51 protein-coding genes, 1 tRNA gene and 1 pseudogene (1 of these 53 running past the window's edge) are annotated in these 55,415 nt (G+C 69.4%); 26 read left to right on the top strand and 27 right to left on the bottom strand.

The annotated features are described in order from the left end of the window. The 3 genes from ACODR1_RS19730 to ACODR1_RS19720 form a co-directional block, all read left to right on the top strand. Positions 1–280, top strand: the 3' portion of a protein-coding gene (locus tag ACODR1_RS19730) for a polysaccharide biosynthesis/export family protein (RefSeq protein WP_488881978.1). Its footprint begins 353 nt before the window's first position; 280 of the gene's 633 nt are visible here — the last part of the coding sequence; its start codon lies off the left edge, out of view; its stop codon occupies positions 278–280. A gap of 169 nt (positions 281–449) precedes the next feature. Beyond that, positions 450–2,861 (top strand): EAL domain-containing protein, encoded by a 2,412-nt coding sequence (locus ACODR1_RS19725; protein ID WP_488881977.1) that lies wholly within the window; start codon positions 450–452, stop codon positions 2,859–2,861. Between the two features lie 102 nt (positions 2,862–2,963). Next, positions 2,964–5,309, top strand: coding sequence for an ATP-binding protein (locus tag ACODR1_RS19720; RefSeq protein ID WP_488881976.1), 2,346 nt, complete (start codon positions 2,964–2,966; stop codon positions 5,307–5,309). A gap of 181 nt (positions 5,310–5,490) precedes the next feature. Here the strand turns inward: ACODR1_RS19720 and ACODR1_RS19715 are convergent, their stop codons facing one another. Beyond that, on the bottom strand, positions 5,491–7,047 hold the full coding sequence (locus tag ACODR1_RS19715; RefSeq protein ID WP_488881975.1) for a helicase HerA-like domain-containing protein: 1,557 nt from the start codon (positions 7,045–7,047) through the stop codon (positions 5,491–5,493). 108 nt (positions 7,048–7,155) lie between these two features. On the opposite strand from ACODR1_RS19715, the gene ACODR1_RS19710 reads away from it, so the two are divergent. The 5 genes from ACODR1_RS19710 (at position 7,156) to ACODR1_RS19690 (ending at position 17,148) form a co-directional block, all read left to right on the top strand. Continuing rightward, complete coding sequence (locus ACODR1_RS19710; RefSeq protein ID WP_488881974.1) at positions 7,156–8,283, top strand: AI-2E family transporter; 1,128 nt, start codon at positions 7,156–7,158, stop codon at positions 8,281–8,283. A gap of 338 nt (positions 8,284–8,621) precedes the next feature. Next, the gene (locus ACODR1_RS19705; RefSeq protein WP_488881973.1) at positions 8,622–13,448 is read left to right on the top strand and encodes an NAD-glutamate dehydrogenase; all 4,827 of its coding nucleotides are present in this window, start codon (positions 8,622–8,624) and stop codon (positions 13,446–13,448) included. A gap of 161 nt (positions 13,449–13,609) precedes the next feature. Next, complete coding sequence (locus ACODR1_RS19700; RefSeq protein ID WP_488881972.1) at positions 13,610–13,954, top strand: hypothetical protein; 345 nt, start codon at positions 13,610–13,612, stop codon at positions 13,952–13,954. A gap of 64 nt (positions 13,955–14,018) precedes the next feature. Beyond that, positions 14,019–15,200: a DUF418 domain-containing protein gene (locus ACODR1_RS19695; RefSeq protein WP_488881971.1), complete on the top strand. Its 1,182-nt coding sequence runs from the start codon at positions 14,019–14,021 to the stop codon at positions 15,198–15,200. 235 nt (positions 15,201–15,435) lie between these two features. Next, on the top strand, positions 15,436–17,148 hold the full coding sequence (locus ACODR1_RS19690) for an alkaline phosphatase D family protein (RefSeq protein WP_488881970.1): 1,713 nt from the start codon (positions 15,436–15,438) through the stop codon (positions 17,146–17,148). Between the two features lie 15 nt (positions 17,149–17,163). On the opposite strand, the gene ACODR1_RS19685 is transcribed toward ACODR1_RS19690, so the two are convergent. Together ACODR1_RS19685 and hisI are read right to left on the bottom strand one after the other, a co-directional pair. After that, positions 17,164–17,790, bottom strand: coding sequence for a LysE family translocator (locus ACODR1_RS19685; RefSeq protein WP_488881969.1), 627 nt, complete (start codon positions 17,788–17,790; stop codon positions 17,164–17,166). Next, positions 17,777–18,199, bottom strand: coding sequence for a phosphoribosyl-AMP cyclohydrolase (hisI, locus tag ACODR1_RS19680; RefSeq protein WP_488881968.1), 423 nt, complete (start codon positions 18,197–18,199; stop codon positions 17,777–17,779). Before hisI ends, ACODR1_RS19685 begins: the two co-directional genes overlap by 14 nt. 182 nt (positions 18,200–18,381) lie before the next feature. Here hisI and ACODR1_RS19675 point away from each other — a divergent pair, with 182 nt between their 5' ends. From ACODR1_RS19675 to ACODR1_RS19655, 5 genes are all read left to right on the top strand, one after another. Then, complete coding sequence (locus ACODR1_RS19675; RefSeq protein WP_488881967.1) at positions 18,382–19,266, top strand: DUF817 domain-containing protein; 885 nt, start codon at positions 18,382–18,384, stop codon at positions 19,264–19,266. 209 nt (positions 19,267–19,475) lie between these two features. Next, on the top strand, positions 19,476–19,772 hold the full coding sequence (locus tag ACODR1_RS19670) for a hypothetical protein (RefSeq protein WP_488881966.1): 297 nt from the start codon (positions 19,476–19,478) through the stop codon (positions 19,770–19,772). Continuing rightward, complete coding sequence (locus ACODR1_RS19665; protein ID WP_488881965.1) at positions 19,759–20,019, top strand: hypothetical protein; 261 nt, start codon at positions 19,759–19,761, stop codon at positions 20,017–20,019. Before ACODR1_RS19670 ends, ACODR1_RS19665 begins: the two co-directional genes overlap by 14 nt. Further along, positions 20,016–20,192, top strand: coding sequence for a coiled-coil domain-containing protein (locus ACODR1_RS19660; protein WP_488881964.1), 177 nt, complete (start codon positions 20,016–20,018; stop codon positions 20,190–20,192). Before ACODR1_RS19665 ends, ACODR1_RS19660 begins: the two co-directional genes overlap by 4 nt. Next, positions 20,193–20,384, top strand: coding sequence for a hypothetical protein (locus tag ACODR1_RS19655; RefSeq protein WP_488881963.1), 192 nt, complete (start codon positions 20,193–20,195; stop codon positions 20,382–20,384). It abuts the gene before it with no gap. Positions 20,385–20,508: 124 nt separating this feature from the next. On the opposite strand, the gene folE is transcribed toward ACODR1_RS19655, so the two are convergent. After that, positions 20,509–21,144, bottom strand: coding sequence for a GTP cyclohydrolase I FolE (gene folE, locus ACODR1_RS19650; RefSeq protein WP_488881962.1), 636 nt, complete (start codon positions 21,142–21,144; stop codon positions 20,509–20,511). 192 nt (positions 21,145–21,336) lie between these two features. Between folE and cysS the strand changes: the two genes are divergently transcribed. Continuing rightward, complete coding sequence (gene cysS / locus ACODR1_RS19645) at positions 21,337–22,728, top strand: cysteine--tRNA ligase (RefSeq protein ID WP_488881961.1); 1,392 nt, start codon at positions 21,337–21,339, stop codon at positions 22,726–22,728. Between the two features lie 165 nt (positions 22,729–22,893). On the opposite strand, the gene ACODR1_RS19640 is transcribed toward cysS, so the two are convergent. Further along, a complete protein-coding gene (locus ACODR1_RS19640) occupies positions 22,894–24,477 on the bottom strand; it encodes an ArnT family glycosyltransferase (RefSeq protein ID WP_488881960.1) in 1,584 nt (527 codons plus the stop codon). Positions 24,478–24,667: 190 nt separating this feature from the next. On the opposite strand from ACODR1_RS19640, the gene ACODR1_RS19635 reads away from it, so the two are divergent. The 3 genes from ACODR1_RS19635 (at position 24,668) to aguB (ending at position 29,145) form a co-directional block, all read left to right on the top strand. Beyond that, positions 24,668–27,109 (top strand): TonB-dependent receptor, encoded by a 2,442-nt coding sequence (locus ACODR1_RS19635; protein WP_488881959.1) that lies wholly within the window; start codon positions 24,668–24,670, stop codon positions 27,107–27,109. A 143-nt stretch (positions 27,110–27,252) separates the two neighbouring features. Beyond that, positions 27,253–28,257 (top strand): agmatine deiminase family protein, encoded by a 1,005-nt coding sequence (locus tag ACODR1_RS19630; protein WP_488881958.1) that lies wholly within the window; start codon positions 27,253–27,255, stop codon positions 28,255–28,257. Positions 28,258–28,263: 6 nt separating this feature from the next. Further along, a complete protein-coding gene (gene aguB / locus ACODR1_RS19625) occupies positions 28,264–29,145 on the top strand; it encodes an N-carbamoylputrescine amidase (protein WP_488881957.1) in 882 nt (293 codons plus the stop codon). Positions 29,146–29,167: 22 nt separating this feature from the next. Here the strand turns inward: aguB and ACODR1_RS19620 are convergent, their stop codons facing one another. Then, positions 29,168–29,986 (bottom strand): LytTR family DNA-binding domain-containing protein, encoded by an 819-nt coding sequence (locus ACODR1_RS19620; protein ID WP_488881956.1) that lies wholly within the window; start codon positions 29,984–29,986, stop codon positions 29,168–29,170. Between the two features lie 236 nt (positions 29,987–30,222). On the opposite strand from ACODR1_RS19620, the gene ACODR1_RS19615 reads away from it, so the two are divergent. Continuing rightward, complete coding sequence (locus tag ACODR1_RS19615) at positions 30,223–32,190, top strand: TonB-dependent receptor domain-containing protein (RefSeq protein WP_488881955.1); 1,968 nt, start codon at positions 30,223–30,225, stop codon at positions 32,188–32,190. A 62-nt stretch (positions 32,191–32,252) separates the two neighbouring features. Here the strand turns inward: ACODR1_RS19615 and ACODR1_RS19610 are convergent. Continuing rightward, positions 32,253–32,328: transfer RNA gene (locus tag ACODR1_RS19610), tRNA-Ala, on the bottom strand. Between the two features lie 239 nt (positions 32,329–32,567). On the opposite strand from ACODR1_RS19610, the gene ACODR1_RS19605 reads away from it, so the two are divergent. From ACODR1_RS19605 to ACODR1_RS19595, 3 genes are all read left to right on the top strand, one after another. Further along, positions 32,568–32,882 (top strand): YggT family protein, encoded by a 315-nt coding sequence (locus ACODR1_RS19605; RefSeq protein ID WP_277794954.1) that lies wholly within the window; start codon positions 32,568–32,570, stop codon positions 32,880–32,882. Positions 32,883–32,889: 7 nt separating this feature from the next. Next, the gene (locus ACODR1_RS19600) at positions 32,890–33,180 is read left to right on the top strand and encodes a DUF167 family protein (protein ID WP_488881954.1); all 291 of its coding nucleotides are present in this window, start codon (positions 32,890–32,892) and stop codon (positions 33,178–33,180) included. Between the two features lie 171 nt (positions 33,181–33,351). Beyond that, positions 33,352–35,112 carry an ATP-binding protein gene (locus ACODR1_RS19595; protein ID WP_488881953.1) on the top strand — a complete coding sequence of 587 codons (1,761 nt, stop codon included), beginning with the start codon at positions 33,352–33,354 and terminating at the stop codon, positions 35,110–35,112. A 166-nt stretch (positions 35,113–35,278) separates the two neighbouring features. Here the strand turns inward: ACODR1_RS19595 and ACODR1_RS19590 are convergent, their stop codons facing one another. The 4 genes from ACODR1_RS19590 to ACODR1_RS19575 form a co-directional block, all read right to left on the bottom strand. Beyond that, positions 35,279–35,695 (bottom strand): very short patch repair endonuclease, encoded by a 417-nt coding sequence (locus tag ACODR1_RS19590; RefSeq protein ID WP_488881952.1) that lies wholly within the window; start codon positions 35,693–35,695, stop codon positions 35,279–35,281. Beyond that, positions 35,692–36,885 carry an FAD-dependent oxidoreductase gene (locus tag ACODR1_RS19585; RefSeq protein WP_488881951.1) on the bottom strand — a complete coding sequence of 398 codons (1,194 nt, stop codon included), beginning with the start codon at positions 36,883–36,885 and terminating at the stop codon, positions 35,692–35,694. The genes ACODR1_RS19590 and ACODR1_RS19585 overlap by 4 nt, the downstream gene beginning before the upstream one ends. A gap of 16 nt (positions 36,886–36,901) precedes the next feature. Further along, the gene (cysK, locus tag ACODR1_RS19580) at positions 36,902–37,888 is read right to left on the bottom strand and encodes a cysteine synthase A (protein WP_116488277.1); all 987 of its coding nucleotides are present in this window, start codon (positions 37,886–37,888) and stop codon (positions 36,902–36,904) included. Positions 37,889–38,062: 174 nt separating this feature from the next. Further along, positions 38,063–39,190, bottom strand: a complete 1,128-nt coding sequence (locus ACODR1_RS19575) for a DNA cytosine methyltransferase (RefSeq protein WP_488881950.1) — start codon at positions 39,188–39,190, stop codon at positions 38,063–38,065. A 47-nt stretch (positions 39,191–39,237) separates the two neighbouring features. Here ACODR1_RS19575 and ACODR1_RS19570 point away from each other — a divergent pair, with 47 nt between their 5' ends. Continuing rightward, positions 39,238–39,705 carry a COG3650 family protein gene (locus tag ACODR1_RS19570; protein WP_488881949.1) on the top strand — a complete coding sequence of 156 codons (468 nt, stop codon included), beginning with the start codon at positions 39,238–39,240 and terminating at the stop codon, positions 39,703–39,705. Between the two features lie 7 nt (positions 39,706–39,712). On the opposite strand, the pseudogene ACODR1_RS19565 reads toward ACODR1_RS19570, so the two are convergent. Next, a pseudogene (locus ACODR1_RS19565) lies at positions 39,713–39,810 on the bottom strand (hypothetical protein); the annotation flags it as partial. A gap of 10 nt (positions 39,811–39,820) precedes the next feature. Then, complete coding sequence (locus ACODR1_RS19560; RefSeq protein ID WP_162839360.1) at positions 39,821–39,958, bottom strand: hypothetical protein; 138 nt, start codon at positions 39,956–39,958, stop codon at positions 39,821–39,823. Positions 39,959–40,099: 141 nt separating this feature from the next. Between ACODR1_RS19560 and ACODR1_RS19555 the strand changes: the two genes are divergently transcribed. Next, on the top strand, positions 40,100–40,750 hold the full coding sequence (locus tag ACODR1_RS19555) for a hypothetical protein (RefSeq protein WP_488881948.1): 651 nt from the start codon (positions 40,100–40,102) through the stop codon (positions 40,748–40,750). Between the two features lie 14 nt (positions 40,751–40,764). Here the strand turns inward: ACODR1_RS19555 and ACODR1_RS19550 are convergent, their stop codons facing one another. Together ACODR1_RS19550 and ACODR1_RS19545 are read right to left on the bottom strand one after the other, a co-directional pair. After that, entirely contained in the window at positions 40,765–41,070 is a 306-nt protein-coding gene (locus ACODR1_RS19550) for a hypothetical protein (protein WP_488881947.1), read from the bottom strand. Between the two features lie 157 nt (positions 41,071–41,227). Next, on the bottom strand, positions 41,228–41,707 hold the full coding sequence (locus tag ACODR1_RS19545) for a cupin domain-containing protein (protein ID WP_488881946.1): 480 nt from the start codon (positions 41,705–41,707) through the stop codon (positions 41,228–41,230). 64 nt (positions 41,708–41,771) lie between these two features. Between ACODR1_RS19545 and dapE the strand changes: the two genes are divergently transcribed. Next, positions 41,772–42,935 carry a succinyl-diaminopimelate desuccinylase gene (gene dapE / locus ACODR1_RS19540; RefSeq protein WP_488881945.1) on the top strand — a complete coding sequence of 388 codons (1,164 nt, stop codon included), beginning with the start codon at positions 41,772–41,774 and terminating at the stop codon, positions 42,933–42,935. 121 nt (positions 42,936–43,056) lie between these two features. Further along, positions 43,057–43,977 (top strand): glutaminase, encoded by a 921-nt coding sequence (locus ACODR1_RS19535; RefSeq protein ID WP_488881944.1) that lies wholly within the window; start codon positions 43,057–43,059, stop codon positions 43,975–43,977. Between the two features lie 423 nt (positions 43,978–44,400). On the opposite strand, the gene truA is transcribed toward ACODR1_RS19535, so the two are convergent. Together truA and fmt are read right to left on the bottom strand one after the other, a co-directional pair. Then, a complete protein-coding gene (gene truA, locus ACODR1_RS19530) occupies positions 44,401–45,144 on the bottom strand; it encodes a tRNA pseudouridine(38-40) synthase TruA (RefSeq protein ID WP_488881943.1) in 744 nt (247 codons plus the stop codon). Next, entirely contained in the window at positions 45,144–46,070 is a 927-nt protein-coding gene (gene fmt / locus ACODR1_RS19525) for a methionyl-tRNA formyltransferase (RefSeq protein WP_488881942.1), read from the bottom strand. Before fmt ends, truA begins: the two co-directional genes overlap by 1 nt. A gap of 138 nt (positions 46,071–46,208) precedes the next feature. Between fmt and ACODR1_RS19520 the strand changes: the two genes are divergently transcribed. Continuing rightward, positions 46,209–46,523 (top strand): cell surface protein, encoded by a 315-nt coding sequence (locus ACODR1_RS19520; protein WP_488881941.1) that lies wholly within the window; start codon positions 46,209–46,211, stop codon positions 46,521–46,523. Positions 46,524–46,672: 149 nt separating this feature from the next. Here the strand turns inward: ACODR1_RS19520 and ACODR1_RS19515 are convergent, their stop codons facing one another. The 10 genes from ACODR1_RS19515 to ACODR1_RS19470 all read right to left on the bottom strand — a co-directional run bounded on the left by ACODR1_RS19515 (position 46,673) and on the right by ACODR1_RS19470 (position 55,301). Next, positions 46,673–47,122 carry a DUF805 domain-containing protein gene (locus ACODR1_RS19515; protein ID WP_488881940.1) on the bottom strand — a complete coding sequence of 150 codons (450 nt, stop codon included), beginning with the start codon at positions 47,120–47,122 and terminating at the stop codon, positions 46,673–46,675. Between the two features lie 27 nt (positions 47,123–47,149). Beyond that, positions 47,150–48,421: a leucine-rich repeat-containing protein kinase family protein gene (locus tag ACODR1_RS19510; RefSeq protein ID WP_488881939.1), complete on the bottom strand. Its 1,272-nt coding sequence runs from the start codon at positions 48,419–48,421 to the stop codon at positions 47,150–47,152. A 19-nt stretch (positions 48,422–48,440) separates the two neighbouring features. Beyond that, positions 48,441–49,286 (bottom strand): 2,3,4,5-tetrahydropyridine-2,6-dicarboxylate N-succinyltransferase, encoded by an 846-nt coding sequence (dapD, locus tag ACODR1_RS19505; protein WP_488881938.1) that lies wholly within the window; start codon positions 49,284–49,286, stop codon positions 48,441–48,443. Beyond that, positions 49,283–49,948, bottom strand: coding sequence for a pyrimidine 5'-nucleotidase (locus tag ACODR1_RS19500; protein ID WP_488881937.1), 666 nt, complete (start codon positions 49,946–49,948; stop codon positions 49,283–49,285). Before ACODR1_RS19500 ends, dapD begins: the two co-directional genes overlap by 4 nt. Positions 49,949–50,084: 136 nt before the next feature. Next, on the bottom strand, positions 50,085–50,999 hold the full coding sequence (argB, locus tag ACODR1_RS19495) for an acetylglutamate kinase (RefSeq protein ID WP_058349657.1): 915 nt from the start codon (positions 50,997–50,999) through the stop codon (positions 50,085–50,087). 77 nt (positions 51,000–51,076) lie between these two features. Next, positions 51,077–51,373, bottom strand: a complete 297-nt coding sequence (locus ACODR1_RS19490) for a SemiSWEET family sugar transporter (protein WP_488881936.1) — start codon at positions 51,371–51,373, stop codon at positions 51,077–51,079. After that, positions 51,373–51,837 carry a response regulator gene (locus tag ACODR1_RS19485; protein ID WP_488881935.1) on the bottom strand — a complete coding sequence of 155 codons (465 nt, stop codon included), beginning with the start codon at positions 51,835–51,837 and terminating at the stop codon, positions 51,373–51,375. Before ACODR1_RS19485 ends, ACODR1_RS19490 begins: the two co-directional genes overlap by 1 nt. A gap of 13 nt (positions 51,838–51,850) precedes the next feature. After that, positions 51,851–52,960, bottom strand: a complete 1,110-nt coding sequence (gene lovK, locus ACODR1_RS19480) for a photosensory histidine protein kinase LovK (RefSeq protein ID WP_488881934.1) — start codon at positions 52,958–52,960, stop codon at positions 51,851–51,853. Between the two features lie 161 nt (positions 52,961–53,121). Beyond that, positions 53,122–54,168 (bottom strand): sulfate ABC transporter substrate-binding protein, encoded by a 1,047-nt coding sequence (locus ACODR1_RS19475; protein ID WP_101716934.1) that lies wholly within the window; start codon positions 54,166–54,168, stop codon positions 53,122–53,124. A gap of 104 nt (positions 54,169–54,272) precedes the next feature. Next, a complete protein-coding gene (locus tag ACODR1_RS19470) occupies positions 54,273–55,301 on the bottom strand; it encodes a sulfate ABC transporter substrate-binding protein (RefSeq protein ID WP_488881933.1) in 1,029 nt (342 codons plus the stop codon). Between the last annotated feature and the right edge of the window lie 114 nt (positions 55,302–55,415).

Genomic DNA, 55,415 nt, shown 5'->3' with positions numbered 1-55,415 from the left:
CAACGGCTACCTGAAGCAGCCGCGCGTCAGCGCCGAGGTGCTGAACTTCCGCCCGTTCTACATCCTGGGCGAGGTCAGCAAGCCGGGCACCTACCCCTATACCTCGGGCCTGACGGTCCAGAACGCCGTGGCCACCGCGGGCGGCTACACCTACCGGGCCGACAAGAACAAGGTCTACATCAAGCGTCTGGGCGAAGAGAAAGAGACCAAGATGAGCCTGACGCCGTCGACCCAGGTCGCGCCGGGCGACACGGTGCGTATCGGCGAGCGCTTCTTTTAAGAATTAAAATGCAGGCGCCGCGTCTTTCGCGGCGTCGGCGGCGTTAAGGTTCGATTTACCACGGCGCGCGGCGATAGGTCGCGCTTTCGACTACCTGGCCGCGCAATAGAAACCATTTTTTTGTATCTTTCCGCACAGAGTGGCGCCGTACCACTCTGGGGGAACGCCTTTGCTGAAGGTTCTGACCTGCCTGACGGGGCAGCATGACTTCAGGCTCGTGCTTGTCGCCGGCCTCGTCTGCTTCGCCGCCTGTTTCACGGCGTTCCGACTCTTTTCACGCCTGCGCGGCGCGCGCGGCCTGGTCCGCGGGGCCTGGCTGCTGCTGACCGGCCTGGTCGCCGGCTCGGGCGTCTGGGCCACCCACTTCATCGCCATGGTCGCCTACGACCCGGGCCTCAAGACCGGCTACAGCCCGGCCGGCACCCTGCTGTCGCTGATGATCGCGGTGCTGTTCATGGCGGCCGGCTTCGCCGTGGCCTCGGCCGAGCGCACCCGCACCAACGACTGCGCCGGCGGCCTGCTGCTGGGCCTGGGCATCGGCGCGATGCACTACACCGGCATGTCGGCCTTCGTGACTCAGGGCTACGTGCTTTGGGAGCAGGCCACCGTCGCCGCCTCGGTCGTCATCGGCGTGTCCTTCTCGGCCATCGCCCTGGTCATCGCCGGTCGCGCCCGCTCGCTGACCAAGCAGTTGATCGGCGGCACGGTGCTCACCCTGGGCGTCTGCGGCCTGCACTTCACCGGCATGGGCGCGGTGACGATCATGCCCGACGTCAACGTCGTCGTGCCCGAGCAACTGCTGTCGGGCGCCATGCTGACCCTGGCGGTGACCGCCATCACCGGCCTGATCATCCTGGGCGGCCTGGGCGCGGTGACCATCGAGTCCTCGACCAGCCGCTCGGCGCTCGATCGCATCCGCCGCCTGGCCAACGCCGCCTATGAAGGCATCGTCGTGGTCCAGGACGGCCGCATCAACGACGCCAACGCCGCCTTCTGCGAACTGGCCGGCGCGTCGCTGGACGAGCTGGTCGGCAAGCCGCTCTACACCGCCATGCTGACCTTCGACGGCAAGGAACCGGCCCGCGAAGGCGTGCGCCGCGAAGGGCTGCTTCAGCCGCTCGAAGGCGGCCGCGCCATTCCGGTCGAGGTGTTCTCGCGCCTGATGGACGACGGCGCCCGCACCGAGACCTCGGGCCTGACCGTGCTGGCCATCCGCGACCTGCGCGAGCGCCGCTCGGCCGAGGAAAAGATCCGCTACCTGGCCGAACACGACGGCCTCACCGGCCTGCCCAACCGCAACTCGCTGCAGGCCCGCCTGGCCGCGGCCCTGGAACGCGTCGAGGCGTCCGGCGAAACCCTGTCGCTGGTCTGCATCGATCTCGACCACTTCAAGGAAGCCAACGACCTGCACGGCCACCTGGCCGGCGACGCCCTGCTGGTCGAGGCCGCCCGCCGCCTGCAGGACTCGGTCACCGCCCCGTCCTTCGCCGCGCGACTGGGCGGCGACGAATTCATCCTCGTGCAGATCGTCGCCGGCGACCAGCCCGCCGCCGCCGCCGAACTGGCCGGTCGCGTGCTCGAGCAGCTGTCGGCCCCGGCCGTCTACGAAGGCCAGGACCTGGCCATGGGCGCCAGCCTGGGCGTCTCGCTGTTCCCCGACGACGGCCGCACCGCCGAGGCCCTGCTGGCCAACGCCGACATGGCCCTCTACCGCGCCAAGGAAAGCGGCCGCGGCGTCTATCGCTTCTTCAAGCGCGAGATGGACGAGACCATCCGTGAACGTCGCACCCTGGCCCGCGAGCTGCGCCAGGCCATCACCGACGAGGAGTTGGTGGTGTTCTACCAGCCCCTGGCCCGCGCCGCCGACGGCGAGGTTTGCGGCTTCGAGGCCCTGGTTCGCTGGAAGCACCCGGTGCGCGGCATGGTCCCGCCGCTCGACTTCATCCCGGTGGCCGAGGAGAACGGTCTCATCACCCAGCTGGGCGAGTGGGTCCTGCGCCGCGCCTGCGCCGACGCCGCCAGCTGGGACCGCCCGCTGCGCATCGCCGTCAATCTGTCGCCGCTGCAGCTGAACCAGCCCAACCTGCCCACCCTGGTGCACGAGGTGCTGATCGCCACCGGCCTGTCGCCCTCGCGCCTGGAGCTGGAGATCACCGAAAGCGCTCTGTTCAAGGACTATCAGCGCGCACTCGACAACCTGCGCCGCCTGAAGGCCCTGGGCGTGCGGATCGCCATGGACGACTTCGGCACCGGCTTCTCGTCGCTGTCGACCCTGCAGTCGTTCCCCTTCGACAAGATCAAGATCGACAAGAGCTTCGTCGAGAACATCCACCGCCACGACCGCGCCACCGTCATCGTGCGCGCCGTGCTGGGCCTGGGCCGCAGCCTGGAGATCCCGGTCGTGGCCGAGGGCGTCGAGACCCAGGAGCAGATCGACTTCCTGCGCGGCGAGTCCTGCGCCGAGCTGCAAGGCTACGCCATCGGCCGCCCCGGTCCGATCGACAGCCTGTCGGCCTGGACCCTGGCCCGCGCCGCCGTCGCCAATGCTTCGGAACAGACCAAGGCTCGCGGCGCGGCCTGATCGCGTACACGCCCGATGGCGCCTCTGTGGAACCTCTGCCGTGCGGCGACGTTTGCAAGGCGTTGCCGGCGGGGGTGCGCCTGGTGACTCGGGGCTAGCGTAATGGGCCAGTTTCTCAGTCGGACGACGATCCGGTTCGCATCGTCGGTCGACCGCCCGGTTCTTCGGTTCTGCCTGGCCGGCGCGGCCGTGGGCCTGGCCGTGGCCGCCCGCTTCGGCGCGGCCAACCTGACCGACCATCCCAGCAACTTCCCGCCGTTCTTCGTCGCCGTCATGCTGGCGGCCCTGGTCGGCGGGCTGTGGGCGGGGCTGGCCTCGGTCCTGGCCAGCGCCCTGATCGTCCGCCTTTTGTGGATGAGCGGTCCGCTCGACACCCCCCAGGCCGCGCAACTGGCCACCTTCGGCTTGAGCAGCGGCCTGATCGTGCTGTTCGTCGCCGCCCTGCGGCTGGCCGTGCGCAGCGGCCTGGCCGCCGAGGAGCGGTTTCGCATCGCCCAGGACGCCTCGCTCGACGCCTTTGTGATCCTCGAGCCCGTGCGGCGCGGCGGCCAGGTCGCCGACTTCCGCTGGACCTACGCCAATCCCGCCGCCCAGGCCCTGCGGCCGCGCGGCGTCTCCAGCCTGATCGGCCGCCGGGTGCGCGACGTCTTTCGTGACGAGACCGGCCAGCAGATGATCGAGCGCCTGACCCGCCTGCTCGACGAGGGCGGTCCCGACGATCTGGAAGTACGGCGGGTGATCGACGGCGAGGAGCATTGGGTGCGCTCCAGCGGCGTGCGCATCACCGAGGGCCTGGCGGTGACCTTTCGCGACGTGACCCGCGAGCGCCGGGCCGCCGCGGCGCTGCGCACCAGCGAGGAGCAGTTCCGGGGCGTGGCCAACGCCGCCCCGGTGATGATCTGGATCTCGGGCGTCGACGGGGCCTGCATCTGGTTCAACGACGCGTGGCTGAAGTTCACCGGCCGCAGCATGGACGAGGAACTGGGGCGCGGCTGGGCCGCCGGCGTCCATCCCGACGACCTGGGCGCCGCCGAGGCCGAGGCGGCCGCCGCCATCGCGGCCCGCCGCCCGTTCCGCGCCGCCTTTCGCCTGCGCCGCGCCGACGGCGCCTGGCGCTGGATCAGCAGCGCCGGCGCCCCGCGGCACGACGCCTACGGCCAGTTCCAGGGCTATATCGGCAGCTGCTTCGACAACACCGAGGTCGTGGAAACGACGCTCGAACTGGAAGACCGCGTCGCCGAGCGCACCGCCGCCCTCGAGGCCAGCATCGCCGAACGCGCCAAGACCGAGGCGGCCCTGGCCCAGTCACAACGGCTGGAGACCGTCGGCCGGCTGACCGGCGGCGTCGCCCACGACTTCAACAACCTGCTGACGGTGATGGTCGGCGGGCTCGACATGATCCTCAAGCGCCCCGACGACGTGGCCCGCGTGCGGCGCCTGGGCGAGGCGGCCCTGGCCGCCGGCCAGCGCGGCGAGCGCCTGACCCGCCAGCTGCTGGCCTTCTCGCGCAGCCAGGAACTGAAGCTGGAGGTCGTCGACATCGCCGGCCTGATCCTGCAGGTCGAGCCTCTGGTCCGCCGCGCCGTCGGCGACGCCAAGAGCCTGGAGGTCCGCGCCGACCGGGAGGCCGGCTCCAGCCGCGTCGACGCCGCCCAGTTCGAGGCCGCCCTGCTCAACCTCGTCGTCAACGCCGTCGACGCCACGCCGGACCACGGGACCATCACCGTCGAGGTCGCGGCCGAGCGGCTGGACGACGGCCAGGCGGGCGAGGCCCCGGCCGGCGACTATGTGCGCGTGGCGGTGTCCGATACCGGCCACGGCATGTCGCCCGAGGTGCTGGGGCGGGTGTTCGAGCCGTTCTTCACCACCAAGGAAGTCGGCAAGGGCACGGGCCTGGGCCTGGCCCAGGTCTATGGCTTCGTGCGCCAGTGCGGCGGGGCGGTGACCATCGACAGCCAGGAGGGCAGGGGAACCACGGTGTCGCTGCACCTGCCGGTCGCCGTCGCCGACGGCGTCGCGGTGGAACGGTCGGAGGACGCGCCCATCGCCGACCTTTCCGGCGTGCGGGTGCTGCTGGTCGAGGACGACGCCAGCGTGCGGGCCATCACCGAGGGCGCGCTGACCGAGCTGGGCTGCATCGTCGTCACCGCCGAGCACGGCCGCGCGGCCCTGGCCCGGCTGGAGGTCGAGCCGGACTTCGACGTCCTGCTGTCGGACCTCGTCATGCCCGGCGGCGTCAGCGGCGTGGAGCTGGGCCGCATCGTCGCCGAACGCGCGCCCCGCACCGCCGTCCTGCTGACCACCGGCTACGCCGGCGACCGCCTGGCCGCGGCGTTGGAAGACTTGCCCTGGCCGGTCCTGCGCAAGCCGTTCCGGATAGAGCAGCTGCACCGGGCGCTGGCGGAGGCGGCCGTAAGATCCTCCCCCTCTGGGGGAGGTGGCGCGTAGCGCCGGAGGGGGGACGTTTTCAGCTTCCACCGACGTCACACCTCACCCGTGAAACGGGGGAGGTGGCGCGGCGCCATCGGCGCGTTGACGGAGGGGGCGAGGGACGGAGCGCCGCGCGCGCCGCCGCCCCCTCCCCCGCTTCGCGGTCCCCCTCCCCCGCAAGCGGGGGAGGAGAAGGAAGCTACCGCCTCCGGCTCAGCCCCCCCAGCAGACCGCGCATGATCTCGCGCCCGGCCTGCGAGGCCACGGTCCGCAGCAGCGACTTGGCGAAGGTCTCGGCCATGCCCTGGCGGCTGGACGAGGCGCGGGGGCGCGAGGCGCGGGCCTCTTCGCGTTCTTCCCGGGCCCGTTCGCGCTCGCGCACCTTCTCCTCGGCCGCTCGCTGGCGTTCGGCCTCGGCGGCGCTGGCGGCGGCGGCGGCGTCCTTCTGGGCTTGGGCGGCGCGGCCCTGCAGGGTCTCGTAGGCCGAGGCGCGGTCCTGGGCGGTGTCGTAGAGGCCGGCCACCGGGCTCTTGGCGATGGCGGCGGCGCGCTCTTCCGGCGTCAGGGGCCCGAGGCGCGAGGCCGGCGGGCGGATCAGGGTCTTCTGCACCACGCAGGGTGCGCCCTTGGCGTCGAGCACCGAGACCAGGGCCTCGCCCACGCCCAGGGCCTGGATGGTCTCGGCCGTGTCGAAGGCCGGATTGACCCGGAACGACTGGGCCGCCGCCTTCAGCCCCTTCTGGTCGGCGGGGGTGTAGGCGCGCAGGGCGTGCTGCACGCGTGCGCCCAGTTGGCCCAGCACCGCGTCGGGAATGTCGGCCGGGTTCTGGGTGACGAAATAGATGCCCACGCCCTTGGAGCGGATCAGGCGCACCACCTGCTCGATCTTTTCCAGCAAGGGCTTGGGCGCATCGTTGAACAGCAGGTGCGCCTCGTCGAAGAAGAACACCAGCTTGGGCTTCTCCGGATCGCCCACCTCGGGCAGCTCCTCGAAGAGCTCCGACAGCAGCCACAGCAGGAAGGTCGAATAGAGCTTGGGCGACTGGATCAGCCGGTCGGCCGCCAGCACGTTGACATAGCCGCGCCCGGCCACGTCGGTGCGCATGATGTCGGCCAGGTTCAGGGCCGGCTCGCCGAAGAAGTGCTCGGCCCCCTGCGTCTGCAGGGTCAGGAGCTTGCGCTGGATCGCGCCCACCGTGGCGGCCGAGACGTTTCCGTACTGGGTGCCGATCTCGCCGGCGTTGTCGGCCACGTACTTCAGCGCCGCCTGCAGGTCCTTCAGGTCGAGCAGCAGCAGGCCGTCCTGGTCGGCGACGTGGAAGGTGATGGTCAGCACCCCCTCCTGCACGTCGTTCAGTTCCAAGAGGCGCGACAGCAAGAGCGGACCCATCTCCGAGATGGTCGTGCGGATCGGGTGACCCTTCTCGCCGAACAGGTCCCAGAAGATGGTCGGCGGCGCGGCCGGGGTCAGGGTGATGTCCATCGAGGCGGCGCGGGCCTGCATCTTCTCGTTGGGCGTCCCCAGCGCGGCGACGCCCGAGAGGTCGCCCTTCACGTCGGCGGCGAACACCGGCACGCCCGCGTCGGCGAAGGCCTGGGCCATGACCTGCAACGTCACCGTCTTGCCGGTGCCGGTGGCGCCGGCCACCACGCCGTGGCGGTTGGAGCGGTCCAGCCGCTGGGTGACGGGGCCCTCACCCAGGCCCCCCTGAGAAAGGCCAATGAGGATCTCGCCTTCGCCGATCGCCAGGGTCATGCGCAACTTCCCTTCATCTAGGAGCTTTAAGCCTAGCTCCGGCCTTGTCCTTCGCCAATTGGGCTGAACAATGGTCCCCAAGACTTACGCGAACAGAGATTCCCGTCGATGACGACCTTCACGCCTTCGATCACCAGCCGCAACGCCGTCGTCTTCCTGGCGGTGGTCGCGGCCGGCGCGGCCCTCTACTACATGCGCGGCATCCTCACGCCGCTGGTCCTGGCCATCTTCCTGGCCGTGATGATCGACAGCTTCGCCCGCGTGCTGACGGTGCGGGTGCCCAAGTTCCCGCAGAAGCTGGCCCTGCCGACGGCCATCGTGCTGTCGCTGCTGCTGTTCGGCGGCTCGGTGTGGATCGTGGTCGAGAACGGGGCCGGGTTCGTGGGCCAGGCCAAGGCCTACGCCCCGCGGCTCAACGAGGTGATCGCCAAGATCGCCGGCCTGGTCGGCGTGCGTGTCGCGCCCACGCTCGACGACCTGATCGCCCAGCTCAATCCGCAGCAATATGTCGGCGCCATCGCCGGCAGCCTGCAGAACTTCGCCTCCAACGCCGTGCTGGTGCTGATCTATCTGGGCTTCATCATCGCCTCGCGCCGGGGTTTCTCGCGCAAGATCGTCGCCCTGTTTCCGCACCACGCCGAGCGCGACCAGTCGGTGGCCTTGTTCCAGCGCATCCGCAACGGCGTCGAGCAGTACCTGTGGATCCAGACCGTCACCGGCCTGATGATCGCCGTGGCCGCCTGGGCGGTGATGGCCCTCGTGGGGCTCGACAACGCCTTCTTCTGGGCCTTCCTGATCTTCATCGCCGCCTACATCCCGATCATCGGCGGGGCCATCGGCTGCATCCTGCCGCCGCTGTTTGCTCTGGTGCAGTTCCCCCACAGCCTGCTGCCGGCCCTGATCCTGGCCGGTTCGCTGCAGGTGATCTTCTTCGTGGTCGGCAATGTCGTGCTGCCGCGCATGCAGGGCGACAGCCTCAACATGGACCCCACCGTCGTGCTGCTGTCGCTGGCCGTCTGGGGCGCGCTGTGGGGCGGCATCGGCATGTTCCTGTCCACGCCCCTGACCGTGGCCCTGATGCTGATCCTGGCCCAGTTCGACGGCACCCGCTGGATCGCCATCCTGCTGTCGGAAGACGGCGACCCGACCAGCGAGCGCGCCACCGGACATGGCCCGGCCGGGGTCGCCAAACAGGGATCGGCGAGAAAAAAGCCAAGTTCGAAAAAAGGGGCTTAAATTTCCTGGAAGCGCTCCTATCTAGGTCTGGTACCGGGAGCCCCCCAATCCCGGTCCCGCGCGACGCCAGCCTGCTTTACCTGGCGCGTCGAACGCGGAAAACGCCCGCCGCCCCCCAAGGCGGGCCTGCGCCGCCGGTCTCCCCCCACCGGCGGCGCTTCCGTGTCCGGAGCAGCGGTTCCGAACAATCCACGGCCAGGACGCCCGGATAGAAATGTGGGTGGCGCTTCCTTCGGAATTCAGCAGTTTAGGCAAAATATTGTTCGGTTCTCGGGCGTGTCGGTTGAACGCGCACGGGAAAGGGCTAGGTTGTCGCCAAAAATTCGCGAGGAAATCCCATGGTCGGCGATAGTGACCGCAAGGCGAACCAACAGGCGTCCAGCGCCCAGGGCACGGCTCTGAGCGCGGCTCTGGAAACGGCTTTCGGCGGTGCGCTCACCCCTGCTCAGGCCCAGTTCGCGGCGCTGGCCGCCGAAGACTGGTCGGCCGAAGAACTGCCCGGCGTGCAGGCCGGCGACGTGGCCGCCGAACTGGCCGGCCTCTACCGTTTCGCCGAAGCCTCGGCCAACGAGGCCCTGGCCCTGCGCGTGCGCACCGCCAAGGGCGGCGACGTCCTTGAGATCGTCCAGCCCGACCGCCCCTTCCTCGTCGATTCGATCATGGGCGCCATCGCCGAGACCGGTTTCTCGGTGCGCGCCATGTTCCACCCGATGGTCGAGCTTCTCGGCCAGCGCCGCTCGCTGATCCAGGTGTGGCTGGAGCCCGTCGGCGCCGACCGTGAAGAGGCCCTGCTGACCGCCGTCCGCGACGCCCTGGCCGACGTCCACCGCGCCGTCGACGACTTCGACGCCATGCGCGCCCTGATGCGCCGCACGATCGACGAGCTGCGCGGCGCCCAGGTCGAACTGCCCGCCGAGGAGCGCGCCGAGGGCGTGGACTTCCTCGACTGGCTGGAAGGCGACCACTTCGTGTTCCTGGGCGCGCGGGTCTACGAATATCCCCGCACCGCCGACGGCGGCTATGCGGCCGAGGAGCCGCTGTACCAGCCCGAGGGCAGCCTGGGCGTCCTGCGCGACCAGACCCGCACCGTCCTGCGCCGCGAGAGCGAGCCGGCGATCCTGTCGCCGCAGGTGCGCGACCACCTGCTGCTGGGCGCCCCGCTGGTCGTGGCCAAGTCGAACCTGCGCTCCAAGGTCCATCGCCGCGGCTACATGGACTACGTCGGCGTGCGCCGCTACGGCGCCGACGGCAAGCCCTCGGGCGAGGTCCGGTTCGTCGGCCTGTTCACCGCCGAGGCCTACGAGACGCCGGCCCACGAGGTGCCGCTGATCCGTCGCAAGGTCGAGCACGTCCTCGACCGGGCCGGCAAGGATCCCGACAGCCACAACGGCAAGCGTCTGCGCAACATCCTCGAGACCTGGCCGCGCGACGAGCTGTTCCAGATCGAGGAGGGCGACCTGCTCTCCATGGCGCTGGGCGTGCTGCACCTATACGACCGCCCGCGCGTGCGCCTGTTCACCCGCCGCGACCCGTTCGACCGCTTCATCTCGGCCCTGCTGTTCGTCCCGCGCGAGCGCTATGATTCCGGCGTGCGCCAGCGCGCCGGCGACCTGCTCAGCCAGGCCTTCGACGGCCGCGTCTCGGCCTATTATCCCAGCTTCTCCGACGCCCCCCTGGCCCGGGTGCACTACATTCTCGGCGTCAAGCCGGGCGTGCATCCTGAGCCGGACCTGGCCGCGCTGGAAGCGGCCATCGCCGAGACCACCCGCACCTGGGACGACCGCTTCGAGGCCATCGTCCGCGAGCGCGGCGCCACCCGCCCGGTGGTCGACACCCTGGCCCGCTGGGCCGGCGCCTTCCCGCCCGGCTATCGCGACCAGTACGACGCGCCCGAGGCCCTGGCCGACATCGCCGTCGTCGACGACCTGAAGGCCGGCGAGGCCGTGCGCGTGCGGGCCTTCCGCCGCGACGGCGACGACGCCATGACCTTCCGCTTCAAGCTGTATCGCCCGGGCGCGGCCGCGCCGCTGGCCGACGTGCTGCCGATCCTCGAGCACATGGGTCTGAAGGCCCTGATCGAGGACGGCTTCAAGCTGAAGCCCGCCATCGACGGCCTCAAGGCCCCGACCTGGGTCCATGAGTTCGTGCTGCGCGACGAGCAGGGCGAGCACCTGTCGTTCGCCGACATCAAGAGCGCCTTCGAGGCCGCCTTCGTCGCCATCTGGACGGGCAAGGCCGAGAGCGACGGCTTCAACCGCCTGGTGCTGGAGCTCGGCGTCGACTGGCGCGAGGCCGCCCTGGTGCGCGCCCTGGCCCGCTATCGCCAGCAGACGGGTCTCGACCCGTCGCAGGCGGTGCAAGAGGCCGCCCTGGCCGATAATCCGGGCGTCGCGCGCCTGATCCTGGATCTCTTCCGCATCAAGTTCGATCCGGCCATCGCCGCCGACCTCGCCGCGCGCAAGGAGCAGGCCGCCGCCGTCGCCGACAAGATCACCGAGGCCCTGCAGGCGGTCGAAAGCCTCGACGCCGACCGGGCCTTGCGCCGCATCGCCGCCCTGGTGGGCGCCATCCAGCGCACCAACTTCTACCAGGCGGGCGAGGACGGCGGTCACAAGCCGCACATCAGCTTCAAGATCGCCTCGCGCGAACTGGCCGACCTGCCGGCGCCCAAGCCCTATCGCGAGATCTTCGTCTCGGCCCCGCACGTCGAAGGCGTGCACCTGCGCTTTGGCCCCGTCGCCCGCGGCGGCCTGCGCTGGAGCGACCGCCGCGACGACTTCCGCACCGAGGTGCTCGGCCTGGTGAAGGCCCAGCAGGTCAAGAACGCGGTCATCGTACCGGTCGGCTCGAAGGGCGGCTTCTATCCCAAGCAGCTGCCGCGCGGCGGCGACCGCGACGCCATCCAGGCCGAGGCCATCCGCGCCTACAAGACCTTCCTGTCGGGCCTCTTGGACATCACCGACAACATCGACGCCGACAACCAGGTGATCGCCCCGCCGGCCGTGGTCGCCCACGACGGCGAGGATCCCTACCTGGTCGTCGCCGCCGACAAGGGCACGGCCACCTTCTCCGACATCGCCAACGGCCTGGCGGAATCCTACGGCTTCTGGCTGGGCGACGCCTTCGCGTCGGGCGGCTCGGTCGGCTACGACCACAAGGTCATGGGCATCACCGCCCGCGGCGCCTGGGAGGCGGTCAAGCGCCACTTCCGCGAACTGGGCAAGGACATCCAGGCCGAGCCCTTCACCGTGGTCGGCGTCGGCGACATGTCGGGCGACGTGTTCGGCAACGGCATGCTGCTGTCCAAGCAGACCAAGCTCCTGGCCGCCTTCGACCACCGTCACATCTTCCTCGATCCCGATCCGGATCCGGCCGTCTCGTGGGCCGAGCGCGACCGCATGTTCAAGCTGCCGCGCTCGTCCTGGGCCGACTACGACGCCAGCAAGCTCTCCAAGGGCGGCGCCATCGTGCCGCGGAACCAGAAGGAGATCCCGCTGTCGCCTGAGGTCCAGGCCATGCTGGACCTGAAGGCCGCCAGCGTCTCGCCGGCCGAGCTGATGACCGCGGTCCTCAAGTCGCGCGCCGAGCTGCTCTATCTCGGCGGCATCGGCACCTATGTGAAGGCCAAGGGCGAGACCAACGCCGAGGCCGGCGACAAGGCCAACGACGCCATCCGCGTCAACGGCGCCGACCTGCGGGTCAAGGTGGTGGGCGAGGGCGCCAATCTGGGGCTCACCCAGGCCGGCCGCATCGAGTTCGCGCAAAACGGCGGCCACTCGAACACCGACGCCATCGACAACAGCGCCGGCGTCGATAGCTCCGACCACGAGGTCAACATCAAGATCCTCACGGGTCTCCTGGAGCGCTCGGGCGAGCTGACCCGTCCCGACCGCAACACCCTGCTCGCCTCGATGACCGACGACGTCGCCCATCACGTGCTGGAGCACAACTACGACCAGACCCTGGCGCTGACCTTGCTCGAAAGCGACAGCGCCGAGGAACTGGAGGCCCACGCCCGCTTCATGAGCGAGCTGGAAGCCCGCGGCCGCCTGGACCGCAAGGTCGAGGGCCTGCCCGAGGCCGCCGTCCTGGCCGATCGCGCCCAGGCCAAGAAGGGCCTGACCCGCCCGGAACTGGCCGTGCTGCTGGCCTACGGCAAGCTTGATCTGTTCGACGACATCATCGCCTCGCGCGCGCCGGACGATCCCTGGTTCGAGACCACCCTGCGCGGCTATTTCCCGGGGGCGCTCGATAAGTACGCCGGCGCCATGCAGAAGCACCGTCTGAAGCGCGAGATCATCGCCACGGTGGTCGGCAACCAGATGGTCAACATGTGCGGCCCGACCTTCCCGAGCCGCCTGAAGGCCGCCGCCGGCTGCGACGTCGAGGCCCTGGTCGTCGGCTTCGCCGCCGCCCGCGAGATCCTGGGCGTCGACGCCCTGTGGGACCAGGTCTCGGCGCTGGACAACCAGGCCGAGGCCGAGGGCCAGACCGCCCTCTACAAGGCTTTGGCCTATGCGCTGCGCAGCCTGACCTTCTGGCTGGCCCGCCGGGCGTTCCGCGACAAGGCCAGCGTCCAGCAGCTGGTCGAGGCCTATGGTCCGTCGGTGGCGGCCCTGAAGGGTCTCACCCCGGCCATCCTGTCCAGCTTCGAGCAGAAGACCACGGCCAAGCGCGCCAAGGCCTATGTCGCCGACGGCGCGCCGCAGGCCCTGGCCGAAGCGGTGGCCGCCCTGCAGCCGGTGACCACGGCCGCCGACCTCGTCGACCTGGGCAACGCGTCCAGCTGGTCGGTCGAGAACGTCGCGCGCCTCTATCACCAGGTCGGCGCGGCGCTGGGCTTCGACCGCCTGCGTTGGGCGGCCGGCCAGTTCGTCGGCGGCGACAGCTTCGAGCGCCTGGCCGTGCGTCGCCTGATCGAGGACCTTTTGTTCGAGCAGGCCGCCATCACCCAGGCGGTGCTGAAGTTCGCCGCCAACGCCCAGGCCGGCGACGACGAGAGCTCGGCCAAGGCCGCGGTGGCCTCCTGGGCCGCCCTGCGCGCCGACCGCGTCAAGGCCGCCAAGCGCACGGTGGAGGACATCGAGCAGGCCGGTGGGGGCTGGACCTTCGCCAAGCTCACCATCGCCAACGCGGCGCTGCGCGAACTGTCGGTGCAGGGGTAATACTCGGCGGGCTGAAACTCACCTTTCAGCCCGTCACGCCCGCCCTCGTGTCGGCAAGAGCCGGCCCGCTTCCGCGCAGGCTCGACCTGTACGAGCGATGTGCGCCCAAGGTAGAGTTTCCCCGACCGTGAATCACGGTCCTTCGTCGGGGACGTCACCTAATGCAGAAGATCCTGGCCGCGCTCGCGGTCGCCTCGACCTGCGCGCTCGCCGCGCCGGCCGCGCAGGCCTCCGTCGCCCAGTCGGGCACGGTCTACCAGATTACCATCACAGGCACCGGCGTCGTTTATTTCTGGCAGCGTGGCAGCCGCAGCGCCCAGCCGGCCTGCAGCGCCTCGTTCCCGGGGCGGTGGTCGTTCAGCACCGGCACCTCGGCCGGTCAGGCGATGCTGGCCCTGCTTCTGTCGGCCAACGCCAGCGGCAAGCCGGTGGTCGTGGCTGGCAAGAGCCTCTGCGACGTCGCCGGCGACACCGAGACTGTCGACTACGTCTATATCGCCGACTGACCGGCCGCTTTGGGCTGACGCCGCCCGCGACGCAGGCCACCATCCCGCTGACTTCGGGGGATCCATGGCCGCTGACAAAGACCGCATCATCCTGCTCGACGCCCTGCGGGGGCTGGGCGTGCTGGGCATACTGCTGTGCAACGCGCCGGGCTTTGCGTTCCCGATGGCGCTCAGCGACAGCGTCCGCGCCTGGCCGTTCGGGACCGGTCCCGAGACCATATCGGTGTGGCTGGTCACCCAGTGGCTGTTCCAGCGCAAGTTCGTGACCCTGTTCTCGATGCTGTTCGGCATCTCGATGTTCCTGGTCGGCGGCGAGAAGGGACCGGGAGGGAAGGGCGGGGTGCTGTATCGGCGCCTGGGCTGGCTCCTGGTGTTCGGGATCGTCCACGGTTTCGCGATCTGGTGGGGCGACGTGCTCCTGAGCTACGCCCTGGCCGGCTTCGCCGTGGCCCAGGCCCGCTCGTGGCCGGCCCGCAAGCTGCTGTCCTGGGGGATCGGCCTGTGGATCGCCTTCAGCCTGCTGATCATCGGTGGGCTTTCGGCGCTGGCCTTCTCGCCCCCCGCCGACCTCGCCGCCGAGGCCGGCCGCGAAGCCGCCCGGGGCGCGGCCGCCATCGCCGCCTATCGCGGCGACTTCATGTCGTCCATGACGATCAACGCCGCCGAGCGGCTGGAAAACCTGCCCTATGAGCCGATCATCTTCCTGCTGACGACCGCCCTGATGATGATCGGCCTGGGCGCCTACAAGAAGGGGGTGTTCACCGGTCAGGCCTCGGGCCGCACCTACGGCGTGCTGATCGCGATCGGCCTTGCGGCGCTGGCCCTGGTCGGCTGGCCGCATTTCGCCTTCGTGCTGGGCGGCATGCAGGACCGCGACTTGCGCCTTGCCGAGGGCCTGCAGACGGTCACCGCGCCGCTGACCACCCTGGCCTATGTCGGGCTGATGGCGCTGGCGGCGCGCTCGGCGGGGTTCTGGCGCAAGATCCCCGCCGTCCTGGCGCCGGTCGGCCAGATGGCCTTCACCAACTACATCGCCCAGTCGCTGGTCATGACCGCCATCTTCTACGGCGGCCGGGGCCTTGGCCTCTATGCCCGCCTCGACCGTCCGGCCCTGGCCCTGATCGTCGTCGCGCTGTGGATCGCCCAGGTTCTGTGGTCGCGCTGGTGGCTGGAGCGCTTCGCCATGGGCCCGCTGGAATGGGTCTGGCGCCGGCTCTATCGGGGACCGACGCGGCTGCGGCGCTAGATTGGATGCTCCCCCTGAAGGGGGAGCTGTCGCGGAGCGACTGAGGGGGAAGTGCTTGCTGAAAGCGGCCAGCGCCTCGGCAACTGAAACGGCCCCCTCCGGCCCTTCGGGCCACCTCCCCCAAAGGGGGAGGATCTTCCTTCCCCGAATAACCACGTGCGTCATAAGGTTGTCGCGGGCCGCCGCTAACGCCACCGCAAGACGTCGCGGGCGTCCTGTCGGGGAGTGCGTTGCAATGAAGATCGATCGTCGCGGGCTTCTGGCCCTGCTCGGCACGGGCGCGGCTACGCCGGTCGCCGCCGCCGTCGCCAAGACCTTCGAGGGCGAGGTCGTCTTCGCCCACGGCCTGGCCTCGGGCGATCCGCTCACCGACCGCGTGATCCTTTGGACCCGCGTTTCGGCTGAGGGCGCCACCGCTCCCGTCGCCCTGCGCTGGGACGTCGCGACCGACGAAGGCTTCAAGACCATCGTCGCCCAGGGCCAGACCCAGACCGACGCCGGCCGCGACTGGACGGTCAAGGTCGACGCGACGGGCCTGAAGCCGGGCACGGACTATCACTTCCGCTTCCGCCCGCTGAAGGCCGGCAAGCCGGTCGGTGAGGGGATCACCGGTCGCACCCGCACCCTGCCGCAGGGGTCGGTGAAGGACGTGGTCCTGGCCGTGGCCTCCTGCTCGCTCTATCCCAACGGCTACTTCACCGCCTACGACGCCATCGCCAGGCTGCCGCGCGTCGACGCGGTGCTGCACCTGGGCGACTACATCTACGAGTACGGCGGCGGTCCCAAGGACTACGGCATGAACTCGCCGGTCGCCGCCCAGCGCCAGCCTGATCCGCCGCACGAGATCGTCAGCCTTGGCGACTACCGCCGTCGCCACGCGATCTACAAGACTGACCCGATGCTGCAGGCCGCCCACGCCCGCGCGCCCTGGATCGTGGTCTGGGACGACCACGAGACCGCCAACGACAGCTGGGTCGGCGGCGCCGAGAACCACGACCCGGACAAGGGGGAAGGCGAATGGGCCGCGCGCAAGGCCGCCGCCCTGAAGGCCTATTACGAGTGGATGCCGATCCGCGAGCCCTCGGCCGGAACCCTGCCCGAGGCCGCCTGGCGCCGCTTCCAGTTCGGCGACGTCGCCACCCTCTTGATGGTCGAGACCCGTCTCACCGCCCGCACCGAACAGCTGGACTACGCCAAGGACCTGGCGTTCTCGGCCGACGGCAAGCCGCAGGTCGAGGCCTTCGTGGCCAAGTGGAAGGATCCGTCCCGCCGGATGATGGGCGAGGGCCAGGAGCAGTGGCTGGCCCGCGAGGTCGAGGCCTCGGTCAAGGCCGGCACGGCCTGGCAGGTGCTGGGCAACCAGGTGGTGATGGCCCGCGTCGCCGCCCCCAATCTCAAGGCCACCATGGGCCCTGAGAAGTTCGACGCCATGGTCGCGGCCCTGCCCGACTACGCCAGGGGCCGGGTGGCCAAGAGCGTGGCCATGTCGGCCTTCGACATCCCGTCCAACCTCGACGCCTGGGACGGCTATCCGGCCGATCGCCGGCGGGTCTACGACATCTTCAAGGCCAGCAAGGCCGCGCCGATCGTGCTGGCCGGCGACAGCCACATGTTCTGGGCCAACGAGCTGTGGGACGACGCCGGCTCCACCCGCGTCGCCGCCGAGTTCGGCGCCACCTCGGTCACCTCGCCCGGCTACGGCGACCTGATGCCCGGCGCCCCGATCGGCGAGGCCTTCGTCCAGCGCAATCGCGAGGTCAAGTACGCCCACCCCAGCGCCAAGGGCTTCGTGCTGCTGACCCTGGAGAAGGGCCGCGCGACCGGCGAGCTGGTGGCGGTCTCGACCATCCTGTCGACCGACTACACGACCAGCGTCCTCAAGACCTTCGTCGTCACCCCGGCGGATGGCGGCGGGGTGCAGGCGCTGTCTGAAATCCCGCTCTCATAGAGAGAGGGATCTCGATCAACGCCGCTCCAGCGCCAGCTTCAGCCCGAACGCGATGAACACCCCGCCGCTGATGCGGTCGAGCCACCTCACCACGGCGGCTTCCCGCAGCAGGCCGGCCAGCGGCGCGGTGGCGGCGATCAAGAGGCCGGCCCAGGCCAGGCCAAGCAGGACGTGGATCCCGGCCAGCAGCGTGCCGAACACTGCGGGGCTGGCGCCGGCGGGCGTGAACTGCGGCAGGAACGAGATGTAGAACACCCCGACCTTGGGATTGAGCAGGTTGGTGAAAAGGCCGCGCCGGAACGAGTCCGCCAGGCCGCCGCCGGTGGGCGACACCGCGCCCGGCTCGAAGCGGTCGCGGGGCTTCCACACCATCTTGACGCCCATCCAGACCAGATAGGCCGCGCCGGCCCATTTCAGCGCCGTGTAGGCCAGCTCCGAGGCGGTCAGCAGCGCGCCGGCCCCGAAGGCTGCGGCCATGCCCCAGACCAGGCACCCCATGCCGATGCCCATGGCGGCCGCCGCTGCCCGGCGCGGGCCTTCGGTGGCGGCGCTGCGCAGCACCAGGGCGGTGTCGAGGCCCGGGGTGATGGTCAGCAAGGACGCGGCCAGGGTGAAGGCCAGCAAGGCCTCAGGCGTGGTCATGGACGTGCTCTTCCTCGCGCTCGACCAGCTGGCCGTTCTCCCAGACCCGATAGAAGCACGAGCGGAACCCCACGTGGCAGGCCCCGCCGTCGCCCTGCGGCCGCACCTTGATGACCACGGCGTCCTGGTCGCAGTCGATGCGCACCTCCGAGACCATCTGCAGCTGGCCGCTGGTCTCGCCCTTCTTCCACAGGCCGTTGCGAGAGCGGCTGAAATAGTGGGCCACGCCGGTGTCCAGCGTCAGCTTCAGGGCCTCGTCATTCATCCAGGCCAGCATCAGGATCTCGCCGGTGTCGGCGTGCTGGGCCACCGCCGCCACCAGACCGTTGGCGTCGAAGCGCGGGGCAATGACGGCGCCCCGTTCCAGGGCCTGCTTGTCGGGGGCGGAGGGGAAGATCTGGCTGGTCATCAAAGACATATGGCGCATCACCCCTGGTTTGGGCCAGAGCGTGATAGCCGAAAGCGCGGGCGGTTTCGGCGGCCATCACGCTCCAGAGGTCGAGCTGGAGCCTTTCTGGTTCAAAAGGTTCCCTTTGGAACCGAAAGGCTCTAGCCTCCGCGCACCGGCGGGGGACGGGAACGACAGGGACGATGGACCTCAAGTCCAGGATCAAGGACGGCGTGGCGGTTCTGGACCGCCGGATGCGTCCATGGGCTCAGCGCTCGAAGGCCAATGAATGGGCCTACGAGTTCCTGCTGTTCGGCCTGAAGCAAGCCTGGGCCTGCCTGTTCGGCGGCCTGATGCTGGTGCTGCTGGTCGGCACCTACCTGTTCTGGCCGCATGACGCGGCCCTGGCCCGCTACGACTTCCTCGTCATCGCCTCGGTCGCCATCCAGGCGATGCTGATCCTGCTGAAGCTCGAGCGCTGGGACGAGGCGGCGGTGATCGCCATCTTCCACCTGGTCGGCACGGCCATGGAGATCTTCAAGACGGCCCACGGCTCGTGGATCTATCCCGAGGCCAGCGTGCTGCGGATCGGCGACGTGCCGCTGTTCACCGGCTTCATGTACGCCTGCGTCGGCAGCTACATCGCCCGCATCTGGCGACTGTTCGACATCACCTTCATCCGCTACCCGCCGTTCTGGAGCGCCCACGTCCTGGCGGTGCTGATCTATCTGAATTTCTTCACGCACCACTATGTCACCGACATGCGGCTGGGGCTGTTCGCCCTGTCGGCCCTGCTGTTTGGCCGCACCTGGTTCGTGTTCACGCCCGACCGGGTGCAGCGCCGCATGCCGATGCTGCTGGGCCTGATGCTGGTGGCGCTGTTCATCTGGCTGGCCGAGAACCTCGGCACCGCCGCCGGGGCCTGGATCTATCCCAGCCAGCGCGAGGGCTGGCATCTGGTGCCGATCGAGAAGCTGGGCGCCTGGTACCTGTTGATGACCATCAGCTTCGTGCTGGTCAGCCTCGTCCACCGCCCGCTCGACGCCTGCGTCGAACGCCTGCGCGAAGGCATCCGGGCGGCGGCCTGATCGCCGGAGAAACTTCGGCGGGAACGGCCCGGACGTGGTATAAAGGGTCATGCGCCGGAGAGCGCTATACGAGGCCCCGTTCGCGACGCCCTCGACCTGCTCGGCGATTTGTCGATCCCATCCGTTTCTGTTCATCGCCGCCGACGTTCGGCGCGAAACCCCCGTTGTCGGGGGCGCGACGACGCCTGCGACGCGCCTGGAGGATTTTCATGGCCCGTCTCAAGACCATCGACGAACGCCCGCCGCGCCTGGCGCGCGACCTGCGCCTGCTGGCGCTCTCCGACGCCCTGCGCCGCTACGCGGTCAGGCTCCAGCCCGACATCAACGCAGCCGGCCTGCTGGTCCACCGGGCCTTCGCGGCGGCCTTCGCCAAGCCGGTGCGCCCTGGCGGCGGCGAGGCGGCCAGAACGATGGAGGCCGGGCTGCGCGACCATGTCGACCGCAATCTGGCCGACGCCGATACCAAGGCTTCCTCCAACTCGACGGCGCCTCATGACCGATCGTGATCCTCCACGTCGTCCGCCTTTCGGCCGTCACGACTACGAGCTGACCTACGGCTGGCGGGACGAGGCGCTGAACGTGACCATCGGCGGCAAGCTGGCGACGCCGCCAGTTATCGGCGACGTCTACACGCTGGGTTCCCCAGACGGCATCCAGGACTTCACCGTGGTGCATCTCAGTCGTGAGGGCGGCCGCGGCTGGCTGGCCCGCTGCACGGCCACGCCCTACGACGGCCATGGAAGTGAGCGGTGAGCGACGATCTCGACCAACTGCGACGGGAGAACGAGTATCTCAGGCGTCGGAACGCCCAGCTGCAAGCCGAGGCCTCGGATCTGGCCAGCGAGGTTCTGCGGCTGCAGCAGCATTTGAGCCGCCTGGCCGTGCGCGCCGTCACGGCGCCCGATCCCCTGTCGGGAGGACAATAGATGGGCCTGCCGCCCCAACACGTCGCCGCCCTGCGCAACCTGGCGCGCAAGAAGCTTGGCCACGACGTCGACTGGATCAACATCTCCGACGCCCGGGCCCTGACCGACCAGGGGCTGGCTGAACGCGGCCGCACCGGCTGGGTGATCACCCCGGCCGGCGAAGCGGCGCTGTCGGCGCACGAACGGGGTTAAACGCCGGATCCTCCCCCTTTGGGGGAGGTGGCCCAGAGGGCCGGAGGGGGTAGCGCGGCATTGGCCATGAAACCCCCTCAGTCGCTTCGCGACAGCTCCCCCAGAGGGGGAGCATCTTTGCGGCCTACTTCCGCACCAGGTCCATGAACCGCTGCTGCAGGACCTTGTCGGTCTTGAACACGCCGCGGAACTGGGTGGTGATGGTCGAGACGTCGTGGTGGTGCACGCCGCGGGTCGACATGCACTGGTGCTCGGCGTCGATCAGTACGGCGACGCCGGCGGCCGAGAGGTGGTCCTCGATGGCGTCGGCGACCTGCATGGTCATGGTTTCCTGGGTCTGCAGGCGCTTGGCGTAGATTTCCACCAGGCGCGCCAGCTTCGACAGGCCCACGACCTTGCCGGTGGGCATGTAGGCCACCCAGGCCTTGCCCAGGAACGGCGCCATGTGGTGCTCGCAGTGGCTCTGCACGTCGATGCCGCGCAGCATGACCATGTCGTCATAGCCCTGCACGTCCTCGAAGGTGCGCGACAGTTCCTTGGCCGGGTCGCCGTGATAGCCGGCGAACCACTCGCCATAGGCGTCGACCACGCGCTTTGGCGTGTCGAGCAGGCCTTCGCGGTCGGGGTTGTCGCCCGCCCAGGCCAGCAGCGTGCGCACGGCGGCCATGGCTTCGTCGCGGGTGGGGCGCTGGGCGGGTTCAAGATCAAGACCGGTGTCGTCAGAGCCGATCAGGGTTCGCTCGCGGGTCAGGGCGTCCATGTTTTCGCGGGGTTTCTTTCCACGGGCTGAGTTGCGCCAGGACGCCTGTCGCCCTGGAATTACGCGTGCCACCCGTTCAAGGCGCGCCTTTCACGTCGCAAAGACGTGGTTCGAAGGCGCGCACCTCGCTATATGGGTCCGGTTTTTCGTTCCGACAACACCCTTCCGCTGCGTCAAGGCGACCGACTTTTCATGACCATCAGGCTCTACGACACCATGGCGCGCGAGAAGCGCGACTTCGTTCCCGCCGATCGTGACCGGGTGACGATGTATGTCTGTGGACCGACGGTCTACGGCTACGCCCACATCGGCAACTTCCGTCCGGTGGTGGCCTTCGACGTGCTCTTCCGCCTTCTGCGCCACGAGTTCGGCGACGAGGCGGTGGTCTATGCGCGCAACGTCACCGACGTCGACGACAAGATCAACAAGAAGGCCGCCGACGAGGGCGTCGAGATCAAGGTCATCACCGACCGCTATCTCGAAGCCTATCACCAGGACGCGGATGCTCTCGGCGCCCTGCGCCCGACGCTGGAGCCCAAGGCCACCGACCACATCGGCGCCATCGTCGAGATGATCGGCAAGCTGGTCGACAACCGCAGCGCCTACGCCGCCGACGGCCACGTGCTGTTCGACACCCAGAGCTTCCCCGACTACGGCCAGCTGTCCGGCCGGCCGCTGGACGAGATGATCGCCGGCGCCCGGGTCGAGGTCGCGCCCTACAAGCGCCACCCGGCCGACTTCGTGCTGTGGAAGCCGTCCAAGGAGAACGAGCCCGAGTGGGAAAGCCCCTGGGGCGCGGGCCGTCCGGGCTGGCACATCGAGTGCTCGGCGATGATCGACAAGCAGCTGGGCCTGCCGATCGACATCCACGCCGGCGGCATCGACCTGCAGTTCCCCCACCATGAGAACGAGGTGGCCCAGGGCCGCTGCGCGCACGGCCTGCCGACCTACGCCCGCTACTGGATGCACAACGGCTTCCTCGACATGGCCGGCGAGAAGATGTCCAAGAGCCTGGGCAACGTCATCATCCCGCACGAACTGGTCAAGACCGTGCCGGGCGAGGTGGTGCGCTGGGCCCTGCTGTCGGCGCACTATCGCCAGCCGCTGGACTGGACGCCCGAGCTCTTGGAACAGAGCCGCAAGTCGCTCGATCGCCTCTACGGCGCCCTGCGCCGCGCCAAGGACGTCGTTCCCGACCAGGCCGTCGAGGCCCCGCAGGAGGTGATGGACGCCCTCTGCGACGACCTCAACACCCCGGCCGCCGTCGCCAAGCTGTTCGAGGTGTCGAGCGCCATCGAGAAGGCCGTCACCGCCGGCGACCTGACCGAGGTGGCCATCCACAAGTCGCGCCTGCTCGAGGCCGGCGCCCTGCTGGGCTTCCTCCAGGCCGATCCCGACGCCTGGTTCGAAGGCGACGCCTCCGACGACCTCAAGGCCCAGGTCGAGGACCTGCTGGCCCGCCGCGTCGCCGCCCGCGCCGCCAAGGACTGGACCGCCGCCGACGCCATCCGCGGCGAACTCGACGCCCTCGGCGTCGTGGTCATGGACAGCCCGACGGGCGCGACCTGGCGGATGAAGGACTGATCACGCAAGAAAGGCCCCCTCCAAAGAGGGGGCCTTTTTCTTATCCGTAAAATCCCCGCGAAAGCGGGGACCCAGGCTTTTTCTGAAACCCGCGGTGCTCGACGACAAAACACCTGGGTCCCCGCTTTCGCGGGGATTTTACGGTGTTCTTGGTCGTCAGCAGTCTTACCGCGCCGTACTTCCCCCGTTCTCCGGATCGGGCGGCAGCCCGGTCTTCGGATCGCGGGGAACCGGCGCGAAGCCCTCGGCGATGAACAGGTCGGTCCGCCGGTTGCGCTTCTTGTCCAGGCGCACACGGACGATCTCGTCGCCCGAGTGGGCCCTGAAGTCCTGCTCGATCTTGGACCGGTAGACGCCCTCCAGGCTGGCGACCAGCGCCCGGCGGCCGTACTCCGGCGTCAGCGGGGCCTCGGTCTCGGCCTGGTTCTGCGGATGGGCCTCGTGCACCCAGATGCGCAGGGGCGGGGCGCCGAACGTGCCCCAGTAGTCGCGGCCGTAATAGGCCGCCACGTTGAACAGGAAGCGGTCGTCGACGGCCACCGCGGTCACGCCGACGCCGGCCTGCTCCTCGCGGGCCCGGTCGATGATCGCCTGCACCGTCTGGTCCCAGCCGCGCACGCGCTTGAAGGCGTTCGACAGCCCGATGCCGTCGGCCAGGCGCGGGTTGGTCAGGCAGGCCAGGAACAGGCCCGCGAACACGCCCTGCACCGCCAGGCCCGCGATCAGCCACTTGCGCGCGCCCCAGCGCATCATCCAGCTGGCCGCCAGCACCGAGCCGGCGACATAGGCGGCCGCCGCCCAGTTGGCGTTGGCGCGGCTGACGAAGGCCTGTCCGGCCACGGTCAGCAGCGGCGGCAGGGCAAAGCACAGCAGCAGCACGTCGGCCGGCTGCAGCTTGCGGCGCACCGCCAGCACGATCCCGCCGCCCAGCAGCACGCCGAAGGGCAGGGGGCCGAACACCCCGAACTGCGAGCCGACGAACTCGACCAGCTCACGCGGGTTGAACAGCGAGTGCGAGCCCCAGTTGGCGTTGGCGGCGGTGTGCTCGACCGTGGCGAACTTGTGGGCGGCGTTCCAGATCACGTTCGGCGCGAAGACGGCGATCAGTACGCCGAAGAAGGCCAGGGCCATCGGCCAGGTCCAGACCTTGCGGGCCTGCCGCGACAGGGCCAGGTGCGCGCCGATGCTGGCCAGCACGTAGACCGCCGCGTACTTCGACAGGAAGGCCAGGCCCAGGGCCCCGCCCAGGCCCGCCGCGACCAGCAGGCGCTGGCGGCCGGCCTGCGCGGCGGGCAGCGAGACATAGGCCCAGATCGTCAGGGCCAGGAAGAACAGCAGCGGCGCGTCTGTGCCGATCACCGCCGACGACAGGGCCACGCCCGGCATCAGGGCGTAGACCGCCGCGGCCGCCAGACCGGTCCAGCCGCCATAGAGCCGACGGGCGATGCGATGCAGCACCAGGGCCGTGGCGCCGTGCAGCAGCGGCGCGCCCACCCGCAGCCAGGCCTCGGCGTCGCCGCCGATCTGGGTGGTCAGCCAGATCACCCACGCGACCATCGGCGGCTTCGAATAATAGCCAAAGTCGAGGGTGCGCGACCAAAGCCAGTATTGGGCTTCGTCCGGGTACAACTCCAGCGGTGTCGAAAAAATCGCCAGAACCCGGACGATTGTCAGCAAGCCCACGGCGATGACCGTCAGGCGCCAGGCGCGGGCTTCGGAATCTGGGGCGGCGTAAGGGGTGGCGATCATGCGGACTTCTTACCGAAGTAAGTGAAATATGACTAATTCTTCCGCAAGCGTCGGAGGAATCTGGCGGTTTCTGGGCCATCGTGGCCTTTCCGTCACCAAACCTTCGAAATGTTTCGCTAAACCCCCAAAACGATGCGGTTTGATGCTCACTTTTTCGGGCTCGCGTCAAAGAATGAGGGGATCCTTGCATATGAAGACGAAAAAAATCGCCTGCCTGGCGTCGACCGCGCTGGTCGGCAGCCTGCTGGCGGCGACCGCCGCTTTCGCCCAGTCGACCGGCACCGACGCCGTCGAAGCCATCGTCGTCACCGCCACCACCACTCGCAACCAGAACGGCGCGATCGTCTCGCAGACCGTTCCGAAGTCGCGTTCGACCATCACGCAGGAGTTCATCTCCCGCCAGGTCCCCGGCCAGACCATCCTGGACTCGCTGAACCTGATGCCGGGCGTCAACTTCACCAACAACGACGCCTTCGGTTCGGCCGGCGGCGACATCAACATCCGCGGCTTCGACAGCCAGCGCGTCGCCCTGCTGCAAGACGGCATCCCGCTGAACGATAGCGGCAACTACGCCATCTATCCGAACCAGCAGATGGACTCGGAACTGATCTCCAAGGTCGACGTGAACCTGGGCACGACCGACGTCGACAGCCCGACGGCCGCGGCCGCCGGCGGCACCATCAACTACGTCACCCGCAAGCCGTCGGAAGACTTCGGCGCCACGATCGAGCTGCAAGGCGGCCAGCAGAACTTCCGTCGCTTCTTCGGCGTGATCGACACCGGCGCCATCGGCCCGCTCGGCACCAGCGCCTGGATCAGCTACGCGGAGTCGAAGAACGACATCTTCAACGGCCCGGGCAAGATCCACAAGAAGCAGTTCAACGCCCGCATCTACCAGCCGATCGGCGACAACGGCGACTTCGTCAGCCTGATCGCCAACTACAACGAAAACCGCAACAACTTCATCAACCGCATGTCGCTGGCGGCCTTCCAGGCCGGCACCGGCGTCGGCTACAGCAGCGCGGTTTCGGGCACCACTGCGGCCGGCGCCTGTAACCGGGCCATGCCGATCGTCGGCTCCGCCCAGGTCGATCTGAACACCGGCACCTGCTACAAGTACAACATCAACCCGTCGAACACGGGCAACATCCGCGGTCAGTCGCTGTTCCACATCGGCGAGAACCTGATCGTCACGGCTGACCCGTACTTCCAATACACCCTGGCCAACGGCGGCGGTCGCGCCCTGTTCCGGGAAGACGGCACCGGCACCGGCAACGGCTTCATCCGCGGCTCGGCCCTGACCGGCGGCCTGGACCTGAACGGCGACGGCGACACGCTCGACACCGTTCTGCTGTACGGCCCCAACATCACCAACACCCGCCGCTACGGCGTGACCTCGTCGGCGATCTGGAAGTTCTCGGACAGCCAGAGCCTGCGCGCGGCCTACACCTTCGACACGGCCAACCACCGTCAGACCGGTCAGTATACGAACTTCGACCTGCAGATGAACCCGGAGAACGTGTTCGGCGGCAAGGACGGTTACGGCCAGCCGATCAAGCTCTCGGACGGCAGCATCCTGCGTCGTCGCGACCGCGTCTCGGTGGCGACCCTGAACCAGTTCTCGGTGGAATACCGCGGCAAGTTCATGGACGACGCCCTGCTGGTGAACGTCGGCCTGCGCGCCCCGTTCTTCAAGCGCGAGCTGAACAACTTCTGCTACCAGGTCGACACGTTCAACGCCTACTGCACCAACCAGGCCCCGACCGCCGTCGCGGGCACTGACGACGGCAACGGCCAGACCCTGGTCACCCTGCCGGGTCAAGGTACGACCCAGTACGGCCGTCCGCGGAAGTTCAACCGCAAGTACGACGACGTGCTGCCGAACTTCGGCGCCAGCTACAAGCTGACCGGCGACCAGTCGGTCTACTTCAGCTACGCCCAGACCCTGTCTGCGCCGCGGACCGACGACCTGTACGACCGCAAGCTGACGGATCCGGATCCGGAAACCGCCAACGTCTACGACATCGGCTACCGCTACCAGAACTCGACCGTCCTGTTCGCGGCCTCGATGTATTACAACGACTTCACCAACCGCATCGAACGCGCGTTCAACGAGCAGGACAACATCGCCTTCTCGGTCAACGTCGGCGACGTGGTGCTGAAGGGCTTCGACGCCCAGCTGGGCATTCGTCCGGCTGACTACGTCGGCTTCTACGCCTCGTTCTCGTATGTCGACTCCGAGATCCAGTCGAACATCCCGGGCACCTCGGCCGGCACCACCCTGCCGACCAAGGGCAAGGAACTGTACGAAACCCCGAAGTACCAGGGCGGCATCCGCGTCGACTGGGACATCACCGAGGCCTTCAGCGTCGGCGTCCAGGCCAAGTACGTCGGCGAGCGCTGGACCAACCTGACCAACACCGAAAAGGTGCCGAGCTACGCTCTGCTGGACCTGGACGCGCGCTACACGCTCGAACAGTTCGGCGCGAAGGGCTCGTACATCCAGCTGAACGTCAAGAACCTGTCGGACGAGAAGTACCTCGGCGACCTGTCGGTGAACCCGTCGGGCACCGGCACCGGTCAGCCGGGCTACCCGCGGACCGTCATGGTCACCCTGCACGCCAAGTTCTAATCGAACCTGGACGCGTAAAGACGGGAAGGGCGGCTCTTCGGAGCCGCCCTTTTTCTTTTGTCGCAGCAATTTGCTAGAAGGCGCGCTTGACCCCCGGGCCATCCGGGGCCATCTGCGCCCCTCGTTTTGACCAGGTTTCGAAAATGACTCTCACCGTTCCCGCCGAGTGGGCTCCGCACCGCGCCATGTGGCTGGGCTTCCCGAGCCATGGCGAGCATTGGAAGGAAGATCTCGAGCAGGCCCAGAAGGAGGTCGCCGACCTCGCCCGGGCCCTGGCCGGTCCCGGCGGCGAGCGCGTGCGCCTGATGGTCGTCGGCGACGAGGCCGAGGCCGCCGCCCGCGCCCTGCTGTCCGACACCAGCGTCGAGATCGTCCGCGGCCAGTTCGGCGACATCTGGCTGCGCGACACCGGCCCGATCTTCACCGAGACCGCCCAGGGCCCCTCGGCCGCCGGCTTCAAGTTCAACGGCTGGGGCGGCAAGTACGAGCTTGAGGGCGACGAGATCGTCGCCGAGCAGATCGCCGCGGCCTCGGGCGTGGCGCTGGTCCGCAACGACTTCGTGCTCGAAGGCGGCTCGCTCGACCACGACGGCCTGGGCACGGTGCTGACCACCCGCCAGTGCGTGCTGAACGACAACCGCAACCCGGGCATGGACGAGGCCGCCATCACCGCCGCCTTCGCCGCCTCGATGGGGATCAAGAAGGTGCTGTGGCTGGGCGATGGTCTGCTCAACGACCACACCGACGGCCACGTCGACAACCTGGCGCGTTTCGTCGCCCCGGGGGTCGTGGCCTGCCCGATGGCCTTCGGCGCCGACGACCCCAACGCCGAGATCTATGCCGAGACCGCCCGCCTGCTGGGCGCTATGACCGACAGCCGCGGCTCGCCGCTGCAGGTCGTGCGCGTGCCCTCGCCGGGCCGCATCCTCGACGAGGACGGCGAGCCGATCCCGGCCTCGCACATGAACTTCCTGATCGCCAACGAGGCCGTGATCGTGCCGATCTACGCCGAGGAGTCGGGCGCCTTCGCCGTCGAGGTGATCAAGGGCCTGTTCCCCGAGCGCCAGGTCATCGGCCTGCCCTCGACCGCGATCCTCACTGGCGGTGGCTCGTTCCACTGCATCAGCCAGCAAGAACCCGGGGAGTAAGTCGACATGACCCGCACGCTCAGCGTCGCCGCCATCCAGACCTCCTACGGCCTCGACCTCGAGGCCAACATCAAGAAGACGGAAGCCTTCATTCGCGAGGCCGCCGCCGGCGGCGCGCAGGTGATCCTGCCGTCCGAGCTGTTCCAGGGTCCGTATTTCTGCGTCACCCAGGAAGAGCGCTGGTTTGCCGAGGCCCATCCGTGGCGCGAGCACCCGGTGGTCAAGGCGATCGCCCCCCTGGCGGGCGAGCTGGGCGTGGTCATCCCGATCTCGATCTTCGAGCGCGAGGGCCCGCACTACTTCAACAGCCTAGTGATGGCCGACGCCGACGGCTCGATGCTGGGCCTCTATCGCAAGAGCCACATCCCCGACGGCCCCGGCTACCAGGAGAAGTATTACTTCCGTCCGGGCGACACCGGCTTCAAGGTCTGGGACACGCGTTTCGGCCGCATCGGCGTCGGCATCTGCTGGGACCAGTGGTACCCCGAGGCCGCTCGCGCCATGGCCCTGATGGGCGCCGAGGCCCTGTTCTATCCCACCGCCATCGGCAGCGAGCCGCACGACCCGACCCTGATCACCACCAAGCCCTGGCAGCGGGCGATGCAGGGCCACGCGGTCAGCAACGTGATCCCGGTGATCGGCGCCAACCGCATCGGCTTCGAGCCGTGGGAGAACTATCCCACCGGCGGCCAGACCTTCTACGGCTCGTCCTTCGTGGCCGACCATCGCGGCGACCTGGTCTCGGAGCTGGGCACCAGCGACGAGGGCCTCGTCACCGGGACCTTCGACCTCGACTACCTGACGACGCACCGCGCGGCCTGGGGCTTCTTCCGCGACCGCCGGCCGGACCTCTACACCAGCCTGGCGAGCCCGCGCCCGACGGTGTGAGGCCCCTGAAGGGCGGCGCGCCTCAGGCCGCCGCCCGCTTCGCCAGCGCCTGGGCCAGGGATGGCCGGTGGCGCCGGCTGGCGGCCACCCGGCCGCCGTCGCTGAGCACCAGCACCGCGTCGCCCGCCGGCAGGTTCTCGACCGCGGTCACGGCCGCGATGTTGACCAGCCGCGAGCGGTGCGCCCGCACGAAGCCTGCCGCCTCCAGCCTCTGGGCCAGGCTCGCCAGCGTCGCCCGCATCAGCACCTTGCGCCCGCCCGCGACGTGCAGCTCCACATAGTTCCCCGCCGCCTCGGCCCACAGGATCTCGGCCACCGGCAGATAGCGGGTCTGGGCGCCGTCGCGCACCTCCAGCACGTCGGGCGCGGTGGTCGTCGCCTCCCGCGACTTGTCCCGCGCCGCCAGCAGCGCCCCCGCGCCCCAGCACAGCAGGCCCAGCAGCAGGTAGTTCAGGGCGTCGCGATAAAGGTCGCCCAGATAGCCGCCCCACGACTGGTTCAGGCGCGGATCCAGGCCCGCCGCCAGATAGGCCGGCGCCCGCAGCAGCCGCGTCAGGCCGTAATGCGCCAGTGAGACGAGGCACGCGAAGGCGGCGTGCAGGGCGGCGGCGGCGGGCAGCGACGCGCGGGGCGGGCGCAGGGTGGCGAAGGCGCGCGCGATCAACGGCGCCAGGGCCAGCCAGACCAGGGCGCTGCTGATCTCGTCCACCAGGAGCGTGAACAGCGACGCCGGCTGACCGGTGCGCGCCCTCTGGTCCAGCGTCTCGGCCAGGTTGCCCGCCACGGCCACCGCCAGCAGCCCAGCGGCGATCGCGTAGGGCGCCCAGAGTTCCGGTCTCAAGCGTTCCGGTCTCAAGCGTTCCGGTCTCAAGCGTTCCGGTCTCAAGCGTTCCGGCCTCAAGCGTTCCGGCTTCCAGCGTCCTGGCCTGTCGCCGTCGTTCGTCACGCCTGCTCCACCGCTCGTCCCATGCCCCCGACCGCCCATCCCGGCGACCCCGTCGCGCGCCCCTCGCCGGTGGCGCGTCCTTCGCCGCTGTCTATCTCGCGGCGCTGCGAAACAACAAGGGACGCCGCGCGATGTTCTTTCAACCCCTTCCCGAAGTCCCGCCGGCCCAGGTCGCGCCGGCCGGCGCCGAGACCTATCCGGCGGCCTTCTTCGCCGCCTTCGCGCCGCAGACCGCGCTCGACATGGTCCGGCGCGCGCCGGGCTTCCGCCTCGACCTCGGCGACGAGGGCGTGCGGGGCCTGGGCGAAGCCGGGGGCAACGTGCTGGTCGACGGGCGTCCGCCGGCGGCCAAGACCGGCGGGCTGGCGGCGGTGCTGGCGGCCATTCCCGCCGGCCATGTCGTGCGCATCGAGATCCTGCGCGGCGGGGCGGCGGGCGGCGATCTTCTGGGACGGGGCGTGCTGGCCAACATCGTCCGCGCGCCGCGTCCGGCGGGTCTTTCCGCCGAGGCGCGCGCCACCCTGGCCGACGGCGACGGGCTGGGCGGCGGCGCCGTCACCCTGTCGTTTCCGCTCGCCAGCTTCGATCTTTCCGCCACCACCACGCTGGACCTGACCGGCGGGCGTTCGCACGGAGACCGCGTCCAGGCCGACCTGCAGGGCGTCCGGACCGGCCGCCAGGCGCTGACCTACCGCACCGACTATCCGGAACTGTCCCAGCGGATGGCCCTTGACGGCGCCCTGGCCGGGGGGCGGCTGAAGGCCAGCGCCGCCTTGGCCGGCGCCCGCCTGTCCGAGGCCTTCGCCTTCGCCGAGCCCGGCGCGGCCAGTCGCTTTCCAAAGCGGACCCGCCGTTGGCGCGGCGAGCTCGGCGGCGACTGGAACCGGTCCCTGGAGGAGGGGCGGGGGCTGAAGCTGGCCGCGCTGGCCCGCTTCACCGATCTCGACGCCCGCTCCGACAGCGAGGCGGGGACCGATCCCCAGGCCCTGATCGTCGCCGATCGCTTCGAGAGCCGCTCACGGTCCCACGAGGTCGTCCTGCGCGGCGTCGTGACGGGCGGCGGCGCCTGGCGCTCGCAGGTCGGGCTGGAGGCGGCCTGGAACGATCTCGACAACCGCGCCGTCACCACCGTGTTCGGAAACGCGCCTCGCCGGTCCGAGCGCGCGGTCGCGGTGTCGGAGCTGCGTGGCGAAGCCTTCGCCGGCCTGGACGGCCGCCTGTCGCCGCGCTGGACCGTGAGCCTGGGCGCCGCCTACGAGGCCTCGGCCGTTCGCGCCGAGGCGCAGACCACCGGCCGCCGGGCCTTCGGTTTCTTCAAGCCGCGCCTCGTCGTCGCCTGGAAGCCCGGCGCGCGCGCCGACCTGAGGCTGTCGCTACGCCGCACGGTGGGCCAGCTGTCGTTCGGTGACTTCGCGGCTTCGGCCAACCTGGCCGAGGGCACGGCCGCGGCCGGCAACACCCGCCTGGGTCCCGACCACCGGGTCACCGCCGAACTGGCCTACGAGCGGCGCTTCGGCGCGCGCGGCGCCCTTGCCCTGAAGGCCGCCCACGACTGGCGCGGCGACGTGCTGGAGGACGCGGTCCTGACGTCGGGCGACTTTGGCCTCGTCAATGTCGACAAGGCCCGGGCCTGGCGGCTGTCGGCCGATCTCGACCTGCCGCTCGACGCGATCCTGCCTGGCGGCCTGGTCAAGCTGGGCTATGTCCGGCGCGGCTCGGATCTGCGCGATCCCGTCACCGGCCAGCGCCGTCGCCTCGACGAGGAGCAACCCCAGACCCTGAGCGCCTCGCTGCGCCAGGACCTGCCCGCCGCGCGCCTGTCGTGGGGGATCGACTACGCCGACGGCTATCGCCTGCGATCCTACTACGCCAACGAGACCCGCCTGCAGCGCCACGCCGCCGATCTCGGCGCCTTCGTCGAGACCACCCGCCTCTCCGGAACCCGCCTGCGCCTCCGCGTCGAAGGCCTGACCGGCGCCCGCAACACCTTCACCCGCCGCCTGCACGCCACGAGCCGCGCAGGTCCCGCCGCATCTGGCGAGACCTGGGACATCCAAACTCCGGCCACGGTGACCCTTTCAGCCAGCCGCGCATTCTGAGACGCACGGAAACGCGCGCGTGGGCAGCGTTCAGGGCCTTTATCGATGTCGGAAAGAGTCCTTGGTGGAGCCGAGGGGAATCGAACCCCTGACCTCCTCATTGCGAACGAGGCGCTCTACCATCTGAGCTACGGCCCCAAGGAAGCGCGGAGATACGGTGGCCTGGGGCGTCCGTCAAGCGGCAGTTGCGCACCTCGCGAAAACAGCGCGGCCTTGCCAGGGCGGGCGGGGGCGGGCAAGAAGCGGGGAGCTGGAGCCCGCCTGGTCCCGACGGTCCGTCGAAACCGGAGCGGCGGCTTCAAATCCGACATCCGGAGCATGGCGGGCGGCGCAAAGCGCTCATACATCCGACTGCCACGCTCTAGCCTGGAACGCACATGGCCCCGCTGATCTACTTCGTCTTCTTCATCCTCAACGCCCTGCTGGACCTGCTGAAGTGGGCGGTGATCATCAGCGCCATCATCAGCTGGCTGGTGGCCTTCGACGTCATCAACCTGCGCAACAACGCGGTCTATCAGATCAGCCGCTTCCTCGACGCGGTGACGCGGCCGCTGCTGGCTCCGCTGCGCAAGGTGATCCCGCCGCTGGGCGGCGTCGACATCACCCCGATCATCCTGATCCTGGTGATCATCGGCGTGCAGAGCTTCCTGCTGTTCCCGCTGCGCAACACCCTGCTGGGCATCCTGGGCTGATCCCGTCGTGAGCGGCGTCGCCGTCCTGGCCGTGCGCCTGACCCCGCGCGGCGGGCGCGACGCCATCGACGGCTGGGCGGCCGACGCCGACGGCCGGCCCTATCTGAAGGTGCGGGTCAGCGCCCCGCCGGTCGAGGGCGAGGCCAACGCCGCCCTCGTCGCCCTGATGGCCAAGCGCCTTGGCCTGCCGCGCTCGGCCGTGCGCGTGGCCGCGGGAGCGACCGCCCGCCTCAAGCGCCTGGAGATCGAGGGGCTGTCGCCCGGGGATCTCGAACGCCTGATCGGCGCCCCCGCCTGATCGTTTCCCGGGCCGGGGTGCGACCAATCGCCCGGCAGCCCCTTACCGCCCTCGCCAAGCCCCGATCCGGCGTGCCATTGAGAGAATGGCGTTCTTTCACGCCCTCTTAGCGTCTGCCGCCCATAGTGCGGGCGGGACATTCCAGGGTTCGAGGCCAGCGGGGGCTGCGCTATGCGCGGAAGGGCCATCAACGCGAAGGATCGCCAGGTCGCGATCGTCCACGCCGCCGCGGCGCGGCGGGGCAACGTCTATCTGCGCCTGGTCGCCACCTTCTCGATCGCCGCCATCCTGCACGTCTTCATCGGCATGAAGTGGGTCTGGGCCTGGGCGGCGGTCTATACCGCGGCCCAGTTCTTCGAGCTGTGGCTGTTCCGCAAGCTGAAGGCCGCGCCCGAGCGGTTCCTGACCGGCTGGCGGGCCTGGTCCCTGGCGATCATGCCGGCCGTCACCTCGATCATCTTCGGGGCTCTCGCCCTGCCGCTGTTCGCCTCGCACCAGCGCTTCGCCCCCACCCTGGGCGGCATGCTGCTGGCCGGGGCGCTACTCAACGTCATCGTCGTCAATGTCAGCCTGCGGTCGGCGACCCTGGCGGCGGCGATCCCGCACGTCGTCTACCTGCTGATCGCGCCGTTCATCGGCCGGGCGGCCAATCCCGAGGCCCCGCTGGCCAACGCCCTGTGGTTCGGGGTGCTGCTGCTGATCGTCTCGGTCACGGTCGCCGCCCGCACCCTGGAGGCCGCGCTGAGGGCCGAGGAGGCCGCCAAGGCCGAGGCCGAGCGCCGCCGCCACGAGGCGGAAGAAGCCGTGGCCGCCAAGAGCGCCTTCGTGGCCATGATCAGCCACGAACTGCGCACCCCGATCAGCGCCATCCTGGCCGGGGCCGCACGCCTGCACAGCGAGGTCCCAGAGGCCAGCGCCAAGACCCACGCCCAGCTGATCGCCGACGCCGGCGGCATGATGCGCACCCTGCTCAACGACCTGCTGGACTTCTCCCGGCTGGAGGCCGGCCGCATGGCGGTCGAGCGCGCGCCCTACGACCTGCGCCAGGCCCTGGCCGACACCCTGCGCCTGTGGCGTCCCGAGGTGCAGAAGAAGGGCCTGCGCCTGCGCATCGAGGGGGCCGCGGGCCTGCCGCGCTGGGTGTCGGGCGACGCCTTGCGCCTGCGCCAGGTGCTCAACAACCTCTTGTCCAACGCCATCAAGTTCACCGAGCGCGGCGAGATCGTTGTCTCGCTGGCCGCCCATCGCCAGGGCGAGGGCTGGACGCTGGAGATCGTCATCGCCGACACCGGCCGCGGCATCGAGCCCGAGGCCCTGCCGCGCCTGTTCACGCCCTTCGACCAGCTGACCGCCGAGGTCGTGCGCCGGCACGGCGGCTCGGGCCTTGGCCTGGTGATCAGCCGCGAGCTCGCCCGGCTGATGGGCGGCGACATCACCGTGGCCAGCGAGGGCCTGGGCAAGGGCGCGACCCTGCGCCTGACCGTGCGGGTCGACGAGGCCCAGGCCCCGCCGGCCCAGGCCAGCGCCGCCTCGATCGCTGGAGCGCGGGTGCTGGTGGTCGACGACCACGTGGTCAACCGCCGGGCCGTCGAGCTCGTTCTGCAGACCTTCGGGGTTGCGCCGGTGCTGGCCGAGTCCGGCGAGCGGGCCCTGGAGCTGCTCGCAGGCGGCGGCTTCGACGTGGTGCTGATGGACGTCTACATGCCGGGCCTGGGCGGTCGCGAGACCACCCGCATCCTGCGCGGCGAGCCAGGCCCCAACCGCGAGGTCCCGGTGATCGCGGTGACCGCCTCCTCGACCCCCAAGGACTGGGACGCCTGCCGCGCCGCCGGCATGGACGCCCACGTCGCCAAGCCCATCGACCCGGCCCAGCTGCACGCGGCCCTGGTCGAGGTGCTGGCGAGCCCGCCGGCCCGCACGGCGGCGGCGTGATCCAACCCTCTCCCCGCCCAACGCGCGTCATCCCGGAAAGCGCGTAGCGCTTATCCGGGACCCAGGGGGACCGGTCTCGGCGGTGGAATTGTTTTGGCGGTTGCCGACGCGGTGCGGTGACTCCTGGGTCCCGGCTCTCCGCTTCGCTGCGGCCGGGATGACGAGGCTAGGGATGGGAGAGGTTTTCCTTCAAACGCTCCAACAGCGCCGCCTCGTCCTTCATCTGGCATTCCCAGATCGTCTCGACCCGCCAGCCGGATGCGATCAGCGCGGCCTCGTTGCGCTCGTCGCGGGCCTTGTTGCGGGCCACCTTGGCCAGCCAGTAGTCGCGATTGGCCTTGGGCACGCGCGATCCCCGCGCGCAGTCGTGGCCGTGCCAGAAGCAGCCGTGGACGAAGAACGCCAGCCGTCGCCCGGGCATCACCAGGTCGGGCGAGCCGGGCAGGTCCTTGCGGTGCAGGCGGTAGCGGGCGCCAAGACCGGTGAGCAGTCGCCGCAGGGTCTTTTCGGGCGTGGTGCCGGTGCTCTTGACCCTGGCCATCACGGCCGAGCGCTTGGCGGGGTCGAAGACGTCGGTGGTCATGGCTTCGAAACGCGCGGAAACCGCCCCAGGCGCAGCGTGCCCGTCAGGAGCCGTACGCCAACCTGCTTGAAGCCCGGCAGGCGCGAGGTCGGGGTGAAGGCGAAGGTGCGTACCGCCGGCCAGAACCAGCCGTGCGACTGGAACAGCGGCGTCAGGGCCTTGGACGCCAGCTGATAGAGGCCCGTGTGCCGCCGGCGGTCGGCCTGCCAGCCCTTCAGCGCGGCGGGCGAGGGCGTGGTCGCCAGCCGATCGGCCAGCTCCACGGCGTCGACGAGGGCCAGGTTGCCGCCCTGGCCGAGCTGCGGGCTGGTGCCGTGGGCCGCGTCGCCGATCAGGGCGCAGGCTCCCACGTCCCAGCGGCCGACCGACACGTCGCGATAGATCGCCCGGGAAAAGCCGCTCCAGTCGCCCTGGTCGGCCAGGGCCTCAGCCAGTTCCGGCCACAGCGGGGCCAGCCGCTGCTCGCGCCAGGTGGCGAAATCGCCGGCCAGGAAGGCGTCCAGGCCGGCTGCCGGAACCGACCAGAACACCGCCGTGCAGTTCTCCTCGCCGCCGGGGCCCCGGCCGACCGGCAGGGCGCCGCACATCACCTCGGCCCGGTGATAGACCTGCCGCAGGGCGCCGGCGAAACGGCCGTCGGGATCGGCCAGGTTGGTCCACACCGCGCCCCACGGATAGATCGGGGCGCGGGCCCGGGGCTTCAGCGCCGAGCGCAGGGCCGAGGCCGAGCCGTCGGCGACCAGCACCATGTCGAAGGGGCCGAACGCGCGGCCGGTCTCGTCGTGCAGCACGGGGCGCGCGGTGTTCTCCAGCCGGACGATCCGAGCGCCGGTGACGATCTCCGCCCCGGCCGGGGCCAGGGGCGCGTGCAGGGCGTCGAACAGGGCCGCGCGGTGGATGCCCACCCCGTGCGCCCCGGGCCGCCATTCGCCGTAGTCCAGCGCCATCACTCGCCGGCCCCGGCTGTCGTGACCGATCAGCTCGCGGACAGGCGCGCCGGCGGCGCGGACGGTGTCTTCCAGTCCAAGCGCGCGCAGGGCCGCCAGGCCGGTGGGCTGAAGCAGCAGGCCCGAGCCCACGGGCCGGGGCTGCTCGAACGCCTCCAGCAGCGTCACGGCGTGGCCCTGACGGGCGAGCGCGAGGGCGGCGGCCATGCCGCCGACCCCGCAGCCGACGATGCCGACCTTCAAGGCCGGCCCGCGGGTCTTACAGCCCCTCGAACAGGGCCGTCGACAGGTAGCGCTCGGCGAAGCTGGGGATGATCGCCACGATCAGCTTGCCGGCATATTCGTCGCGCAGGGCCAGGTCGAAGGCGGCGGTCAGGGCCGCGCCCGAGCTGATGCCCACCGGCAGGCCTTCGGTGGACGCCGCGCGGCGGGCCATGGCGAAGGCGTCGTCGTTGTTGACCTGGACGATGTCGTCGATGACGCCGCGATCCAGGATCCCCGGCACGAAGCCCGCGCCGATGCCCTGGATCTTGTGCGGACCCGGCTGGCCGCCCGACAGCACGGCGCTGGCCTCCGGCTCGACGGCCACCATCTTCAGGCCCGGCTTGCGGGCCTTCAGCACCTGGCCGACGCCGCTGATCGTGCCGCCGGTGCCCACGCCCGAGACCACGGCGTCGACGGCGCCGGCGGTGTCGTTCCAGATCTCTTCGGCGGTCGAGACGCGGTGGATCAGCGGGTTGGCGGTATTTTCGAACTGCTGGGGCATCACCGCGCCGGGCGTGGCGTCGACGATTTCCTGGGCGCGGGCCACGGCGCCGCGCATGCCCTTCTCGGCCGGGGTCAGTTCCAGCTTGGCGCCGAGCAGCAGCAGCATCTTGCGGCGCTCGATCGACATGCTTTCCGGCATGACCAAGGTCAGCTTGTAGCCCTTGGCGGCGGCCACGAAGGCCAGGGCGATGCCGGTGTTGCCGCTGGTCGGCTCGACGATCGAGCCACCGGGCTTCAGCAGGCCCTTGGCCTCGAGATATTCGATCATCGCCACGCCGATGCGGTCCTTGACCGAAGCCAGCGGATTGAAGAACTCGAGCTTGGCCACGACCTCGCCCTTGGGCTTCAGCTCGGCCGAGAGGCGCGGCAGGCGGATCAGCGGGGTGTCGCCGACGGTGTCGATGATGGAGTCGTAGATCTTGCCCCGGCCGGCGCGCTTGAAGCGTGCGGCGTCGTACAGGCTGGAAGCGTCGTCCATGGTGATCTCTCGGGGATGAAAACAGGCCCTTGGGTGATCTCCACCTTAGAGCCTGCCGAGTTCAGATGGAAACCATCTGAACTCGACTAGCAGGCTCTAGATTAGAAAACCTCTGAGCAAATTGGGCGGTCGCCCAATTTGCTCGGGAGGCCGTAGGCTTTGCGTGTCAGCGACCTATTCGGCCGCCAGGGCCGCAGTTTTCCTGGCAGCGAGCGGAGTCAACAGATGCTCCGCCAGCCAGCGCACGGCCGGGGCGGCCACGCCGTCGCCGATCACGTGCAGGCCGGCCGTGGCGCTTTTCGGCAGGGCGTAGCTGTCGGGCAGGCCCATCAGCCGGGCGCCCTCGCGCGGGCTGACCAGGCGCGAGCGCACGGTCCCCTTGTCGATCACCAGCAGGGTCTGCCGCGAGGAGCCGCCGCGCGGGGTGCGCAGGCAGCCGGCCACGCCGTCGAAGCGCACTTCGGCCCTTTGTTCGCCGCCGCGCATGCGCCGGAAGACGCCGCCGACCGCCCGCTCACCGCTGGCGATCCGGGCGTCCACCGAGGCGCGGTGGGCCGGGGCCATCAGCGCCAGCAGGGCCTGGGTGGCCTCGTCGCTGCGCCATTCGACGGCGTCGTCGGGCTCGAGCACGGTGGAGAGGTCGGTGTTGCGGGCCGGCGGGGCGGGCAGGGCCCACCACAGCCAGCGATCCTTCAGGGCCTGGGGCAGGCGGGCGGCGGCCTCGCGCACCGCGCGGCTGTGGAACGGTCCCTGGCCGGTCAGGCCATCGGTATCGGCCCTGGTGGCGACCACGAAGACGCGCGGCCGCGACTGCGGGGTGAAGTGGGCCGCGTCGATTTCCAGAGCCCCGAAGCGGTAGCCCTGGTCGGCCAGGGCCTGGCACAGGGCCGTGAAGTCCTCGCCGCGGTGCGAGGTCAAAAGGCCGACCACGTTCTCGATGACGATGGTGGTCGGGGCGCGGCCCTCGTCCTCCAGCGCCTCGATCAGCCGCCAGAAACCGAAGAAGGCCGACGAGCGCCCGCCGTGCAGGCCTGCCCGGGCGCCGGCCAGGCTGAAGTCCTGGCAGGGGCTGGACGCCCAGGCCAGGTCCGCCTGCCCCGGCAGGTCGGCCGCCTCCAGCTTGAAGACGTCGCCGGTGTGGAAGTGATCGTCCGCATCGGGGAAGTTGGCGCGGTAGGTCTGCGCCTTCACCGGGTCGAAATCGTTGGCGAAGGCGCAATTCCAGCCTTCGCCGAGGCCGATGCGGGCCATGCCGCCGCCGGCGAAGAATTCATAGAAGACGGGGCGGGCGTTGTGATTCATCGTGGCCGGACTCTAGCTTGAGCCGCCGCTTCGAGGATAGCGCCCGCATGATCCGATCCACCGCTGTCGTCGTCGCCTGCCTGCTGCTGGCCGGATGCGGCGATGGTCCGCTGGGCGCCGCCGAGGGCGCGGCCTCGGCCCCAGCCGACGCGCCGGCCGACGTCGCGACCGGCCCCGACTACGCCGGCGACTTCGACCTGGTGGGAACCGAGCCCTTCTGGGCCGGCAAGGTGCGCGAGGGGGCGATCACCCTGGACCGCATGGAGGGCGGCGCGGTCAACCTGTCCAATCCCGGCGTGCGCATCGATGGCGAGCAGGGCGTCTGGGACGCCGAGCAGCCCGGCGAGGCGGGCGCTGAAGGTCATCGCCTGGTCTTCCGCCTGACGCCCCAGCCGTGCTCGGACGGCATGTCCGACCGCGTGTTCAGCCACGCCGCCGAGGTCTGGCTGGACGGGGCCACCTTCAAGGGCTGCGCGGCGCGGACGGAAGATTTGGCGAAGCAGGGGCGGCCTTAGGAGGAGCGAAATCCTCGTCCTTCGACAGGCTCAGGATGAGGATTTCGACTGCGCGGCCTATGGTTTGGTCCTCACCCTGAGCTTGTCGAAGGGCGGGGACCACGCAGGGCGTCGCTTAGCCGCCCTTGATGTCGATGGTCTCGATCTGCGACTGGGTCGCTTCGGCCTTGTGGGAGCGGCCCGGGATGGGCAGCAGCAGGCCGACGGCGATGGCCGCGACGATGGCGAGAGCGATGAGGGCCTTGGCCGCCATGGCGTGTTTCTGGTCCGTTTCGGGTCTGTAAATTCAGCGCCCGTGCCCGACATATGGTTCCGCCTGCGGAGCTTGCAAGGGTGTGGGTGAACGGGGTTACTCTAGGCGAGTTTCGAATGGTGGGACGATTTTGGAGGGGGTATGCTGGACGATCGGTTGATCGCGCGAAATGTCGCCGAACGAATTTCTGATCTACGGGCGTTGGTTCCTATTGATGCTGGTTTGCCGCAGATACGTGCGGCAACGGTCTGGATTAGAGATGTATATGAGCACATAGAAAATGTTTGGTCTTTTCTGGGGTTGCCTGGAAATCCTTCGATATATTCTATGGGCATAGAGTGGATTGATCCGCCAATCGACGCTACGGCGATGTTTTGGGGGAGCTTTGGATTTAGATCTCAAAGGCCTTTGGGTCTGGAAGAGAATGATATTCGCCTCAGCTACGAATGGAATATGGGTACGAACGACCTTTCAGTTCCAAGCTGGGTTATGGGTGGGGATCCATTTCTGGAGAAAAATAGATCTTTTAGTGAATATTTTAAATCGTACGTGGCGTACCATCAGGGGGAGTTTATATCTAGAATTGATATAATAGAATATGGTGCCTACAGAAGGGGTTTCATACATGCTAAGGGCGATCGGTATCTGCGTAGAGAGCAAGAAAAAGCTCAAGCCATTGACCAGGCATTCGCTGGCATAGGAATTGAATTTCTAATTCTCACAATTGTGCAAGAGGTCCTGGCCTCGCCATCCATTCGCCAAGTGGAGTCTTCCTTTGGTCGATTGGCTTAATTTCCTACAGAAATCTAAATTCTCCCCCGCGCCCCGCCTTTCAGGGCGTCGATCTTGCGGTCGGGCCGAGGCGCCGTTTCCGCCTCCAGCGTCGGGAGCGGCCAGCCGCCGGCCGGTCGCGCCGCGCGCTCGGGCGGCAGGGCCTGGACGATCTTGCGCACCGTGCCGGCCATCTGGCCCAGCAGCCGCACCTTTTCGGACGCCCTGCGGAGCGCCTCGCGATCGAGGCCCTCCTCCATCGCGGCCCAGAGCTCATCCATCGCCGCCATCAGCCGCTGCTGGATCTTCGCGCACCAGGCGCGGGAGGTTTCGCTGGTCATGCACAAGAGCATGAGGCCGGTTCGAGGACGTCGGATAAGAAACCTGTGTTTTCGTGTAGGGCGTTGAATTCGTTGGGGGCGGAGCGGGAATCCGCGGGGATAGACCCTCTCCCTCTGGGAGAAGGCGAGATAGGCGCTCTGTGGATAACTTCGCCCGCTACCGCTTGCGCCCGCTCCCGGCCACGTAAGGCGTCCCGTCGCGGTGGCGATAGGTCTCCTCGCCGGGGTGGATGACGAGGTCCAGGTCCGGATAGTCGCAGCCGTCCTCGTCCGGCCGGCGCGAACCCATCTCCAGCAGCACGGCCGGCGCGTCCGAGCGGTTCTGGATCTGGTGGCCGTTGGGAACCCCGGCCTTGAAGCCCGCGCAGTCGCCGGCCCGAAGGATCGTTTCGCCCTCATCTTCGACCAGCACCACCTCGCCCTCGACCACCCAGACGAACTCGTCTTCTGCCGTGTGCCAGTGGCGCTGGCTGGACCACGTGCCCGGCTCCAGCCGCATCAGGTTGACCCCGAACTGGGTCAGGCCTGCCGCGTCGCCCAGCTTCCAGCGCTTGCGCGCCCGGCAGGGCAGGTCGAAGGGCGCGGGATAGGCCGTGCCGTGGCGAGTGGGGGCCTGGTCGATATCGATCTTGGGCATGGTCGGCCTTGAAAGGATCGTGCGTGGTTTGCGTCCCGCCGATGGGAAGCCTAAAGCCTGCACCATGACCAGCCCCGCGCCCGTTTCCGTCAGCATCGACCCTGTCGAGCTCGCCCAGGCCCTGATCCGCCGCCCGTCGGTCACTCCCGCCGACGAGGGCGCGATGGACGTGCTGCAGCGACAGCTGGAAGGCCTGGGCTTCGACTGTCGCCGCATGAAGTTCGGCGAGATCGAGAACCTCTACGCCCGGCGCGGCACGGCCCGGCCCAACCTCTGCTTCGCCGGCCACACCGACGTGGTGCCGGTGGGCGACGACGCGGCCTGGACCGCCGGGCCCTTCGAGGCCGAGATCAAGGACGGCGTGCTCTACGGCCGTGGCGCGGTCGACATGAAGTCGGCCATCGCCGCCTTCGTCTCGGCCGTCGCCCATACCGAAGAAGTCCCCGGCTCGATCAGCTTCCTGATCACCGGCGACGAAGAAGGCGTGGCCGAGGACGGCACGGTCAAGGTCGTCGAGGCCCTGGCCGCCGAGGGCGAGATCATCGACCACTGCATCGTCGGCGAGCCTACTTCGGCCAGCCTGCTGGGCGACATGGTCAAGATCGGCCGCCGCGGCAGCATCAACGCCTGGATCGCCGTCGACGGCCGCCAGGGCCACGTGGCCTATCCGCACCGCGCCGCCAACCCGATCCCGGTGATGGTCGACATCCTCTCGCGCCTGCAGAGCCGCGTGCTCGACGAGGGTTATACCGGCTTCCAGCCGTCGAACCTGGAGATCACCACGGTCGACGTCGGCAACCCGGCCACCAACGTCATTCCGGCTTCTGCAAAAGCGCGCATCAACATCCGCTTCAACCCGGCCCACAAGGGCAAGGACCTGGCCGCCTGGATCGAGCACGAGTGCCGCGAGGCCGCCGAGGGCTTCTCGGGCCGTGTCGAGGCCCTGTGCAAGATCAGCGGCGAGGCCTTCCTGACCGAGCCCGGCCCCTTCACCGACGTCATCGTCGGCGCCGTGGGCGACGCCACCGGCCGCGTGCCCGAACTGTCGACTACCGGCGGCACCAGCGACGCCCGCTTCATCCGAGCCCTCTGTCCGGTGGTCGAGTTCGGCCTCGTGGGCTCGACCATGCACCAGGTCGACGAGCGCGTGCCCGTGGAGGAAGTCCGCCAGCTGGCCGGCGCCTACACCGCGCTGATCCGGCGCTATTTCGAGGCGTTCTCGGGCTGAGGGACAAAACCCTCGTCCTTCGACAAGCTCAGGATGAGGGTTCTGACTGCACGGCCCATGCAATAGCCCTCATCCTGAGCCTGTCGAAGGACGAGGGCGGACCCGCTGACGGAACCGAGCCATGAACGAGCTCTCCATCGACGAAGTCCTCGCCGAGGTCGCCGTGCTGGTGAAGCCGCACTTCGGCAAGGGCCGGGTGCCCGACTACATCCCCCAGCTGGCCACCGTGCCGGGCGCGAAGTTCGGCATGGCCGTGCGCACGGTCGACGGCGGCGAGCACGTGATCGGCGACGCCGACGAGGGCTTTTCGGTCCAGAGCATCACCAAGGTGCTGTCTCTCGGCCTGGCGCTCAACCGCATCGGCGACGAGGTCTGGACCCGGGTGGGCAAGGAGCCCTCGGGCACCCCGTTCAACCATCTCTCCCTGCTGGAGGCCGAGGGCGGCTTTCCGCGCAATCCCTTCATCAACGCCGGCGCCCTGGCGGTGACCGACATCCTGCTGGACAAGGTGCGCGATCCGGCCGCCCTGGTCAGCGGTTTCGCCGGCTTTCTGAGCGACGGCCCGGTGGAGATCGACCAGGCGGTGGCCGCCTCAGAGCTCGACAACGCCTGGCAGAACCGGGCCATCGCCAACCTGATGCGCGGCAAGGGCACGGTGCGCCACGACCCGGAAACCGTGGTCGCCGCCTATTGCCGCCAGTGCGCCCTCTCCATGAGCTGCCGCCAGCTGGCGCGGGCCTTCCTGCCGCTGGCGGCCGGCGGCTTCTCGCCGGTGGTGCAGGAGACCATCTTTCCCGAGCGCCTGACCCGGCGCCTCAACGCCCTGCTGCTGACCTGCGGCATCTATGACAGCGTCGGCAGCTTCGCCTACCGCGTCGGCCTGCCGGCCAAGAGCGGCGTCGGCGGCGGCATCGTCGCCGTCGTACCGGGCAAGGCCACGATCGCGGTCTGGTCGCCGGAACTGGACCGCTTCGGCACCTCGGTGGTCGGCGCCCGCGCGCTGGAGGCGTTCAGCCAGCTGACCAACTGCTCGGTGCTGTAGGGCGCGAAGGCCCCCTCAGTCGCTCCGCGACAGCTCCCCCAGAGGGGGAGCATCTGGCTCGGCATAGATCCTCCCCCCTCTGGGGGAGGTGGCCCAGAGGGCCGGAGGGGGCTCTGCCGCCTTTGACCCAGATCAAGGCGACCCTCTACGCGCCGACGCAACCTCCATCCGTTCCCCGATGGAGCCCGCCATGCCGATCGCCCAGCTTGCCTATCTCGGTTTCGTTCTCGCCGCCTTCGGCGTGTTCATGCTGGCGCTGGGATCGGTGTGGATCGCCGAACGCCTGTCGGACGACTGACGCCTTTCGAGAGCCCCGGTCCCCTCCACCCCGGGGCTTTCGTCCGGAGGCCGATCTCGGTCGGCCTTCGGTTCCTCGCGGCCTTCGCCGGATGTCGAGCCGGCGAAGGCCGCGGGCCCTTGGCCCTAGTCCTCGTAGCCCACGCCCACCAAGTAGAGCCCGTCGGCCGGGGCCACCGGCCCGCAGGCGCGGCGGTCCCTGGCCTCCAGGGCTTTCTTCACGTCGCCCGGCGCCCAGCGGCCGGCGCCCACCTCGACCAGCGTGCCGGTCATCGACCGCACCTGGCGATGCAGGAAGCTGCGCGCCTCGAAGTCGAGATGGATCTCCTCGCCCACCCGCCGCACGCGGGCGACGTCGAGGGTCTTCATCGGGCTCTGGGCCTGGCAGTGCATGTCGCGGAAGGTGGTGAAGTCGTGCAGGCCGACCAGAGCCTGGGCCGCCGCGTGCATGGCCTCGTGGTCGAGGTCCTTCTTCATGTGCCAGACCTTGCCCTTGTCGAGGGCCGGCGGGGCGCGGCGATTGAGGATCCGATAGAGGTAGCGCCGCTCGTTGGCCGAGAACCGTGCGTGCCAGCCCTCGGGCGCTGCCTGCGCATCGAGGATCGACACCGCCTCGCGGGTCAGGTGGGCGTTCAGGGCGTTCATCACCGTCTGGGCCGGCCAGTCGCGCTCAAGGTCGACATGCACCACCTGGCCCGTCGCATGCACGCCGGTGTCGGTGCGGCCGGCCGCGGCGATGCGCAGTTCCTGGCCGCAGAAAGCCTTGACCGCCGCCTCGATCGCCCCCTGCACGCTGGGCAGGGTCGCCTGGGCCTGGAAGCCCGAATAGGGACGGCCGTCATACTCGACGAGGAGGCGGTAGCGAGGCATCAGGCCAGGACCGTCCCGGTCGCCAGCGGGAAGCCGCGCACGAAGACCTCGGCCTCCTGCACGCCCTTGCCCTCGCGCTGGGCCTTGAGCAGGCGCACGGCGCCTTCACCGCAGGCGATCAGCAGGGCGTCGTCGAGCACGGTCCCGGCCGGGCCGTCCGCGTCTTCCACCTTCGACAGCAGGGCCTTCACCCGCACCGGGCCCTTGTCCGACGGGGCCTCGAACCAGGCGCCGGGGAAGGGCGACAGGCCGCGGATGTGGCGGTCGACCTCGGCGGCGGGCCGGCTCCAGTCGATGCGGGCCTCGGCCGGCTTGATCTTCTTGGCGTAGGTGACGCCGTCCTCGGCCTGCGGGGTCTCGATCGCGCCGCCGCGTTCGATGGCGGCCAGGGCCACCGGCAGCAGGCGCGCGCCCACGGCGGCCAGGCGGTCGTGCAGGCTGGCCACCGTGTCCAGAGCGTCTATGCGCACGCTCTCCGACAGCAGCACCGGGCCCTCGTCGAGACCCTCGCTCATCCGCATCACCTGGACGCCCGTCACGGGATCCCCGGCCATGATCGCCCGCTGGATCGGCGCGGCGCCCCGCCAGCGCGGCAGCAGGCTGGCGTGCAGGTTGAAGCAGCCCAGCTTGGGCGCCTCCAGCACGTCCCTGACCAGGATCTGGCCGAAGGCGACGACGACGGCCGCGTCGAGGTCCAGCGCCTGGAAGGCCGCGATCTCTTCTGGGGTCTTCATCGACGCCGGCGTGCGCACCGGCAGGCCCAGGCCCTCGGCGAAGGCGTGGACCGGCGAGGGCTTCAGTTCCTGGCCGCGACCGCGCGGGGCGGGCGGCTGGCTGTAGACGGCTACGATCTCATGGCCGCTGGCGACCAGTTCGGCCAGGCAGGCGACGGCGAAATCGGGAGTTCCGAGAAAGGCGATGCGCATGGCGGGGGTTTAGCGGTCGGAAGGCGCTGGGGAAAGTCGTGCGTCGGTCCCGAGCGAGCCTCAGAGTCGGAACCTCGACCGTTCGGCCGCCGTTCTTTGCCCGACTCTTCGCAACCAAGATCGTCGGAGGAAAACTAGATGCGCACCATCGCCCTGATCGCCGTCTCGGCCCTCGCCCTGTCGGCCGCCGCCTGCTCGGACCAGCACGCCCAGCAGATCAAGGAAGGCGCCAGCGCCGCCGGCCAGGACATCAAGGACGCCGCCAACGAGATCAAGAACGACCCGGACGTCAAGGAAGCCGGCACGGCGCTGAAGGAAAGCAGCAAGGAGACCGCCGCCGAGCTGAAGGCCGCCGCCGGCGACGCGGCCCAGGAAGCCGGCAAGGACATCACCCGCGAAAGCAAGGAAGCCGGGCAGGCCGCCAAGAAGGAAGTCCACGAGGCGACGCGCTAGGTTCAGCACCTGAGACGAAAGCCTCGTCCTTCGACGGGCTCAGGATGAGATTTTTCTGCGGTCTTGGCCTTTGATGGTCCTCATCCTGAGCTTGTCGAAGGACGAGGACACGCTCGGGCTTGAATGTGGATACACCGTAGGCGCGGCCCCTACCGTCGTGCGGGCTCGGCCCCATATCGGTTGTCGCCCCGCGCGCCGCGCAGGAAGCCCAGCTCCACCCAGGCCCAGATCGACAGGCCCATGGCGGCCAGCGCCAGCAGCGGCGCGGCCAGGATCAGCACGGAGTCGCCGGCGTACAGCCCGCTGGCCAGGCCGCTCAGCGCATAGGGACCGACGGCGAAGACGGCCATCCACCAGGCCGGCTTGCCGCGGTCGTGCAGGCGGCGCACTGCGACGGCGACGCCCGCCGCCAGCACGGGCAGGAACAGCAGGCCGGGAACCGCGCCCAGCCAGCCGCCGGCCTGGGTGGCCAGCACCGTCAGGGTCAGCACCACGGCGGTGGCCAGGGCCAATCCGACCTGGGCGCGCCAATAGTCCAGCCGCGAGGCGCGGCCGGAAAAGGCGAAGATCGGTTTCAGCTTGTCGACAAGGCCCCGCATGGGGTCAGTAGAACCTGCCTTGGGCGATCAGGAAAGAGCCGACAGGGCCTCGGCCATCGCCGGGCGCGCCGCGCCGTCGGGCTGGACGCAGGCCGCCTCCAGGCCGCGCAAGGCCGCAGGGGCCTGGCCGTCGACGCGGTCCAGCAGCTCGCCCAGCAGCAGGCCGAAGGCTCGCACGTCGAGCGGCGTCCAGCGGCTTTCCTCGCCGGCCGGCAGGAACGCCGCCGCGCCGAAGTCGCTGAGCACGGCCGCGCCTTCGGTCCCATCCCACAGCACGTTGTGGGCGTAGAGGTCGGCGTGCTGCAGGCCTCGCGCGTGCAGATGCGTCGCGCCGGCGGCCACGTCGCGGGCGATGCGGCGCGCGACGTCGAGGGGCAGCGACAGGTCGGCCGCATAGACGTCGCGGCTGCAGCTCTCCAGGCTGGGCGGCCCGGCCAGCACCCGCCAGTCCGCCGGCAGCAGCGGCATCAGAAGGCCCTCGGCGCCGTCGGGATGCCCCTCGACCCGGCCCTGGGCCCCGGTCAGGTTGGGATGTGCGCCGGCGGCCATGCAGGCGGCCATTTCGCGCTCGGGCAGGCCGTCGCTGGTCATGGCCCCGCGAAACAGCTTCAGGGCGATGGGGCGGCCGTTCCAGCCCGCCTCGAACACGTCGCCGGATGCGCCGCGCCCCAGGGCCTTGCCGACGACGAGGTCGTTCCAGGCCACGGGCGCCGCCGCCTGGACGGGATGATGGGCGTCGAACCGATTGCCGGCCCAGGCCAGCCAGGCCAACGCCGGCAGCTGCGCCAGCCAGGCCGGCGGGGCCTCGAAGCGGTTGGCGGCGATGCGCAGCAGTTCCAGGTTCGAGGCCTGGCCCAGGCTTCCGGGCAGGGCCGACAGCCGGTTGCCCGACAGCATCAGCTTCTGCAGGGCCGGGCGCTCGCCCAGGGCGGGCGGCAGGGTCTCGATGCGGTTGTCGGTCAGGGTCAGCCAGCGCAGCGCCGGCGGCAGGGCCTGCGCGGGGATCGTCTCGATCCCGCAGCCGCGAAAGCCGACCTGGCTGAGGGCAGGCAGGTCGCCCAGAACCTCCGGCAGCGTGCGAAACGGCGCGCCGGACGCGAACAGCACCTTCAGGCGGGTCAGCCGGGAAAAGTCATGGGGCAGGGCGCGGATGGCGGTGGCGCCGATGTCCAGCACCTCCAGCGTGTCGGCCAGGGCGAAGACCTCCGGCGGAACCTGCGAAAGGTCCGCGCCGGAAAGGTCCAGCCTCGTCGCGCCGGCCAGGTCGCCGGCGCGCAGGGCGGCCAAGGTGTTTTCCACGGCCGCCCCCATTGCGCGATCAGTCGCGCAGCAGGTCGTTGATCGAGGTCTTCGAGCGGGTCTGGGCGTCGACCGTCTTGACGATCACGGCGCAGTAGAGGCTCGGGCCGCCGTTCTTGTCGGGCAGGCTGCCCGGCACCACGACGCTGTAGGGCGGCACCTTGCCGACGTGGATCTCGCCGGTCTTGCGGTCGACGATCTTGGTCGAGGCCGACAGGTAGACGCCCATCGACAGCACGCTGCCCTCGCCGACGACCACGCCTTCCACGACTTCCGAGCGGGCGCCGATGAAGCAGTTGTCCTCGATGATGGTCGGGTTGGCCTGCAGGGGCTCAAGCACGCCGCCGATGCCGACGCCGCCCGACAGGTGGACGTGCTTGCCGATCTGGGCGCACGAGCCGACCGTCACCCAGGTGTCGACCATGGTGCCTTCGTCGACGAAGGCGCCGATGTTCACGAACGACGGCATCAGGATGACGTTCTTGGCCACGTGCGAGCCGCGGCGGACGATGGCGCCCGGCACGGCGCGGAAGCCGGCGGCTTCGAACTGCGGGGCTTCCCAGCCGTCGAACTTGTTGGGCACCTTGTCCCACCACGGACCCACGCCGCCGCCCAGGGCGCCCGAGCGCATGACGGTGTTGGGGTTCAGGCGGAACGACAGCAGCACGGCCTTCTTCAGCCACTGGTGGGTGGTCCACGCGCCGTCGATCTTTTCCGAGACGCGGGCCTTGCCGCTGTCGAGCAGAAGCAGGGCCTCTTCCACGGCGGTGCGGACCGGACCGGTAGTGGCGGTCGAAACGCCGTCGCGGGCTTCCCAGGCGGCTTCGATCTCGGTCTGGAGGTCGGCGAGGGTGAGGGCGGTCATGCGTGGGTTCCCTTCAGGCGCGCCGAGCTCAGGAACCCGGCGAGGTCGTTGGTGCGGTGGTGGACGTGTTCGGAGGTCGATGCGGCCGCGTGGGCGCCGACCAGGACGGTGGTCATGCCCAGCCGCGCGGCGGGCACGAGGTTCTTCTCGCTGTCCTCGAAGAAGGCCGTGGCCGGCGGATGGATCGCGTGCAGCTTGGTGATCTTGTCGAAGGTCGCCAGCGAGGGCTTGGGGATGTAGTCGGCCGTCTCGATGGCGAAGACGTCCTCGAACAGTTCGCGCAGCCCCAGGTGCGCCAGCACCCGCTCGGCGTGGCCCAGCGAGCCGTTGGTGAACACCAGCCGCCGACCGGGCAGGGCGTTGATGGCGTCATGCAGCGCCTGGTCGGGGATCAGGTTCTCCATCGACACGTCGTGCACCTCCTCCAGGAACTGGGCGGGGTCCATGCCGTGATAGGTCATCAGCCCGGCCAGGGTGGTGCCGTGCTCGAGATAGTATTTCTTCTGCAGCGCCCGGGCCTCTTCGCGGGGCAGGCCCGTGAAGCGCTCGACGAAGTCGGTCATCCGGCCCTCGATCAGGCCCATGAACTGCGTCTCGGCCGGATAGAGGGTGTTGTCGAGGTCGAACAGCCAGGTGTCGACGTGGGTGAGATCGATGGTCATGGCCGGAACCTCCCCCTGTGGGGGAGGCGATCGCGGAGCGATCGGAGGGGGGAGGGACCTTGGCGCGGCGGAAGCTGAGAACGGCCCCCCTCCGGCCCTTCGGGCCACCTCCCCCAGAGGGGGAGGATCCTGTCGATCATTTCGAGATCAGCGTGCCCGCGCCGTGCTCGCTGAACAGTTCGACCAGCATGGCGTGCGGGCGGCGGCCGTCGAGGATGACCACGGCCTCGACGCCGCTCTCCACGGCGTGGATGGCGTTCTCAAGCTTGGGGATCATGCCGCCGGTGGCCACGCCGTCGGCGATCAGCTGGCGGGCCTGCTCGATGGTCATCTCGCGGATCAGCTCGCCATCGGCGTCGAGCACGCCCTTGATGTCGGTCAGCATCAGCATCCGCTTGGCCTTCAGGGCGCCCGCCAGGGCGCCGGCGACCGTGTCGGCGTTGATGTTGAAGGTCTCGCCCTGCTCGGAGACGCCGATCGGGGCGATCACCGGGATGTAGTCGGTTTCCGAGGTCAGCAGGGCCTGGATCAGGTGCGGGTCGACCTTGGTCGGCTCGCCCACGAAGCCCAGGTCGACGGCCTGTTCGATGTTGCTGTCCGGATCCTTCTTGGTCCGGGTCACCTTCTCGGCGGTGATCAGGCGGGCGTCCTTGCCCGACAGGCCCACGCCGCGCACGTCGGCTTCAGCCCCGGCCTGGGTGATCCAGTTGGCGATTTCCTTGTTGATCGCGCCCGACAGGACCATCTCGGCCACTTCCATGGTGGCTTCGTCGGTGACGCGCAGGCCGTCGATGAACGTGGACTTCACGCCGGCCTTGTCGAGCATGCGGCTGATCTGCGGACCGCCGCCGTGGACCACCACGGGGTGCACGCCCAGGAGCTTCAGCAGCACGGCGTCGGCCGCGAACAGCTTGGCCACCTCTTCCTGGCCCATGGCGTGGCCGCCGTATTTGATCACGACCGTCTCGCGGTCGTAGATCTGGATGTAGGGCAGGGCCTCGGCCAAAGTCTTGGCGGTGGCCCAGCCAGCTTCCTCGGCGACATTGGTCAAAGGCGGTGGTCCTGGTGCGCGAAAATAGGCGCGCCTCGATAGCGGACCCCGTCTCCCCTGTCACCCTTTGACTAGGTTCACCCTTTGACGTCGTTCCCGGATCGTCCGCGCCCGTAGCGCCATTTCAGCGCGAGCACGGCCGCCGACATCGCAAGGCAGGCCAGGTTCGACAGGGCGACCGGCCAGGCCCCGATCATCAGGCCATAGGCCAGCCAGCAGCCAAAGCCCGCCACGGTCACCACATAGGTGCGCAGCGACACCGACGAGGCGTCCTTCTCCTTCCAGATCTTGACGATCTGCGGGGCGAAGCTGGTCATCGAAAGCAGGGCCGCGGCGGTCCCGACGAACACGGCGACCGGCTGGGCGGCGGCCATCAGGCCGTGCGGGGCGTTTCGGTCAGGCCCCAAAGCTGCGCATAGGCCGGCGCCAGCTCCAGCCCGACCGGCGGCAGGCCCGGCGCATGGCCCTCTTGCAGGCAGACGGCCAGATAGGCCAGGGCGGTCTTCACGCCGTGCTCGGAATAGGGCTTGCCGATCACCCCGCAGGCCCCGGCAAAGTCGTCCGGCAGGCGCTTGACGTTGGCGGTCATGAACAGGGCCACGCAGCCGCAGTCGTCGTGGATCTTGCGCACCACCTCGACGCCCGTGGGGCCGTCGCGCAGGTGAACGTCGACGAGGGCCAGGTCCGGATGCAGCGACCTGGCCAGGTCCACCGCCTCGTCCGAGCTCATGGCGCAGCCGACGGGGTGGTAGCCTGCTTCCTGGACCAGGAACTCCAGCTCGGTGGCCAGGAGCACCTCGTCCTCGACGATCAACACATCCAACGCGCGCCCTGGCATGGGTGACTTGGTCCTACTGATGCGCGCCGTTGACGGGCAGGTTGACGACGACGCGGGTTCCGGGCTGGGTCGCCGTGGTCTCGGACCGCGCCTTCAGCTGCTGGCAGAGCAGCTGGACGATGGTCAGTCCGAACCCCGTGGACCGGGCCCCTTCAGTCATTCCAACGCCGTCATCGGCGATTTCGATCCGGAACTCGCCGTTCGTGCGAGTGATCGATACCGAAATGTGGCCCGAACGCCCCTCTGGGAAGCCATGGCGCAGGGCGTTGGAGAACAGCTCGCTGATTACCAAGGCCAGCGGCGCGGCCTTCGAGGCCGGCACGTCCACCCGTTCCAGGTCCAGGCTGACGCGGATCTCGTCGCGATTGGCCGAGCCGGCCATGTCCGACACCAGGTCGCGCACGAAGGCCGAGACGTCGAAGCGCTCGACGTCCTCGCTCTGGAACAGCCGGCGATGGACGGTGGCGATGGCGTTCACCCGCTCCAGCATGCCGCGCAGGCTGTGCTTGACCGCCGGCTCCTTCTCGCGCCGGTTCTGCAGCAGCAGCAGGGACGAGATGAGCTGCAGGTTGTTCTTCACCCGGTGGTCGACCTCGTGCAGCAGGGCGGTCTTCTGCTCCAGGGCCAGGGAAAGCTCGCGGGTGCGGGCCTCGACGGCCTCTTCCAGGTCGCTGCGGGTCTCGCGCAGATGCTGCTCGGTCTGCTTCTTCTCGCTGACGTCCAGCTGCGAGCCGAAGAAGTAGATGATCTGCCCCAGCTTGTTGCGTACGGGCGACAGGTACAGCGCGTTCCAGAAGGTGCTGCCGTCCTTGCGGTAGTTGAGGATGTCGATGGCGATGTCCTCGCCGCTGGCGATCGCCAGGCGCAGATCGCCGATCGAGGCGGGATTGGTGTCAGGCCCCTGCAGGAAGCGGCAGTTGCGGCCGATCACCTCCGAGCGGGCGTAGCCGGTCAGTCGCAGGAAGGCGTCGTTGGCGAAGATGATCGGATTGTCGGCCTGGGTGGCGTCGGTGACGATCATGGCCATGCGGGTGGCGCGGATGGCGGCGGCGAAAGGGTCGTCGATGCCGTGCTCGGCCGCGAGCTGATCGCTCGCCCGCTGAGACTTCAGATAATCCGTCATTCCTGAGCCCGACCCCGGCTTTGTTCTATGGACGCCCCGTCAACGGCTGAACGCCCGGCCTTGGGTCGGGTTCCCGACCGAGCTTGGGCGTCCGGAAAAGCAAACGCGGCGGCCCATGGGGACCGCCGCGTCGGCAATGGTCAAGTTTGAAAGGCCGCCCCCTACTTGGGACGGTAGATGCGGTCGAACACGCCGCCGTCGGCGAAGTGCGTGGCCTGGGCCTTCTTCCAGCCGCCGAAGGTGTCGTCGATGGTCGACAGCGGGATCGCCTTGAACTTGCCGGCGTACTTCTTGGCCACCGCCGCGTTGCGCGGACGGTAGTGGTGCTTGGCGATCAGCTCCTGGGCCAGCGGGCTGTAGAGGAAGTTCAGGTACCCCGTGGCGGCCAGGCGGGTCTTGTGGCGGTCGACGTTCTTGTCGACCAGGGCCACCGGCGGCTCGGCCAGGACCGAGGTCGACGGCACGACGATCTCGAACTGGCCCGGCAGTTCCTCCAGCGCCAGGAAGGCCTCGTTCTCCCAGGCCAGCAGCACGTCGCCGATGCCGCGCTGGGTGAAGGTGGTGGTGGCCCCGCGCGCGCCGGTGTCGAGCACTGGCACGTGGGCGAACAGGTCCTTCAGATAGGCCTCGGCCTTGGCGGGGTTGCCGCCCGGCTGCTTCAGCGCCCAGGCCCAGGCGGCCAGGTAGTTCCAGCGCGCCCCGCCCGAGGTCTTCGGGTTGGGGGTGATGACGCCGACGCCCGGCTTGACCAGGTCCGGCCAATCCTTGATCCGCTTGGGATTGCCCTTGCGAACCAGGAACACGATCGTCGAGGTGTAGGGCGTCGAGTTCTGCGGCAGGCGCGACTGCCAGTTGGCCGGCAGCAGCTTGGCGCGCTCGGCGATCTCGTCGATGTCGTAGGCCAAGGCCAGCGTGACCACGTCGGCCTGCAGGCCGTCGATCACCGAGCGGGCCTGCTTGCCCGAGCCGCCGTGGCTCTGGTTGATGGTCAGGGTCTGGCCGACCTTGTCCTTCCAGTATTTGGCGTAGGCGGTGTTGATGTCCTTGTAGAGCTCGCGGGTCGGGTCGTAGCTGACGTTCAGCAGGGTCAGCGACCCGGCCGCCTGGGCCTGGCCCGCCAGCAGGGCGGGGGCCCCGAGAGCGGCCGCGCCGGCGCCGGCCGCGCCGAGCAGGCCGCGCCGGGTGGGAGACTTGAAGGCGTTGGTCATGGCGATGTCGCTCTTGGCTCCGAGGGGTCCGAGCGATTAACGCACGAACCTGACGGATGCCTCATACCCTATTGTCTAGGTAGGTTTCACGCCCAAGAAGACTCTCACGGTCGGTAGATTTGATCGAAGACGCCGCCGTCCGCGAAGTGCCGGGCCTGCGCCTTCTTCCAGCCGCCGAACTGGCCGTCGATGGTGGCCAGCGGGATCTTCGGGAACTTGGCGGCGTACTTGGCGGCCGCCTGCGGATTGCGCGGCCGGTAGTGGTGCTTGCCGATCAGGTCCTGGGCCAGCGGGCTGTAGAGGAAGTTCAGATAGCCCTCGGCGATCAGCTTCGTGCCGCGCCTCTTCACCACGCTGTCGACGACGGCCACCGACGGCTCGGCCAGGATCGAGCGTGACGGATAGACGATCTCCAGCCCGTCGGCGGCGAACTCCTGGCGGGCCAGGTGCGCCTCGTTCTCCCAGGTCAGCAGCACGTCGCCGACGCCCCGCTGGGCGAAGGTGGTCATCGAGCCGCGCGCGCCGCTGTCGAGCACAGGCACCTGCCTGTAGAGCTGGCGCACGAAGGCCTGGGCCGAGGCGTCGGCGCCGCCCGGCTGCTTCAGCGCCCAGGCCCAGGCGGCCAGATAGGCCCAGCGCGGCGCGCCGCCGGTCTTGGGATTGGGGGTGATGATCTGGACACCGGGTTTGACGATGTCGCCCCAGTCCTTGATCCGCTTGGGATTGCCCTTCCTGACCAGGAACACGATCGTCGAGGTGTAGGGGGCCGAGTTCTGCGGCAGGCGCGACTGCCAGTTGGCGGCGGTCAGGCCGCGGGCGGCGATCTGGTCGATGTCGTCGGCGAGCGCCAGAGTGACGACGTCGGCCTGCAGGCCGTCGATCACCGAGCGGGCCTGTTTGCCCGAACCGCCGTGGCTCTGGCGGATTTCCAGGGTCTGTCCGACCCGGCGCTTCCAGTAGGCGGCGAAGGCCGGGTTGATGTCCTGGTAGAGCTCGCGGGTGGGATCGTAGCTGACGTTCAGCAGGGTGACGACCTTGGGCGCCTTCTGGGCCAGCGCGCTCGCGGGCGCCGCCGCCAGGGCGCCGGCGCCCAGGGCGAGGTCCCGGCGGGTGGGAAGACGAAGCAGGCTCATCGGGCGTCCTCTGGGATAACGCCGCAACTTTGGCCGATGCGCCCTGGCGGCGCGCGCGAGTGTTTCTGAAGACGGGATCAGAAGATCCTCCCCCTCTGGGGGAGGTGGCCCAAA

This window comes from Caulobacter sp. FG7, from assembly GCF_057808875.1.
This window is presented reverse-complemented; position numbering and strand designations above follow the sequence as displayed.

Coding starts and splice junctions, on each gene's coding strand:
- ACODR1_RS19555 (WP_488881948.1), top strand. CDS start 40,100: ATGCTGGACGATCGGTTGATCGCGCGAAATGTCGCCGAACGAATTTCT.
- ACODR1_RS19665 (WP_488881965.1), top strand. CDS start 19,759: ATGACCGATCGTGATCCTCCACGTCGTCCGCCTTTCGGCCGTCACGAC.
- lovK (WP_488881934.1), bottom strand. CDS start 52,960: ATGACGGATTATCTGAAGTCTCAGCGGGCGAGCGATCAGCTCGCGGCC.
- ACODR1_RS19715 (WP_488881975.1), bottom strand. CDS start 7,047: ATGACCCTGGCGATCGGCGAAGGCGAGATCCTCATTGGCCTTTCTCAG.
- ACODR1_RS19595 (WP_488881953.1), top strand. CDS start 33,352: ATGCGCGGAAGGGCCATCAACGCGAAGGATCGCCAGGTCGCGATCGTC.
- ACODR1_RS19690 (WP_488881970.1), top strand. CDS start 15,436: ATGAAGATCGATCGTCGCGGGCTTCTGGCCCTGCTCGGCACGGGCGCG.
- ACODR1_RS19545 (WP_488881946.1), bottom strand. CDS start 41,707: ATGCCCAAGATCGATATCGACCAGGCCCCCACTCGCCACGGCACGGCC.
- hisI (WP_488881968.1), bottom strand. CDS start 18,199: ATGACCAGCCAGATCTTCCCCTCCGCCCCCGACAAGCAGGCCCTGGAA.
- fmt (WP_488881942.1), bottom strand. CDS start 46,070: ATGCGCATCGCCTTTCTCGGAACTCCCGATTTCGCCGTCGCCTGCCTG.
- folE (WP_488881962.1), bottom strand. CDS start 21,144: ATGGACGCCCTGACCCGCGAGCGAACCCTGATCGGCTCTGACGACACC.
- ACODR1_RS19710 (WP_488881974.1), top strand. CDS start 7,156: ATGACGACCTTCACGCCTTCGATCACCAGCCGCAACGCCGTCGTCTTC.
- ACODR1_RS19685 (WP_488881969.1), bottom strand. CDS start 17,790: ATGACCACGCCTGAGGCCTTGCTGGCCTTCACCCTGGCCGCGTCCTTG.
- ACODR1_RS19670 (WP_488881966.1), top strand. CDS start 19,476: ATGGCCCGTCTCAAGACCATCGACGAACGCCCGCCGCGCCTGGCGCGC.
- ACODR1_RS19695 (WP_488881971.1), top strand. CDS start 14,019: ATGGCCGCTGACAAAGACCGCATCATCCTGCTCGACGCCCTGCGGGGG.
- ACODR1_RS19470 (WP_488881933.1), bottom strand. CDS start 55,301: ATGAGCCTGCTTCGTCTTCCCACCCGCCGGGACCTCGCCCTGGGCGCC.
- cysK (WP_116488277.1), bottom strand. CDS start 37,888: ATGGACGACGCTTCCAGCCTGTACGACGCCGCACGCTTCAAGCGCGCC.
- ACODR1_RS19705 (WP_488881973.1), top strand. CDS start 8,622: ATGGTCGGCGATAGTGACCGCAAGGCGAACCAACAGGCGTCCAGCGCC.
- dapD (WP_488881938.1), bottom strand. CDS start 49,286: ATGACCGCCCTCACCCTCGCCGACCTCCAGACCGAGATCGAAGCCGCC.
- cysS (WP_488881961.1), top strand. CDS start 21,337: ATGACCATCAGGCTCTACGACACCATGGCGCGCGAGAAGCGCGACTTC.
- aguB (WP_488881957.1), top strand. CDS start 28,264: ATGACCCGCACGCTCAGCGTCGCCGCCATCCAGACCTCCTACGGCCTC.
- ACODR1_RS19500 (WP_488881937.1), bottom strand. CDS start 49,948: ATGACCATCGATCTCACCCACGTCGACACCTGGCTGTTCGACCTCGAC.
- ACODR1_RS19515 (WP_488881940.1), bottom strand. CDS start 47,122: ATGCGGGGCCTTGTCGACAAGCTGAAACCGATCTTCGCCTTTTCCGGC.
- ACODR1_RS19615 (WP_488881955.1), top strand. CDS start 30,223: ATGTTCTTTCAACCCCTTCCCGAAGTCCCGCCGGCCCAGGTCGCGCCG.
- ACODR1_RS19550 (WP_488881947.1), bottom strand. CDS start 41,070: ATGACCAGCGAAACCTCCCGCGCCTGGTGCGCGAAGATCCAGCAGCGG.
- ACODR1_RS19590 (WP_488881952.1), bottom strand. CDS start 35,695: ATGACCACCGACGTCTTCGACCCCGCCAAGCGCTCGGCCGTGATGGCC.
- ACODR1_RS19635 (WP_488881959.1), top strand. CDS start 24,668: ATGAAGACGAAAAAAATCGCCTGCCTGGCGTCGACCGCGCTGGTCGGC.
- ACODR1_RS19520 (WP_488881941.1), top strand. CDS start 46,209: ATGCGCACCATCGCCCTGATCGCCGTCTCGGCCCTCGCCCTGTCGGCC.
- ACODR1_RS19675 (WP_488881967.1), top strand. CDS start 18,382: ATGGACCTCAAGTCCAGGATCAAGGACGGCGTGGCGGTTCTGGACCGC.
- ACODR1_RS19560 (WP_162839360.1), bottom strand. CDS start 39,958: ATGGCGGCCAAGGCCCTCATCGCTCTCGCCATCGTCGCGGCCATCGCC.
- truA (WP_488881943.1), bottom strand. CDS start 45,144: ATGCCTCGCTACCGCCTCCTCGTCGAGTATGACGGCCGTCCCTATTCG.
- ACODR1_RS19630 (WP_488881958.1), top strand. CDS start 27,253: ATGACTCTCACCGTTCCCGCCGAGTGGGCTCCGCACCGCGCCATGTGG.
- ACODR1_RS19535 (WP_488881944.1), top strand. CDS start 43,057: ATGAACGAGCTCTCCATCGACGAAGTCCTCGCCGAGGTCGCCGTGCTG.
- ACODR1_RS19655 (WP_488881963.1), top strand. CDS start 20,193: ATGGGCCTGCCGCCCCAACACGTCGCCGCCCTGCGCAACCTGGCGCGC.
- ACODR1_RS19485 (WP_488881935.1), bottom strand. CDS start 51,837: ATGCCAGGGCGCGCGTTGGATGTGTTGATCGTCGAGGACGAGGTGCTC.
- ACODR1_RS19640 (WP_488881960.1), bottom strand. CDS start 24,477: ATGATCGCCACCCCTTACGCCGCCCCAGATTCCGAAGCCCGCGCCTGG.
- ACODR1_RS19700 (WP_488881972.1), top strand. CDS start 13,610: ATGCAGAAGATCCTGGCCGCGCTCGCGGTCGCCTCGACCTGCGCGCTC.
- dapE (WP_488881945.1), top strand. CDS start 41,772: ATGACCAGCCCCGCGCCCGTTTCCGTCAGCATCGACCCTGTCGAGCTC.
- ACODR1_RS19570 (WP_488881949.1), top strand. CDS start 39,238: ATGATCCGATCCACCGCTGTCGTCGTCGCCTGCCTGCTGCTGGCCGGA.
- ACODR1_RS19475 (WP_101716934.1), bottom strand. CDS start 54,168: ATGACCAACGCCTTCAAGTCTCCCACCCGGCGCGGCCTGCTCGGCGCG.
- ACODR1_RS19605 (WP_277794954.1), top strand. CDS start 32,568: ATGGCCCCGCTGATCTACTTCGTCTTCTTCATCCTCAACGCCCTGCTG.
- ACODR1_RS19720 (WP_488881976.1), top strand. CDS start 2,964: ATGGGCCAGTTTCTCAGTCGGACGACGATCCGGTTCGCATCGTCGGTC.
- ACODR1_RS19490 (WP_488881936.1), bottom strand. CDS start 51,373: ATGGCCGCCGCCCAGCCGGTCGCCGTGTTCGTCGGGACCGCCGCGGCC.
- ACODR1_RS19575 (WP_488881950.1), bottom strand. CDS start 39,190: ATGAATCACAACGCCCGCCCCGTCTTCTATGAATTCTTCGCCGGCGGC.